This window comes from Butyrivibrio sp. INlla14, from assembly GCF_900102515.1.
In the GTDB taxonomy this organism is placed as follows: domain Bacteria; phylum Bacillota; class Clostridia; order Lachnospirales; family Lachnospiraceae; genus Butyrivibrio.
This window is the reverse complement of the sequence record NZ_FMVS01000017.1, coordinates 19,587-77,257: the sequence shown is the minus strand read 5'-3', so window position 1 is coordinate 77,257 and position 57,671 is coordinate 19,587. Positions and strand designations below refer to the sequence as shown.

Sequence of the window (57,671 nt, the reverse complement as noted above, 5' to 3'; positions counted from 1 at the left end):
ATATAACCTGTCTTGAACCAGATAAACCAACCTTAGATATTTTGAATGCCTTGCCTTCATCCACTCCGGCAACCAGGGCTGGAGCACCACTGTAGGCTGACTGGAACAACTCAAATATCTCGTTATTACCAACCTGCAAATATGCTCTTCCTGGTTCCTTGATCTCAGCTGCAAGAGGAGACTTAATTACCTCGTTAGAATCTGACTTATCTTGTACTTTCAAGCAGAGTTTGAATCTGGAGTTACTCCAAATCTGATCATTTACGACACCAGATGGCTTCTGAGTTGCCAGAATCAGATGTACTCCAAGGCTTCGACCAATTCGAGCTGTACTGATAAGTTCTTTCATAAACTCTGGCTGATCAGTCTTGAGTTCGGCAAACTCATCGACTATCAGTATCAGGTGTGGCAAGTAAACTTTTGTCTTTCCTTCTCTCTGAAGCTTGATGTAATCATCTATTCTGTTAACGCCAAACTCGGCAAACAATTCCTGTCTCTTAAGGAGCTCTGCTCTTATTGACATAAGTGATCTATCAATCTGCTTACCATCAATATTGGTAATCGCGCCGTTAAGATGTGGAAGGTCTCTAAACTGATTGGCCATACCACCACCCTTAAAGTCAATAAGCACAAAGGCAACTTCGTGTGGGTTGAACCTGGTAGCTAGTGAAAGGATAAATGTCTGCAGAAGTTCACTCTTACCAGAACCAGTAGTACCTGCGACAAGTCCGTGTGGGCCATGGGCTGTTTCATGAATATCAAGTGACAAAGTCTCTCCACTACCCAATACGCCGATAGGGGCTGCCATGCTCTTCCATACCTGTGCCTCCGACCATCTCTGATTTAAGTCAAGGTCATAGGCTGTCATGATACCAAATAGTTCGTACAAGGATATGTTCTTTGTCAAGGTACTCTCAAGACTAATCTCGTCCACATAAACGCAGGCAAGCTTGAGTGCTGCTTTAGAAACATCCTGACTACTCACATGTGGATAATAGAATTCCTGTGTCTTCTCGCCATCGTTTATGTCACGGATAACGCCTTTGTTCTCCTCTGCTTCAAGATAGACCATTTGATCAACCGCATGGTGAATCTTTTCCACATGTTCATCAAAGAAGACAAATGTAAAGCCAAGGTTTCTGGCTTCTTCCACAAAGTTAGTAACTGGATGACCGCCTAAAACGTCGGTTCTATATACAAATACAACGTAGTGAGTACGATTGTTGCCCTTTTCAACAGTTTTTCTGTTATTTAATTCTGAATAAAGAAACTGTAGGCCTCTCTTTTTAGATTCATCATCATAAATAAAGTATCTAGAAGAAAAGCTATCATCAGCGGCATTTTGAAACCATCTTGCCCATCCAAACCAATTAACATCTTCTTCATTCAGCATCAGAAAAAACTTTACATCCTGATAGAAGTGCTGCCCTGCAATGGTAACGATCATATTTTTAAGGAACTGATATAATTTATTCCTATCTCCAACAACACCAATGGCATTAACATGTGCGAGATGAAGAACGATTGGCATGTTTTCAAGATATTTGTACTTATCATGCATCTGTTCTGGATAATTCATCAGAACATCTTCAGTCTCTACATACTCTTGCTTGGTGAACTCAATCTGGCAATTGGCTTCTACAGTACCAGTTCCAACCCAAACATCCAAGAAATCCTTATGATCTTTTTCTTTCTCAAATAGTCTTGCATCGAAATTTCCAATAAGATTAAGAGTCTCCTGTACTGAAACATTCATCTTATCAGCAACGAACTTCTCTTCATCTCTTATATGCTGTACTTCTTCCTCTTTAAGGTCGATATATTTGTCATAGTTAATGATTCTAAGCTTCGCCTGTTTCTTGCGTTCCTTCTTGCCTCTAAAATAATTGACTATGGACATTATGACGCTCATACCCATTGAAACGCCAAAGTATATCATGTACATACCATTACTGCCCATCATGCTACGAACCGCAATCATAACGGACATTGTAACGATCATAGGAAGAATTGTGATCAAAAGATCATTCTTTTCTTCCTGAGGCGCAGCCTTTGGAGGAAGCACTGGTATCTTTTCATTGGGCATGACAAATTGCTGTCTCGGATTTCTTACAAAGCATGGATATTTAAAGCTGTTATTCTGAAGTTTGATTTGCTCCGAATTAAAACTTGTAGATACACTTCCATCATCTGATGTATACAGATACCCCTGCTCATAGTAGAAAATCTGTCCATAGATCGACAAAAACTGATTTTCCAATAATCTTACCTGGCCAGATCTAATGAGAAAGCCATTAACGCTTACTCCGTATCTGGCATTGGAGGTATCAACCAAAAGTCCATTTCCATCAACAAAAGCAGTAACATAATCGCCGTTCATGTTTTTGCCATTAATCTGAATATGGCAGCCAGAATTATCTCCAATGGTAAACTGGTATCCTACAGGAATCTGTATCTTGTAATTGTAATTGTCCTGAATATTTCCAAAATCAATAGAGAAGTCCAGGTAAAAGAAAGTAGCATCAGTCTCTCCATGACAAACTGCGACCTGATCACCCACTTCCAGGAAATGTGTTCTCTCACCAATAGAATCTTTGGTCTTAAAATATATATTGCTATCACAGAACATGATGTACTTGTCATCTCTATGCTCAATATCAATCCTAAAGAGTGTAGCAAAATGATCTTTAGCAAATCTAAGCTGACATTCCTTGTCTGTGCCTATCGACAATGTTTTTAGATTGTCTGCAATATGCACTTCTTTATACATGTTTGTTCCGTATAGGGTTAATCTATAATTCATCTCTTATATTCCCTTTGGTCTGTCAAAAATAATTGTAGTTCCCCCATGAAGGTGGAAATCCTCTATGAGGTCATCTCCTCTTAGTAAGGCTATAGGATTAATGCTGCGGAGATATGCGTCTGCCGGGTTATCCATATTAATCCCAAGTCCCAGGCCTTTATTCAGACCATATATCAGTTCATTAGCAGTGATATCTGTAGGAACTTCAATATCAAATGTTTCATTCGTATCTGCTCTATGAAAAATCATGATTATCTTGTCATTCATCTATTTCACCTTCTTACAGCATAGCTTCTGCACACTGTGTAAAGATTCCATCATCAATAAGTTTTTCTAATGATAGTTCGCTTAATTCTGGTACATACTCGCAAATAGGATACTTAGAGCTAGCCAGTGATTTATTAACATAGTTAGGCTTGGTGTTATCATATCTTCCACACAGGATTGTGCATTGTCCCTTAAGACCCTTGAGTTGTCCAATAAATCGATCGGTTCTCCTGATAGATATCTCATCCTGTTTGGTGATTATCACCATTCTCTCACTGTGAGAAAGCCATTTGAGCATCTCAGAGCTAAGACTATTACCATGTTCTACAACTATATAGTCATAGACATATTTCTTGGATATATTCTCAACTATCTCATGATAAGCAGACTCTAGCACTTTCATGTCAGTCGTGATCTGCTCCATCTGTGGAACATAGTCAAAACCTACATGCCCCATCTCAGAGAGCATCATGTCCGTAGTGGATTCAGTAATATAAGACATTTGTCTCACTAGCGCATCTGATAGTACTTTCTTTTCACCATCTATATATGGCAAGTAATCCTGCAGAGCCTGAGTGTTGACATATAGAACTTTTCTGCCCATCAGTGATAATCTCTTTGCAAGTCCTAAAGAGGCAATTGTCTTGCCACATCCTCCGCACACAGATACCACATCAATTATTCTTGCATCTCTGTCTATCACTTCACCTTCATGCTTGAGAAGCTTGTGACTAATGACTCTCAGGACTGCCTGTATTCCTGCGTATTTACTGATGTGTCCTTCAGGAAGATCAGAAGTATTATCATCTAAAATAAATACTTCTTTGGCTTTTATACTGGTACCAAGAACCTGTAAAAACTTAGGCTCTATCAATATAGTGCTCACTTCATTAGGCTGTGAAGCTACTTTTTTAAGATTCTCCTCGTCAGTAATGATATGCAGAATCACGTCGCTGTGAAATTGCATAGATAACTGGGCTTCTATGTTGTTGTTGTATTCTTCATCAGAACATATAAGAAGTACTGTCTTCATAATTCTCTCAATTCTTACATTTCAACTGTAAATTCCATATCTGCGATCTTCACAATGTCGCGTTCATGGAGTATGTATTTTGTTCCAGACTCACACCTGCTACCATTTAGGAATGTTCCATTACTACTTCCTAAATCTTCAATATATCCCTTGCCTTCAATGGTATGGATTACTGCATGTTTCCTGCTCACCGCAGGATTAAAGCTTAGCACTCCATCCATATCCTGATTCTTACCAATATAAAAATCAGCTTTCATAATGTAGAATGCAAATTCTCCAAGGGATCCTCTATATCGAAGAGCAAAATTATTGGATACTGATGTATTGTCACCTGTCCTTACACTACTGGTTCTACTCTCCTTAGGGAAGATTTCAATCAATACATCTACTACTTTTTTCTTGGCATTGATAAGTTCCAAAACATTATCGTCTGGCAAATTTCTAATATCATCAATAGCATTGCTTAGTTTGGCAAGACTTCCCTTGATCAGATTTTCTCTACCATACAATAGAGTGGCAACTGTTCCTACAACTTGCGAACTCCAATCCTTGATAGATGCACCATCTGCGTTAGTATAAGGCAGGATTATGAATCTTGGACTAGAGTCATTCCTGTCAATGTACAGATAATCTATATCCATGAGAATAAACTCTCTCTCTAGAAAGGCCTTACTACTAACAAGCTCGAACACCTCAGCAAAGGCTTTGAGAATATCGATGATCTTAGAATCGCTTAAGCCCTTATATACCGAAGTTAACGGTTCTTTGTCTGTGATATCCACTATAAGTCTATCCTTGCAATTATGCTTGATATGGAGCGTTTTTAAAATATACTCAGACTCTAAATTCTGAGCACTTTTTAATCCCAGACTTGATAGTGTTTCTTTTTCATTTAAAGTAAAATCAATGTGATCCTGTAAATATAAAATGTTCATAACAAATTATCACTTTTCATCATTTATGCATAAATAGCAGGCACTGCGAATATTCTTCACAGTACCTGCTACCATAATAGACTATTTCCTGTAAACAAATTCTTCATTGGCCAGCTTTATGGAATCACCATTCTTCAAGCCCCTTATCTGGCCCTTAGCCAATCTTATTCCATTTACAAATGTTCCATTAGTAGAAGAATTATCTTCTATAACGACCTCTCCGTTGATCTTTTTGATAAGAGCATGTCTCCTACTGATAGCACTATTATCAGTGATCCTGAAATCAATATTCATGCTATCTTTTCCAATAGAGAAGTTATCTTTATTGACAACAATATTGTCTCCATTCTTTTTCCTGATAAGTGTACCCAGGAATTCTGAACTTACAGCTCTTCCAGCAAGTGTTGTTGTTCCTGCATCTACAGTTACTGCATTGAGAACTGTAGTTTCACCATTACCAATAGCATTACCCATAGGATTTCCTGGTGCGAAGTTATTTACAGCAGGGTTCTGCATAACAGCAGAAGTCTGCTCTGGCTTAGCATCAAATCTTCCTATTTTCTGAGCCTCTTCCTCTTTCTTCTCTTCTTCCTTATTATCCTTAACTTTTTTAACTATAAGCACTATTCCAAATGCAATTGCGCCAATTGCAACAAGACCCAAGACACACAGTCCAACGATCATAATGATCTTCTTCCAATCTATGGTTGGAGGAGTTATTACAACTGGAGGTGTTGGCTCATCAGGTAATTCCGGTGGATTTACCAGCTGATCAAATTCAGAGGTTGTGATCTTACTATATTCAATCCCAAGTCCATCAAGGATAGATGTTATCTCTGAAGCATCCAATGTATAGTAGTTGCTTCCATCTGTCATCAGTTCATTCATACCCAATACAAAACCGTATTCATTAACTAATGGGCCGCCACAGTTACTATTATCAATCTTGGCATCGTGCTGAATGAGCTGAATGTTATCTACTGTAGTAGTATTAGCTATTGAGCCAGATGTCATTGAAACTTTATCATTTGAATAATATGCTGGTGTCTCATATGTAATACCCGTTGGATAACCTAAAGTATATACACTTTCAGGAACTGCATAAGGTTTGTCACTTGTCTTAGTCTCAGATGTAAGGATAACAAGAGGAGTTCTGGTATAGATTGGCTGCTCTAATTCAAGAACTACCATATCCATTGACTCACTGGCCTTTACAACTGAAGCCTCAAGGACTACATCCCCTTCAACTACTACCTGAGCAGTGAGATTGATCTTATCCCAGCCACTTTCCTTATCCTTGGGTACATTGAGAGCTTTGAAGGCAGCATCTCTATATTCCTTACTAGGTGAGATGATATGGTTGTTAGTAATAACATATTCACTACCATCTTTTGAACCAATAAGAAATCCTGATCCTCCAGCAATGATGGCGGTATTTCCCAGGTCATCTGTATAAATACAATTGACCTGTAAAACACCATTCCTTGCCTCTGTAACAGTGGAAAGAGAAATGGGAGCTTCCTCTCCATACGAAGTTTCTCCTGTGCTCATACTAATATCAGTATTTGACACTGTATTTGCATCTATATCTTCTATAATTGATGCATTTTCAGAAGAAGCATCTGTTGCAATGTCTGTTGCGCCCACACTAAGAGGGTTCATCATCATAGCTGCCATCAATATAGCAACAGTATTTTTAAGTCTTATCCTCATTTCTCTTTCCCCTTCCAAAGGATTTTAATATTCTAGTTATTTCTTTTTCCTGTAAAGCACTACTCCTGAACCGCCTGCTATTGCAACAGCTCCAAGTCCTACGATAACCCAGATAACAACACTTATTGTATTTGTTGTATTGTCATCATTGTCAGTTTCATTATCAGTATCGTCATCTGTAGTCCTGTTCGCTCCAAGTACATTAGGAACAGCATTAGTTACAATTACATTGCTATATACAAGAGTTTCCTTATTACCAGCAAGGTCCTCCGCTTCAATTGTGATGGTACGCTGTGAACTACCATCTTCAGAGCCCTTAAGAGTGATTACTTTTGTATCTGTATTATTTAACAACTGATCCTGGTCATATGATGCAATTGCTTCCTTGTCGTCGTATACTACAAGACTCTTAAGCATCATGTTATCTGTAACATCAAGATTGAAATCATAAGATTCTGTCTCATATTTTTTGAGGTTATTCTCAATGCCTGATGTAACGATACTTGGCTTTGTTGAGTCAATCGCAAAGTTAACTTCTGCGTCTCTTGACTTGTTGTCCTGAACGTTTGTAGCTCTGTCCTCTGTATAAACAGTTACTGAGTAAACACCATCCTTTTTGAAGTTGTCCTTTGAAATTGTATAAGTATATGTCTTCCAGGATGTGTCTGATCCCTGCTTAGCAACGCTATAATCCTTATCTTTGCTAAGGTTTGTGATATCGCCATCTCTGTTGATAGAAACATCTCTGTAGGTAAGTGTATCTACGTTGATCTCTGTGATCACGATATCCTGAGCCTGGTTTGTATAGTACTTCTCGTTAAGTGCCTTTGTGCCATCTCCAAGTACAAAGACTGAACCATAACGGTTAACTGAAAATACAAGTTCTCCCTTAGTCTCGTTACCTGCAAGGTCTACTACTGTAGCTTCAAATGTGTAAAGATCATCAACAGACTTATCATGAGCAAAGTCGCTATAGCTTACAACAAAGCCATTTTCAATCTGAGCTGTTGTGCTTCCAAGAGAAACTGCTCCGTTGTTAGAACCTGTCATCTTGACTGTTGTTGCCTGCATATCCATGTACTTGTCTGAATATGTAACTACTGGAGCAACTACTCCGTTATTAGCTGAGAAGTTCTCAACTCCAGAGAATGTAACCTCTGGTACTGTTGTGTCGATAACAAATACATCTGAGATGTAGGATGAGCATGAGTTTCCAGCAAGGTCTGTGCAGTTGATCACATAACCATACTTACCATCCTTGTCAAAGGTAACACTTGCAGTGTTGATATCCTCTGATGAACTGAAGTTTCCAAGTACTGGAAGTGCTGCTGCCTCAGCAAGTTCCTGTGCCTTATACTCAACGCTGTTTGCGTCAAATGACATCTCATCAATCTGGATAGTAGCTGTTCTTGCATCCTTGTAGTACATCTCGTTCTTGGCTGTACCACCTGTGTAAGAAACTGTGATCTTAGGTTCTGTTTTATCAATTACGAACTCAGTAACAGATTCTTCTCCTGAAACATTACCTGCTTTATCAGTACACTTAAAGGAGAAGCTATATCTGCCATCCTGATCAAAAGTAACCTGCTTGGAATAGATATTTCTGGAAGCTGTATTCCAACCACTTTCAGAAGCCTTACCTCTTACTTCGTCAAGCTTAAGATCTGTAGCATTCGCATCAAATGTGAAATCATCAACTGTGATAGTTGCTACTCTCTTGGCATTGTAGTACTTACTATTTTTTACATCATTGTTATCAAATGATATTGTTACCTTAGGTGCTGTACCATCATAGGTAAATCCTTCAGATGCTACGTTGTGATGTGTCTCATTGCCTGCATAGTCTATAGCATCTACATAAGGTTCATATGATCCATCCTGGCTTACAGAATATGTTGCAGTATAAACTCCGCCATTGTGAGTCCATCCAGACCCCTCTTCTTCTGTCTCAGTTCCATCAACGTGTGTAACCTTTACCTTCAGCTTTGAATTAGTTGTATCAAGCCAATCCTCTGTAACTGTTGCAGTAATTGTTATGTCTTTTGCATTTGTATATGTTGAATCTTTTCCTGCTGGTGTTCCAAAGGAAGCACTTATAGCAACGTCTGGTGCCTTGTTATCAAAAACTACCTTCTGGCTCACCTTAGGCTCTTTCATCTTGTTTCCAGCCTTGTCCTGAACCTGAGCATAAATTGTATATTCACCATACTCTTCGATGTTGAACAGGTAATCCATCCTAGTGATTCTTGTAGAGGAAGTCTTTCCATCAATGCTAAATCCATAGGTTTCCTTGCCCATCTCTTCAGAAAGGGTAAATGTAGGCACATTTCCTGTTGCAGAATAATTAACCAATGCGTAGATATTGTTATTCTCAGCTACATCAGCATTAACTACTATTTTTTCTGGATCAAGGTTGTCATCTTTAACTTCTACTTTTCCAGCTATCTTAGACTTAAAGAAAATTCTGTCTACATCATCATCACAAGTAACTGCTGTATAAGTATCTACCTGGGCACCATTTGCGTAATACTCAACTTTTGGTGCAGATTTGTCAATTCCGACATTACAGCTCTTACTAATGCTTGCAGTATTGCCGGCAACATCAGTAAGCTTAACACTTGTATTGCCATAAATAGCAGATTGATCATCTTTAGTAGTAAGCTGGTGAGTTAGTACGTAATATTTCACTCCATCAATTTCAATTTTTTTCGTAGACGGGCATATAACTACTGGTGTTGCATACTCAGTCGTAACACTTCCAAAGAAAGATGACTTTGCAAACTCTGCATCGATTTGACTTATTCCACTTCCTGCATCACAATCAACTGGAACAAGTACCTCCACTTCGTAATCTTTATTAAACCAATTTAAGACGTTAATATAATCCCAAAATGTGTGTGTACCTTGTATTTCTTGAATTCTTAATTTTACTCCGTTAGGTTCTGGAGCAGAACTATCAACCTTCACTTCGCAATTTTTATTGCCATCATAGGTATTCTCTGTAACCTTCTCATTACCAGTCTTGAAAATAAGCTCGACAGGGCACTCTACAGTTCCGTCCTTAATATTCTTGGCAGCTTCTTCACTCTTTTTAACTGTTATTTTTGCAGTAAAGTTTATTAAATAGTGGTCACCATCCCATTTCTTACCATTGCTGATTTCAGCGCTAATGTTACCTGCGTCAACACCTGCAATAGCAACAGTTGCTGTTTCCACTTCAACAGATGAAGTACCTGTATATGTTAATACAAGATCACCATTGTTTGTTGAGTACCAATCATTAACTTTTTTCTCAAAAGTAAATCCATCAAGCTTTGTATCACCAGCAATTTTTGCACCATGCTTACAGAATAATACTTTATATGGAATGACTGTTGTTCCAGACTCTGTTTTATTATTGGTCTCATCCTCGTATTTGTATGATACCGAAACGCCATTTACAGGATAGTAGCCAATACTTGCTGGAGTCCAGGTTATCTTATTATTCTTTTTATCAACAGTAGCACTCTCACCACAAATCTTAGCATCAGTAATTGTAATGTTCTCTAACTTAGTATTATCAAAAGAAACTGTAAGTTTTGGATCTGTTCCAGCATAAACGCTCTCATAAGATGTTGTAGCTGGTGTAGTATTAAAACTTGCAGCATCACGAATCTTCTGCTCAACTTCACTAAGATTCTCAGGCGTTTTACTAAGCTTCACAGTTAAAAGTGAAGTTTCAAGATATTCCCCTGCAAAATTCTCAGTATCAATATCTGCTGTAAGTATTCCATCTACAAGATCAAGTTCCTCACCATCAAGTGTAATACTCTCAATCTCATAGAATGATTCATCAATGTCATATCCAAATGATACTGTAGCTGTTTCATCTTCCTTAGTAACAACTTCAACAGTCTCATCAACAACGTAGCCTTCTGTTACTGTCTCAGATACAGTTGTATCTTCTGTTTTCTCAGTTTCAGCGTCAGTTTCTGATTTCACTGCAGTTGTTTCTTCTGAAGTATTGTTCTCTGAAGCTACCTCTGTTTCTCCCTCATCCTCACTCTCTATAACGCTGTCATCGGACTCATCATCAAGTGTGACATTGGTTTTCCCTGTTGGTACCTCAACTGTCTGTGTAGTTACAACTTCCACGCCGTCAACCTTAACATCTACTGGCTCCCCTTCTGAAAGCTGCTGCTGAGTTCCATCCTCTGAAACTGCGTAGACTTCTACCTTGCTCTCTTCTACAGCGCCCTCTACCACGAGTTCTACTGGGAAAGTGAAGTCTGCAACAGAAACAACGACTTTATTCTCTGTTTCTGTCTTATCTTTCTTTGACTCTTTAGACTTCTTAAGATCTTCCTCTGTGTCTTTAGAAGTCTCTTTTGCTGCATCATCAGATGCCTCATCTGACGCTTCATCGGAAGCCTCTAAAGATGCCTCATCGGAAGCTTCTTCAGAAGCCTTGGTCTCCTGAGTTTCTTCCTCAGAAGTTTCATATTCAGTTTTATTATTCTCTGGATCAACCTGCTGATTCTCTGTAGTATCATCACCAGAAGCTTCTGAGCTCTGAGCTGTCTCTTCCTGCTCTTCTACAGGCTGCTCTTCTGTGACTGTTGTCTCTTCTACTACAGATTCTTCTGAAACAGACTCCTGTGGCTGTTCTGACTCTACTGCATCTACAATAGATTCCTGGCCATCCGCAAGGGCCTGAATAGAAATAAAATTACTGCCAAGCAGAGTTGGCACAATAAGTAGCGGAATAAGCCTCTTAGAAAATAGAGACTTTACATCAACTTTCTTCATAAATTCCTCCGTTTACTACCACATTAAGAGTCCCCTCATCCCCAATGAGGTGTTACATAAAAAAATTCTTTATACAACGAGATAAAGTATAAAATAATTCTAAAGTGGTAGCAATAAATTTTTAACAAAATACATTTTAACGAAATAAAAAATCACCCGCGCACCCCCAGTATCCATGCGTATTTTGCTTGTCGTGCGTGTCACATTTTGATACGAATTATCATTTTTATTACATATTTTCTTTCGAATATGATGGGTTTTATGATTGCTACTTAACAATTGGCTTTCCCCAATCCATTTTTTCACCCCCCTCATATCTTTTTACACATTAGTCCGAATTATTGTTGCAGGAACCAGAAAGACTTAAAAAATTTTTTTGCAAAAAGAAAAGCCCATGCTACTTTTTCAAGTAACATGAGCTTGTAAGCCATTTATTCTTTATTGTCTGCTTGCTGGAACAATTCATCAATTACATCTGTAGCTAGATTAAATCGAGTCTCGAGTCGCTTTCTAATCTTTTCATCTGATACGCCATCTTCTCTTCCAAATCTTATTACTTCTAGTGCTGCTTCTTTTGTTACTTCTTCAGTTACTTCTTTTGTAACTTTTTTTGTAACTTCTTCAGTCACTTCTTTTCTGGTTTCTTGAATAAGAATTCTCTCCCTGTCCCACTGCTGCATATATCTCTTGGTTACCTCCGGCCTTCTCTTAATCTTTGAAACGACAGTTTCTAGGCTATGGACTTCTGGGCTAAAAGAGCCTGGAACCTCTCCTGATACTATGTATTTTAGCACTTCCATAAGACGTTTTCCATGAGTATCAGACAAGAAATCATTTAGCTTTCCATGGCAATACAAATATATATGGGTAACTCCATCTTTGTATTCAATGCCTGGATGTGTTGACAAGACAGTAGTTGTCTCATAGTACAAATCACCAGCATCAAATGGGTCATAAGACAAGATTGTTATGGATACGAAATCTGGTAGTGTTTCATAACTCGATCCAGATTCAAGATATCTGCTGTCGATCAAGGAATTGTAGTATCTGATTCTCTTGGGAAGAGATCTCTTATCCGCCTTTCTATTCTCCATCTCAACATCATAAACTGTTGCACTTACATTGCCCTCTTCATCCTCTGTAACGTAGGCATCCAGTCGTATTCCATGGTATTTGGTGTCAATGGCTTGAAACTGTTTCTGCGATGTGACATGGACATACTTAAATTCTCGGTTAAATACAGTGCTTAGTATCGTACCAACGACAATTTGTGCATCCTCCTCATTTTCAATTGAGCTGTCAAACAAAAATCCATCTATTAGATTCATTGATTCAACAACTTTTCTGGCATCAGCATAAGAGATGCCTTCTTCCTGCTGCTCATTTCTGGCAGTTTTTTCATTGTACTTCATAAAACTCTTCCTTTCAAAAATGTGGTAATTCCAGCGATATGCTGAAGCCTCTGCGAAAACAGAAGTTGTTCCCTGAACGGGGACAAAAAAGATTTTAACACTAAATTCTTAAGATTTACCATCGAAAAATTATTAATCTTTCTTAAGAATTAGAAAAAGCCCATGCTACTTTTTCAAGTAACATGAGCTCGTAAGCTATATCTTATCCTATACCATAACTATCCTTGAAGGCATCGCTTATCTCCGCGCCTTCTAACATTTTTTGACCTCTTTGGATGAGTTCCTCTAATGAATACTGTTTGAAGTAGCCGACTTTTTCAGCATCTGTCTTGAAGTCACGAGAACGGACAATGAAAGAATCCGTGTCCTTGTGGTAGCCAAGTGCATATGCAACATAGGCTGTCTCTATAAAGGAAGTAGTATCTATCACATCCAGTACAAAACCATTTTGTATATATAATCTATCATTCTCATCATCAAACAAGAAATTAAAGTTTTCGTAATGACCAGATCCATAGGAAATGTCAGTGTAGGTTATTCTCTGACCATCCGCAGAATTATATATATACATATCTCCTTTATCAGTGACTATGAAGAGTTTTCCATTATGGATTGTCATGCCCTTGATTTTGTTGCTATCGCACTTTATGTTATATAGCATTTCTCCATTCAGGTCAGTGACAACAACATAACTATTATCTGTAACTATTATCTTGTCTTCCTCAGAAGATATGCTGGCCAGCTTGGTTCCATACCAGTCCGCCGGAAAAGACACCTTGGTAACTTCACCTGTTTCTGTATTTATGATTGAATCATAGGTATCGGAAAAGTAAACCAGGTTTTGCTCCGGGCTGTACTCCATTATAGTCTCCGTGCCAGATTCATACGCATACTCCACTTCATATTGCTTAGCAGATCCATGTCTGGTATCCTTGACCACAATATTTACGCAGTCATCATTCTTGCCATCTATGGCATAGACCATATTCCCATTTTTGTAACACACATCGGTCCAGAACGTTATATTTGCATTTTGAATCTTAGTTTCCCTATATTCCAGAGTAGATATATCCACAGAGTAGAGCTTTATCATTTCCAAATCTTTATAGCCGACATATAGCTTGCCATCCTCTATACCCAGCAAAGAATAGTGATAATTTTCTTTTGGATCCAAGGTAACCCGGCCAATAAACTCTTTTGATCCAAGATCATAAAGACAAATGTCAACCTCATCCGTTCCCATATCCATAAATGCCAGAGTATCATTACTCATGATATAGTCATCAGTTGGTACGTAGTCAACTGCGGGTGCATCCTTGAATTCTTTATAATTCTCGTCATATACCCCAACTCCATAGTATAGGATTTCGTGCCCATGCTCAGGAATAGTATATACTCCCTTGTTGCTTACGGCCTTTCCAAGCTCCTTTGTAAAATAATACATAAGTGCAACGCCCTCTTCCGACAATGCACTGAATGTATCTTCATTGAGCTGAGCCGCAGCTCCTCCCCTTGTAATAAACATTACAGAAGAGTTATCTTCGCCAAGAGTAACACCAACTATAGAATCCGTAATATCATACCTATGTTGACGTTCACCTGTATCTATATCCCATACTTCATATGTGTCGCCGTAGTAATAAGAAACTGCGTTTTTCTGTGATTGCACGATAAAATCGCTATCATAATATATTGCATTAGATACGAAATCATTTTTCCACTTGAGTGATAAATCCTCTGCATTAAAGCAAAAGATTTTTGTAGTGGTAGGGGCATAGGCCTCCATATACAAGTATCCATAGCTAGTTTCTGTATAATTTGCACCTACAGCCATGACAAAAGAGTCATCATCAACCCATTTGAGATTTAAAAGCCATTCATCAGGATCCATATATCCATTCTCAGTAAGGTCTATATATATTCCCGTTTTATCGTTAAGATTATAGACAATTACTATGGGATTGCCATCCATATTTGATCTAAATACAACCTTATCTTTCCCAGGGGAAACGCTGAAATTTGAGAAACTTATGCTGTCATCGTTTTCATCCTCACTAGCAACAGTGTATTTATCAACTATAGTCCCATCCTCAGAAGATATTCGCAGAAGTCCTTTTCTATCTGTATTTAAAAGAAATGTTCCATCCGATAGTTCTTTATAATCCCCAGTGGTAGTATGCCAGGCAAAATAGTCATCGTTGATCACAGTTGCCCATTTTTCCTGACCTGTAGACAGTTCTATAGCCCTAACTGTATCACCCTCAGCTAATAGCAAAATATCTTTTCCTGCAAAGAATATGTGATCTATATTTGATTTAAAAGAACTATCATCATATACCATTTCATGGCTATCACAGTTCCATGCTCTGACATTGCCAGAATAATCTATAGCCGCCATATAAGCCCCGCCATCGGGAAATATCATGTCTTTTATAGTATCTGGCATAGTGTAATTCCAAGCCGAAGTAATACCCTCATTCATCTTGCTCTCATAAGCAAGTGAAGCATTACTCAGGGCCTTTACTGCCTCTGGCACAACTGGCTTGTCGGGATTTTCCTCATTGGGGAGGGCTTCAAGCGCAAGGTATAATGCATTGATTCTCTGCTCTTCGTCGAGAAGTCTTGAAGACTCTGTGGCAAGGTACTTGGACTGGCTGATAAGGGCCTTTTGGTAATTTTCGTTGACCCTGTGATTGCTGTAGAGCATGTATGCGCCAAAACCCACAGAAAGCCCCATTACGCCTGCTGCCATTGCAGTTAAGCGTTTCATCTTGTACTGGCGCTGTCTGTTCATAAGCTCGTTATAGGAGCATCCGATAAGCGCCGCCGCAAGTCGTGGAAGCTCTGTATTCCGGGCTTCTTTCAGGGGAAGTCTCCAGTCGCAGGACAGAGGTTCAACAGGCTCTGTAACAGTTTCCACCTGTCCCATAGAGTTAAGCCTCTGAAAGGTTCTACTAAGGAGCATTTTGGGAATAACTTCGTATGGTTCTCCCTCTGCCAGAACAGTCAGAACCCTATCAATTGGATGATCCTGCAAAAAGATGGTAATCTCCCTCTCTACCCAAGTGGAAAGGCAGGTGCTCTTTGAGCAGAGGACAATAAGGTAATCTGAATTTCTAAGGGCATCTTCTATAGTTCCACTAAGGTCACTAGTAATAGGAAGTTCATCCTTATCCCTGAAGATGCGCTCTATCTTTTTTACGCCTGTCTTTTTCTGTATTTTCTTTGGAATATGGTAACGCTCCAAAGCCTTTTCAATCTGCGCAGCTACCTTGTTGTCAAGCTCCGCATGTTTGTATGAAATAAAAGCATTGTAATGTAAGCTCATATTAGAATCCGTATTCTTCTCTTAATTCCTGTGAAGGTTCTGTTCCTTTTGTAAGTTTCCTTGCTTTCTCAATAAGTTCCTGGACTGAGTAGTGTCTGAAATATCCTATCTCTTCCTGAGAATTCTCAACATCAGATGTAACAATGAAGGTATCTGTGCCCTCGTGATATCCAAGGCTTCCTACAACGCAGGCTGTCTGGACATAGCTCTTTAGCTCGATAATATCTATTACGCCATCAATCTGAAGATAGAGTAAATTATTCTCAAGATCATAATTAAATTCAACCCTGTCTGTTGTGATCGGAGATGTATATGGGGTAAATTCTGTTTTTCCAATAAGTTCTCCAGTCTCAAGGTCGTATCTATAGAGCAGTCCATCCTCATAAGGAACCAGCAAAACTGCCTTACTATTATCTAAGGCTCTGTAAACTGATACATCGTATGGCTTTATCTCTGGGCATTTGATGCTATAAAGCTGTTCGCCTGTATAGTCGCTGACTTCAATTGAAGAAAAGTCAGTCTCAATAGTCTTGTGGCTTGTAGCATCAATCCTCACCTTCTTAGTATCCTGCCAGTCTGAAGAGTGGGTAACGCTTGCCACTTCTCCTGATTCAACATTCAGGATGTAGTCAGCACTTCCGGCCAGATAGATTATGCCATCTTCCGGGCAATACTCTATATTCTCGACATTTACATATCCATTCTCAGGAAGCGCAAACTCTTTTTTCTCAGCTGTCTCTACATCATACAGAGTAATAGTATTCTGTGAATAAGATTTACTGTCAAAATAAGCTATCTTGCCATCTTTATAAGACGTCACACCGCAGCTTGTTTCCTCAGCCAGTGTAGTTGTCTTGTTGTTTCCTGATATATCATCAAGTTCAATAAGTTCTAATACATTTCCTCCGATGCTTGAATAGTGGGAAATATATATTTTGCCATTATCTGCTGCAATAAATTTGTAGTGATAATCAGAATTATCCTCATTATCTATATGAACGCTCTTTAAGAACTTTTTATTCTGAGCATCATATAGGTCAATGGTTATTCCGGCGTCATCTCCTCTGAGTACAGCAAGACTGTTTTCTCCTACAAATGCACTCTGTGACATGATGTTGTCATAAGAAAGAGTCGCATCAAAGCTAAGATACTCATCATCTGAAACGCCCACACCATAGTAAATAATAGAGTTGCTGTTTCTTACGTGTGCATAGGCTCCCTTTGAAACCTTTATGCTGTCAATATCATCAGTAAAATACTTGGTTAAAGCAATGGTGTCAGTTCCCTGTGAAGGAAGTGGCATAGCATGTTTTCCTGACTCAGTCTGGAAGATAGGAAGTTCTGCGCCCTTGTTTAGCTTGGCTCCGACAATTACGTCGTTTAAGTTGTAATCATAGAGCATTTCACCAGTATTTGGATCTATGATCGTTGCCTTGTTTCCTTTGTAGAAGCAGAGGCCGTCCATTTCAGTCAGAACTATGAATCCATCTGTGCTTGAATAGGTGGTAAAAGAGAAATCGTAGTTCCATCTTGTAGATTTATCTTCCAAGTTTATGCAAGTAATTATGTCATGGTTTGTTGAGTAAACATCCATGTTAAGGAAACCGTAGTTTCCGCCCATTCCTTCCTGGTTTACTGCTATAGCTACTGTATCATTGTCTATCCAGCAGAAAGTGGAAAGGAAGTTATCATCAGTATATAGCCCCATCGCCTTGAGGTTTATAAACTCATAGGTCTTGTCAGATAGATTATATATGCATAGGCTTTTATCCTTGGTATCACCCAGTTCCACTTCAAACATGAGCTTTTGTTCATCAGGAGAAATGATCATGTCAACAAAATAGCACTTCATAGCATCAAGATCATTTTCTGCAAAACCATAGGTGTCCACTATATTTCCGGTAGCTGAATCCAGCTTATAAATAGTGGAATCTCCTACTGGCACATAGACAAAAGAACCATTGTCACTAGCTGCATAATAGTTAGCCACTGCTCCATCGCCTAATTTCTCATGTTCCCAGAGGACAGTCTTATTCTTGACATCGACGCATCTGACAAAATATAAGCCTGTTACAAGGAGCTTATCTTCTGATATGTAGTAGATCACATCTGCGCAGTCATCGCTTGAAGAATAGCTATACACAAGTTCTTTTGTCTGGGCATCCCAAACCATCACGTTGTCAGACATATCGATGGCAGCCAGGGAGTCTCCGTCAGGCCCCACATAGAACTTGTCTATATTATCAGGCATTGTATAGTTCCAGACTGATGTGATATTGGAGCCGTAAACTGTCTCGTAGGCAAGACTTGCGTTTGCTATAGCTCTTTCTGCCTCTGGAATTACTGGTCTGTCAGGTGTCTCTTCATTTGGAAGGGCTGCCAGCGCAAGGTGGAGGGCATCAATTCTCTTTTCATCTTCAAGAAGCTGTTCAGAAGAGTTGGCCAGGTATCTTGACTGGTTGATAAGTGAATTCTGGTAGTTCTCGTTGATCCTCTGGTTGCTATAGAGCATGTATCCGCCAAAGCCCACAGAGAGCGCCATCACGCCTGCTGCCATGGCAGTAAGTCTCTTCATCTTGTACTGACGCTGTCTGTTCATAAGCTCGTTATAGGAGCAGCCAATAAGAGCAGCAGCAAGTCTTGGAAGCTCAGTGTTTATGGCTTCCTTGCGAGGAAGGCGAAAATCGCAGGAAAGGGGCTCAACCGGCTCAATAACTGTTTCCAGCTGACCCATGTAGTTAGGTCTTTGAACAGTTCTGCTAAGGAGCATCTGAGGGATGACTTCATAGGGCTCGCCCTCAGCCAGTACAGTCAGAACGTGGTCTAATGGATGGGTCTGTAAAAAGAGACTTATCTCCCTCTCAACCCAGGTTGAAAGGCGTGTGCTCTTGGAGCAGAGAACTATAAGGTAATCTGAATTAAGAAGTGCCTCATTTATGGTGTCTGTAAGGTCGCTGGTAATTGGAAGCTCGTCCTTGTCCCTGAAGATGCGTTCTATCTTCTTCATTCCGGTTTTTTTCTGGATCTTTTTAGGAATGTGATATCGCTCCAATAGTTTCTCTATGTCAGCAGCTACTTTATTATCAAGTTCTGCATGTTTGTATGATATAAATGCATTATAGTGTAAACTCATGTTTCCTCCTGAATATCGTCCTCAATATATTCCTTCCACAAATCTGATATTTCGTTTTCAAAACTAAACATATTCCGCTCGATTTTATCAAGCTTCAAAGAAAATATCAACGCAGCTTTTTTGCAATGAGGAACCAGGGCTTGTTCAAGGCATTTCTCGAAAGCCTCTATATGTGCAGCGCCTGCTGGTTGGAAGGATTCTGCACGCCCATAAGTTTATACAATTTGCCCCTCATATTTGTTTCAATTGCTTTTGAACCTAGAACAAAGAGTCGCTAGCGACTCTTTCGCGCCCGAGCGGTATTGCGAAGCAATAAACTTCATCTCCGCGAGGTGCGCATCCACAGCGGAGCGTTTTTTATTGAATAGGAAAGCAATTTCCTATTCAATAAAAATAAGGAGCTGCGTCTGTTTTATAGGTATATCACCCAAAAACAATGCAACTCCTGTATAAATGACCATATAAATGACCCATTGGCTTCGTCCCTTAGTACCATATGCGCGAAGCCCCGGAACTATTACTCATTCTCCGCCTTCTTCACGGTCTCAGGGAAGATTATCTTGTTTACAAAGAAGAATACTACCATTGAAACGCCGCCGTTTAATACTGTAGTACCGATGTTGTAAACAAATGCTGGAACAAACTTGCCTGCTACAGCTACCCAGATGCAGTTGATTGAGTTTACGATGCAGGTGATCAGGATGAATGCTGCAACATACCATGCAATCTGCTTGCCAGGCTTGTCGTGGTTACGGAATACAAAAAGCTTCTGGATAGGGAAGTTAATGCATTCACCGATAACCATAGCGATCATGTAAGCTACAAAGTAGGCAAGTCCGCCATGTGCCTGGTCGTAACCAAGAATATTCCAATCAAATGTCTCACCAAATAATGTAAGAGGAATTCCAGGCCAGCCAAAAGACCTGTCTCCTAAAAATGCAAAAGCTGCTGGTAAAAATGTAAGGAGAAGGTACTTAAATACTGTGATCAGGTTACTTACGACCACAAACAAGCCTCCCTCGCGCACCCACTTTGCAATCTTAGGATGCTTCTCCTCGAAACTCTTCCAAAAATTCATTACAAAAATCCTCCATCATTTAATCTTAGCCTCATACTCTTTGTTGAGCTTACTGTTACGGAAGTAACCGGAAATAACCTTTCCAAGCCCACCAAAGAACTTACCATTTACAATATCAACAATGCCATCAACCATATCCATGGAAACAGCGCCGCCAGTCATTTTGGCCATAGCTCTGAATGGCATGTTATAGATAAAGAGTACGTTAAGATTAGGCTTGCCGCTCTCATCAGCTTTCTTCTTCATAGCTGTAAGACGCTTATAAGCAAATCTGGCAAGTCCGCTCTTTGCATAGTACATCTGGCAAATAGCATCATTGGCTGTCAAAAGTCCGTTCCACTTGCCATCTGGAATGCTTCTGCCAAGAAGTGCCTCAAACTCAGCATCTTCTACAGTCTGGATCTTGCCGCTGTAATATGTAGGCATCTTCTCTGGAACATATGGAAGTTCCTCTGTAGTTGCTGTTCTTGTAATATCGCCGGTCAGCCTGATATCTGCGCTGGAAGCTCCAAGGAGGATCTTGTACTGCCCACCTTCTACTTCCCACTTGTTAGTCTTGACATTCCAGTAACGGAAAGTCTTATCATCAAAGGCAATCTCTACCTTTTTGGATTCTCCTGGCTTCAGGAACACCTTGGCAAATCCCTTAAGCTCTTTTTCTGGTCTGAATACCTTGGCATCAGGGAGAGAAACGTACATCTGAGCAATCTCAGCGCCCTCCATCTGTCCTACGTTCTTGATGGTAAAAGAAATGCCTTCATCAGTAACATTTAAGTCACTGTATTCAAAGCTTGTGTAGGAAAGTCCAAAGCCAAATGGATAAAGCACAGGAACTTCCGCAGTTTCATAATATCTGTAGCCAACAAATAAACTTTCTCTGTACTCAGAGGTTCTCTCTGTGCTTGGATAATAGCGGTATGCAGGTGTATCCTCAAGTCTTCTTGGAACAGTCTCTGAAAGCTTACCAGATGGGCAAACCTTACCGGTTAAAATGTCCATAACAGCGCTTGCTCCAGCCTGGCCATTTAAGTAGCCGTGGAGAATAGCCTTGAAGTAATGATGCCAAGGCATCTCAATTGCTGAACCTGCACTAATGATTCCAACAAGATTCTTATTTACCTGTCCAAGTTCCTGCAAAAGATTTATCTGATTCTGAGGTATTCTCATGTGTGTTCTGTCCATACCCTCAGACTCACTATCTTCATTAAGACCAAAGAAGAAAAGAACTATGTCAGCTCTTTTTGCTATATCAAGAGCTTCCTTCCTGGTTGCAGCATCTTCCTCGCCGGTTCTGGAATAGCCCCTTGAAGATCCAATAACCTGAACATCATAATTGCCAAGAATCTCTGATACAGTCTCAATCTTAGTAGGATTAACAAGAGATGAGCCTGCGCCCTGATATCTTGGAACAAAGGCAAAATCTCCGATTATGGCAACCTTGGCACCAGGCTTAAGAGGAAGGATGTTGCCCTCGTTCTTAAGAAGGATTGTGCTCTCAGTAGCAGCTTTTCTTGCTACTGCGTGATGTGCTGCCTTGTCAAAGTCATCAGACTTGCCCTGGGCGTTGACATAAAGAGTCATGACAGCATCAAGAAGCTCGTCTACTCTTGCATCCACATCCTCCATGCTGATCTTGCCGCTCTCAACAGCAGCCACAAGTTCTCTTGCAGAATCAAGGCCAGGATTAGGCATCTCAAGGTTTGAGCCTGCTGCCACGCCAAGAGCATGGTCATTGGAAGCACCCCAGTCAGTAATTACTATTCCGTCAAAGCCCCAGTCTTTTCTCAAGATATCAGTCAAAAGATGCTTATTCTCATTGGCATATGTGCCATTGACCTCATTGTACGCAGACATGATAGTCTTGGCCTTACCTTCTTTTACAGCAATCTCAAAACCAGAAAGATAAATTTCTCTTAAGGTACGCTCATCAACAACCGCATTCATAGCCATACGACGAAGCTCCTGTGAGTTCACCGCAAAGTGCTTGGGACAAGCGTATACACCCTGTGACTGAATACCTCTTACATATGATGCAGCCATCTTACCTGCAAGATATGGATCTTCTGAAAAATATTCAAAGTTTCTTCCGCAAAGAGGACTTCTCTTTATATTAAGGCCTGGTCCCAACAGCACGTTGACGCCTTCTGCCATAGCCTCTTTTCCAAGTGTCTTTCCTAGTTCCTCGCCAAGCTCTGTATCCCAGCTATTGGCTACTGTTGCTGCAGTAGGGAAGCATGTTGCAGGAAGGGATTCGTTAAGTCCTAAGTGGTCTCCCGCTCCAGCCTGCTTTCTGATACCGTGAGGTCCATCTGAACAGAATATGGATGGAATTCCAAGTCTCTCAAATTCCCTTGTCTGCCATTCTCCCTTTCCGCTCAAGAAAGCTGCCTTCTCTTCAATTGTCATCTTCTCAATGATATCTTGATATTTCATTTTTTCCCTCGCATATCTATGTAATTTGCCAATTCCATGTGACAATTGGCAAACACCTTTTTAAATATGGAAACATAGGTCGGCACAGGACCTCCCGTGCCGCCTATGATCCAATTAATCCTATATATTTATAGGTCTAAATTACTATTACTCTACAGTAGCTTCTGCTGCTGCCTTTTCATTGGCTCTATTCTTCTTGAAGTTCTTGCAGAAGATAGCCATAAGGCAGATCATAAGTGCTGCAAATACGCAGTCGCAAACAATCATAAGAATCTTCCAGGAAGCCATACCTGACTTGAGATTCTCAGGTGCATAAGCACGGCTGTTAACTACAGTATAGAGAATATTCTTGGTAGCCTCACGCATAGCCTGCTGAGCTCCGTTTGTATCTCTGAACTGAACGCTGTTTGTAGCTGTTGGATAGTTAACAAGCATACAGTCTGTACCATTTCTGATAGCCTGGTCAGATGACATATATCCGTAAACTCCGAAGTAGTCTGTAAGTACGAAGCCATTGAAGCCCCACTCTTCTCTAAGGACTGTCTTAAGAAGTTCCTTACATCCGCCTGCCCAACGGTTACCAATGTAGTTGAAGGAAGACATAACTGCTGTCATCTCAACGTTCTTGACACTGATCTCGAAAGGCTTAAGGTAAATCTCACGAGCTGCCTGCTCATTAGTCCATGTGCAGAGCATGTCGCATCTGTTGCCTTCCTGATCGTTGAATGCAAAGTGCTTAACATAAGCGTAAACTCCGTTAGCCCATGAGCCCTTTGTAGCTTCTGAAGCAATCTTTCCAGAAAGAACACCGTCTTCTGAATAGTACTCAAAGTTACGTCCAGCAAAAGCTGTTCTGTGAATGTTCATAGCTGGTGCATACCAACCAGATACATCCATCTCGTTAGCCATCTTACCGATGTAATCGCCGAATGAATAAGCAAGTTCTTTGTTGAAAGTAGCTGCAATTGTAACACCTACAGGGAATCCAAGGGATCCAACACCTGTAAAGTTATTGTTGATTGAAGCAGGGCCGTCACAGTCGTTTGTACGAACCTTGCCGATTGACTCAACTGAGTTTGTCTGATATCCACCAAGAGAAATAAGGGCGTTCATATCATCAAGTGTCATAGCATTAAGAAGCTCATCCCACTTAGGATCGTCCTTAGCAAGACCACGAAGGTCCTTGAGCTGAAGTGATGTAGCTGCGCCAGTTGTAACTGCTGCTGCGTTTGGATCCTCGTCAGCTGCTGTAGCTTCTGGTGTAAGGTAGTTGCTGATATTGTAGAAAGTAGCCTTTACATCTGCAGGCATCTCGTAGCTCTTAGGAGCTGCTGTTGCTGCATTGTAGTTAGCAAATCCATCTGCTCTTGAAAGGTACTCAATATTACCATTAGCAAAATCAAATGCGTTTGTAGCTGTAACCTTATCTGAAGTTCTCTTGTTTGATCCGTCATAAGTTACTGTAGTTCCTACAGTGTATGTCTTAGAATCGATAACGTTGTGAGAATCCTTATTGATAGAAATCTCATAGTCACCAGCGTCAAGTACATAAGCCTTAGCGTTCTGGTAATCATAAGATGCCATATCTTCTGCTGCAAAAGAGATAGTGATTGTCTCTGATGCGCCTGGCTCAAGGAGCTGAGTCTTTGCAAACTCTACAAGGTTTGCAGAAGCCTTCTCGATTCCACCGTTCTCATATGGAGGATTGTAGTAAACTTCTACTACGTCCTTACCTGCAACAGAACCAGTATTTGTAACAGTTACATCAAAAGTAATTGTTCCATTATCCTCAGTAATGTCGCCCATTGTCTGCTCAAATGTTGTGTATGAAAGGCCATATCCAAATGGATACTGAACCATTTCATCATAGTTGATGAGCCCCTCAAGTGCTGCTGTCTCATAGAACTTGTATCCTACATAGATACCCTCTACGTAATTTACAAAGCTAACTTCTGCCTTAGTCTCAACGCCAGTAAATCCTGTTGATACATAAGCATAGTCTTCCATATTTGTATAGTTGAAGTCACCAAAGTTGTTCCACCAAGGTGTCTTTGTCATGTCATAAACATAGGTGTCGATTGTCTTACCTGATGGGTTAACCTCACCAGTTACGATCTCGCCAAGAGCCTCCATACCAACGTGGCCCATGCCTGCTGCCCAAAGAACTGACTTGATCTGTGGGTGGTCTTTTACAAAACCAAGCTCGAAAGCGTTAGCTCCGTTGTAAACAAGGATTACCTTGCCAAAGTTAGCGCATACAAGGTCGATCATCTCTTCTTCTCTGTTTGTAAGCTGAAGGTAGTGATCACCTGCATCCCAGTCGTTACCCTCGTTGAGAGTATCATCATAAGTACCAGCTGTATAGGTTGTTCCATCCTTGAAAGAGCCATCTACTACAGAAGACATATTTGTTGGAAGGTCTGCACCCTCACCGCCTGAACGGCTGATAACGATCATAGCTGTGTCTGAGTAAGACTTAGCATTTGACATAAGTTCGTCTGTATAAAGAGAAACGTTAGGTTCTGGAAGTGTCCAGTCCTGATTCCACATACCAACTACTGGTCTGTCTGCCTTGTAGTCTGTGTAGAACTTTGTAAGTTCAGCGTTTGTCTCGATTCCAGCATCACTAAGTGACTTAAGAAGATCGATAGTTTCATATGCATCATTAAGAGCACCTGAACCTGCGCCACCAAGGATAGGATTTGTTGAAGCCCATCCGAAAACGTTAAGCTTGCTTCCTGAAGCAACAGGAAGAGTGTTCTCATCATTCTCAAGAAGAACGATACCCTCTCTTGCGATATTCTGTGCAAGAACAGTTGTCTCATCAGATGTAGTCTTTGAGATTGTACCGCTTCCACTAATAAGATCCATCATTGTGCTCATAGGTCCTGTCAGGATCATATTCACACATATAACAATACCAGTCAGCATAGCAACAAGTGCTGTGCCTCTTACAAGCTTCTTGGTTGACTTCTTAAGCTTCATAACTGCGATCATGATAACGATTGCAACTGCAATTATGATACCTATAGCAATCAAAAAAGGCTTGATTGAATTGATGACTTTCATCACGTCATCCAGATTGATAGATAACATAGATTAACCTCCCTTTTTTAATCTGGAAACTAAATCTGGTCAGGATCTAGTTCCTTAGTTTGACCGCATAAACAATCATAGCGGCGCTTACAATATGAGGTTAACACGCATAAAAAAAACGTGCCGTTTTTGTCATAAACGGTACGTTTTTTGTCATGAATTGCATGTATACGGCGAACGCCGTGACAACTCGGAACTTGTTCCGAGTCGGCATGGTTCATTTTCTCTCAGAATGTTTCCTGATCTTTTCCTCATACATATTGTCATCCATATGTCTAAAGAAGCTATCCACATTATCTTTTTCCGGATCAAATAATGTATAGCCTATAGATAGCGATAGCTGATACTGTCTACCCTCTGTCTCGTTAAAAAGTTCCAGCTCATCCCTTATATTTTTTACCACCCTTTTAAGGGCTTCTTCGGAAGTTCCCTTCAATATAAGAATAAACTCATCTCCAGCAAATCTTACTGCCACTGCCTTATCAGGTTTACTAAGAGTTATGACTCTTGCAGTATCAATAAGTGCTTCGTCACCAACGGAATGTCCGAAGGTATCATTTATTTTTTTAAAACGGTCAACATCTATCATGATGCCGCCCATGCGAGCTCCCTGATCCTTGGAGTAGGAATCAAGGATATAATCAAGAAATGCCCTGTTATAAAGCCCCGTCAGTTTATCCAGATAGGAGAACTCATTCTGGAGTGACATATAGATTGCCGTAAGTCCCACTGCAAGCGATACCCAGATAAGTGATATCCCGTAAAAGACAAGCTGTAAAATACATCCTGCAACTACCGGCCCCATCATAAGACCAATAGGGAAAAATCTCACTTTTCCATACCTGTTCTCATATTTTTTGAAAATCATATAGCTAAATATAAGATACCCAAACTCAACGATAAAGTAAGCATAACTAAGCGGAAGCCTATGATAGACATTCATTTCATCAAGATAAAATACTACAGGGACAAACAGATTCATCATAGAAATCAGAATCAGGATAAGTCCCGGTATTGCTATAAATCTGTAGCGTCTCTTTATCCTGGCTGTTGACTTAAATAGTTTCAGCTCAGTGTACATGCACCATCCAATAGAAAAGAGAGGGTTTGTCACAAAGCAGTAAGTATTGCCAGCTATAGCAAGAATACGACTAAGCTCTCCAGGCATGCCGTCCAGATAAAAAGTCATAAAGTCAATTGCGCATGCAAAAGCTGACAAGCCTGCTATAAGAGAAAAAATCTTATACTCAAACCTGCCCTCAGATCTTCGAATGTGGCTGCTGTATAGCATCGCTATAAGAATGACCACACCTATATAATCAGTTACAGCTACTGCAACTAAATTCATCCAAGCCCTCCTTTTGGAATAAGCATCGTAAGCTCAAACCAATTATCTTTAAGGCCAAAATTCAATGTTCCGTGGTATTTCTCCACTGTATATCTGATACTCTTAAGTCCAAATCCGTGATTACCCTTATCAGCCTTGGATGTAACAGGGTAACCATTCTTAATTGTTATAGTGTTTTCGCAATAGTTATTTATCTGGATCAGTATAAAGTTCTTTTTCTGGGAAAGAGTAAGGTGTATAAGCCTCTTCTCAGGATCCTCTATAAGAGTCACACTCTCAATTGCATTATCAAGGGCATTACCAAAAATGGTACAAATGTCCGCCACATGCATAAATTCCAGAATATCGCCTTCTGCAACGCAGGTTATCTTGATGTTATTGGCTCTGCAGTTCATCATCTTTCCGGCAATCAGAGTATCAAGTACACTATTTCCAGTCTCCAGCTCAGGACTGTAGGATTCAAGTTCCTGCTCCAGGGAATCAATCCACTTTTTGCGCTCCTCATCGCTCATCTCCGCACGGAGTCCAGCAATCTGGTGCTTTAGGTCGTGATACTTCATATTGATCACTTCAAAGGTAGACTGGTAGTTTCTGTACTTGTCATACTGAGCCTTTAGCATTGAGTGGATATTCCGGAGCTCTTTTTCTGCAAGAAGCTCGCAGATACGGCTCTGATACACATACAGTATCATGATACCTGCAATATCAACCAGGGTTCTTATGTAAAAGATATCCGCCTCAAGCCCTGCAGAAAATGGGGTATTCCTAAATACAAAGCTAAGATTACTAAAGGCAAACACTACTGCAGCTATGGCAATTGCAGCCCACAGTTCTCTTACATTTATCTCAAGTTGGAAGACTCCTCTTGTTATGCCAATTTCCATATAATGGGCCCAGGTAAAAACAAGAGAGTAGACTCCCACAAGTATCAAAATCTGGACTAGTATCGAGTCCGTCAGGTTCCTGAAAAAGTATGCAAGCTGCCACTCAAGGGAGGCGGCCAATTCCGCCAAAAGAAAGGCTCTTGCACAGTAATAACCTATGACATTTCTGCTATCATCACAGCAAAAAGCCATGTATACATACATTATCCCCACTGCGATCAGCATACAGGGAATCCAGAATACTACAGGAAGCCCCTTAGTCAGTACCAGAAACATGCTCTGAACCACAAGTGCCAGGATGGTGACCAGAATGAAGTCCTCATTTTTGACTTTTCTTTTCATCACAAGGCAATAGGTCAGGCAGGCCAGCCACTCAGCCAGGGCCGTGTATATTCTTGGAATGTCTTCGAAAAAAGTATCCATATTATTTACCAATAACTATCAGGCTAAAGATGCCATGTAATCTGTAAGTGCAGACATGAAGTCGTTTTTCCTTGATCTGCTGATAAGAAGCTTCTTGCCAGCAATGACACAGCTTCCGTTCTCCACGCCGTCTACAAACTTAAGATTCACAAGATAGCCCTTATTGCTCCTAAAGAAATTGTATCCAGAGAGCTGTTCCTCATAGTCGCCAATCTTGGCCCTTATTGTAAACTCTCCGCCTGTAGTGTAGAATTTGAGGTTGTGCCCCTCGCTTTCTATATAAAAAATGTTATCGATATCCAGCTTTTTTACCCCTGAGGGCATATCCACAGTGATAATCTTGGAAGTTGGCTTTTTTATCTTGCCGACAGCTCTTCCAAGTTTCTGTGAAAAAGCAAAGTAGCTCACAGGCTTAAGGACATAGTCCATGGCATCAACCTGATAGCCCCTTATGGCATAGTTGGTCATGTTTGTGATAAACATAATGACTACATCACTATCAAGCTTTCTGATCTCCTCCGCTGCAGTCATGCCGTCCATAAGCTTCATCTCAATATCCATAAGGATAATGTCAAACTGCCCCTTATATCCGTTAGTGATCTCATCCCCATCAGAAAATCTTGTAATCTTGAAATAATTACCGCTCTCGGACTGGAATCTGTTTATGTATTCTGTAAGCTGTGCTGCGTATGAATCCTCGTCCTCAACAATTGCAAGCTGAATCATATCTGTTCTCCCGGATGAATACAGGTCTTTTACCTGGTCTTACTTGTTCATGAAGGTGCGCACGTTGATCCCGTTTACTTCTATGTGATCATCCACTGCGATCACCAGGCACTGTCTGCCATCGACAATTCTTGATTCCACAAGATCTGTCCTGTCTGGCTTGACCTTGATCACCACATCTGGAGTCTCTATATCAAACTTCTTGGTATTGGCTATATTGCTGGCAAGTAGAGGAAAATCCTCATCTCCAGCGCATTTCACATAATTCTCGTCAAAATAGTCAAGTCTGTCCTGAGCTACACCGCTGTCCTGAAGAAGCTGCTTGACGTCTTCCTTTTTAAGCTCAAGAGGCTCAGGATCACCCTCGTGGTCTTCGATCATCTCATTTAAATTATCATGAATATTCTTCATGATGTCATAATCTGCCTCTTCGCCTATGGTGTTCTGCACTACAGCATCAAAGATGTCCTTCTGCTCAGGTGCTGAGATAGGCGCTCTTCCGCCAAACATAGCCTCCACAAACTCTGGCTGAAGGTCATCAGGCTTCTTTGTGAAATAGAGCATGTTATGGATATCTGTATCTCTTTCTATAAAGGCTGGGAAAAGAAATCCCTTTGTAGGGCCTTCTACGATCCAGTCGCGGAATCTGTCCTCAATGATGTTCTTGCTCTCGTTGTAGCCAAGTCCTGCCTTGGAGAGCTTAACAGGGCAGATGCTGCAGAGAATGTAATCATAAATCTTCTCAGATGCATCCTCCATCTCAATTCCATCCCTTGTGATACCTGGAATGTCGTAAACTGCGTGAACAAGAATAATATAGTAGTTCTCGCCATTTACATAGTTGGCGATGATCTTGTCATAGAACTCATCCACAAGCTCGTCGTCCTCGAGTCTTGAATTTCTAAGAGTCAAAAGAAAATCTTGAGTCCCTCCTGGCTGCTCCTGGTCTAGAGGGAACTCAAGACTAATTAGGTTCTTGCCAAAAGTGCCTGCAAGTGTATGCTGGAAAATGTCCAGATATTTGAACATTTCTTCCTCTGGGATCTGTCCAAAGGCCTTTCTAAAGGTAAGTCTCTTGTTCTTTTCGTGATCAACATAACATCCGCAAATGTGATCTATTGTGCATCTGTCTGGTGTAAACTGCTTCTTGATTTCTAATGTTTCTGCCTTATTCATTTTGAGTTTTATTTTCCTTTATCTATGAATTTTTGGCACATATCCACTGCGAACTGCACCGGATATAATTGTACCATGACGGAATCAATAAGGTCACCTATTGTCATCCTAAAAGCTATTTTAACAAATTTATCATAAGTAGTATCAAACATTTTTTCGAATACTTTTATACTCTCAACATCAATCTGGTTAACAACAGGAGTGCTGATATCGGTAGCAATTCCAAGCATGGAAGATAAAGAAGTGGCGCTTGTGCCCATCATCTGGTTCATGGCTTCTGAAGCTGCAGAAAGGTGAAGTTCTGTGATTTCTCCGGAAGTATTGGTGCCATCACCACCCATCATAAGATCTGTCATGACTTTTACGTCATTCTCTTTTAACACAAGCACGTTGTTTCCTTCAAGGCCCTTGACGTAATGGATCTGCACAAAAATACAGGTTTTCTCATAATCATCGAGAGCTTCGCTTCTTTTGATCAGCTTTACATTAGGGGTTGTGATATCAACTTTTCTGTTCACCATCATGCTAAGCGTGGTGGCAGAGTTACCCATGCTGATATTTGCAATCTCACCTATGATATCAATCTGTTCCTGAGTTAAATTTAATTCTTCCAAAATCAGTACCTCCTGCGGCTTAACTGTAGAAAAATTCTAATCTTATTTTAACTTTCCAAGGCACTTTTTGTAAATATTTTTTACGCTATATAGATAAAGCTTTATTGTTTTTTAATACTTTATATGGAGTATGCAGTGATCATCCATGTGAGCGGCATGAGCGTTTGTGAGTGTTTTGAGTGATTTTAGTGAATTTTTGTGATTATTTAATAATATTTTAAGTGATTAATTGTGATTATTTTTGATTGATAATGATTGTGTATGATGTTATCATGCAATTAGAGTTCAAATTATATACGTGGTCATCACAATCTTTTTTTCCATATATATTCATAATGATCAGAGGGGAACAATATGCTTACTCAGGAAAGACGGGATTTAATTGTTGCACTTATAAATGAAAGAAATGTTGTAACAGTGGCTGAGCTTATGGAGGAGTTTGATGCCTCCGCAGCTACCATCAGAAGAGATCTTACTGCTCTTCATGACGACAAGAAGATTGTTAAGGTCTTTGGCGGCGCAACATCCATAATCGATCAGGATGTGAACACTACTGAGCCCACAGTTTCAGCCAAGGCTGTGCTCAACACACAGGAGAAGGAAGCAATCAGCAAATATGCTGCTTCATTAATTAATGATGACGACTTTGTTTATATCGACTCAGGTACCACTACTCTGGAAATGATCAAATATATCACCAATACCAAGGCCAAATACATCACAAACGGCATTGTTCATGCCAAGAAGCTTTTGGAAAAGGGCCTTAGCACCATGATAATTGGCGGCAGATGCAAGCCTACAACCGAGGCCATAATCGGTCCTGACTGTATCGAAGGCATCAGCAAATACCACTTTACCAAGGCTTTCATGGGAACAAACGGGATTTCACTTCATGCAGGCTACACTACTCCTGATGTGGATGAAGCCCTGGTCAAACAGGAAGCTGTCAAGCATGCCTACGTTTCCTACATACTGGCGGACCATACCAAATTTGGCAAGGTAAGCTCCGTAACCTTTGCAGAGATACCTAACTGCTGCATCATCACAGACAAAGAGCCTAACAAGAACTACAGCAGTAAAACAATCATAAAAAATGTAAATGATGGAGAAAAATTATGATCTACACTATTACCTTTAATCCAGCAATTGACTATGTTGTAAGGATGGGCTCAGAGCTCCTTCCTGGAATGACTAACAGGTCTGATTCCGAGGAATGCTACTTTGGCGGCAAGGGCATCAATGTTTCAACAATATTAAAGAACCTTGGGCTTGATAACACTGCTCTTGGGTTTGTAGCTGGTTTTACTGGAAAGGCCATCGCTGCTGATGTTGAGAGAAAAGGCATCAAGGCTAATTTCATCGAGCTTCCTGAGGGAATCTCAAGAATCAACGTCAAGATAAAGGGCGCTGCTGAGACAGAGATAAATGCTCAGGGTCCCAAGATCCCACAGAGTGCGCAGGATGAGCTTTTTGGTCAGCTTGATGCTCTTAAGGACGGAGACATCCTGATCCTTGCAGGCAGTATTCCAAGTTCTCTTCCAAGTGATGTATATGAGAAGATCCTGGCCAAGCTATCTGACAAGAAAATTGATGTTGTTGTTGATGCCACCAAGGATCTTTTAAAGAACGTTCTTAAGTATCATCCATTCCTTATAAAGCCCAATAATCATGAGCTTGGGGAGATGTTTGATACAGTTTTAAAAACTGACGATGAGATTGAAGCTCATGCCAAGAAGCTCCAGGAAATGGGCGCCAGAAATGTTCTTATTTCCATGGCTGGCGACGGTGCAATGCTCATTACAGAAACTGGTGAGAAGCACAGAGTTGGAGTTCCAAAGGGACAGGTCAGAAACTCAGTTGGCGCAGGAGATTCAATGGTAGCAGGCTTTGTTGCAGGTTTCCTTGAAAATCACGATTACAGTCAGGCTCTCAAGATGGGGACAGCCGCAGGAAGTGCCACTGCTTTTTCCGATGATCTTGCAACTGGCGAAGCTATTAGAGAGCTCTATTCCAAGCTGTGAACACAAATATAATTGAGTAGATGATTACTCTTTATATATAGCTATAAAAAGAAGGTATAAATTGGGATAACCAACAAAGGAGGGACTATGAAAATAACAGATTTACTCAAAAAAGATGGCATCAATCTGAAAGTCAGCGCTGCTGATCAGAATGCTGCTATTGATGCGCTCATTGAGTTGCATGAAAAGGTTGGAAACTTAAACAATGTTTCTGCTTTCAAAAAGGCAATCCTTGCAAGAGAGGAAAAGGGCTCAACAGCAATTGGCATGGGAATCGCTGTTCCACACGGTAAGTCATTTGCAGTAGCCAAGGCTGGTGTTACAGCCATTACTATTCCAGAGGGTATCGACTATAAGTCCCTCGATGGAAATCCTAGCAAACTGTTCTTCATGATTGCAGCTCCTGATACTGCTGCTGACACACATCTTGAAGTTCTGTCCAAGCTTATGACACTTCTTATGGACAGCTCTTTTGCTAAAAAACTTATCGAGGCTAATACTCCGGATGAGTTCCTTTCAATAATCGATGCTAAGGAGGCTGAGAAGGACAAGGAAGAAGCAGAAAAGAAAGCCGCTGCTGCTCCAGCTAAGGCTCCTTCAAACAAAAAGCTTTTAGGTGTAACAGCCTGCCCTACAGGTATCGCTCATACATTCATGGCAGCTGAAGCTCTTGAACTCAAGGCTAAAGAGATGGGCCTTTCAATCAAGGTTGAAAAAGACGGATCTGCAGGTGCCAAGGATGTTCTCACTGCTGATGAAATTGCTGCAGCTGATGCGATCATCATTGCCTGCGACAAGAATATAGATATGGAGAGATTCGATGGTAAGGAAGTTATCATTACTTCTACCAAGGAAGCTATCCACAATCCAGAAGGTCTTATCAAGAAGGCCAATGAAGAAAAGCTTGAGGTATATCACTTTACTGGAACAAAATCAGCTTCCATGAGCTCTGCTGCTGATGAAACACTTGGAAGAAAGTTCTACAAGCACCTTATGAATGGCGTTTCACACATGCTTCCATTCGTTATCGGCGGTGGTATCCTGATTGCGCTTGCATTCCTTGTTGATACAGTCGCAGGATATGGTGCAACTGGTGGTGGTAACTTCGGTAACATGCTTCCACTTTCATCTTTCCTTAAATATGTTGGTGGCCTTGCAATGGGTCTTATGGTTCCTGTGCTTGCTGGATACATTGCGTACTCAATTGCTGACAGACCTGGTCTTGCAGTAGGTTTTGTAGGTGGTATGCTGGCTTCCAGCGGTAATGCAGCTCTTTTCTCAGGTGATGCTCCAGCATTCCCTTGGGTTACAAGGCTTATGGGCGAAGGTGCTCCACTTGATGGATTTAACACATTTATTGGTAATTTCGCATTTACAAATAACGGTGCTACAGTATCAGGTTTCCTTGGCGGTATCGCAGCTGGATTCCTTGCAGGCGGAATCATTCTCGTTCTCAAGAAGTTGACAGCAGGATTCCCTAAGTCACTTGAAGGAATCAAGCCAGTACTTATTTATCCACTTTGCGGCGTATTTATCATCGGCGTTTTGATGAGCTTTATCCTTAACCCAATCATTGGTCTTATCAATGTAGGACTTAGCGCAATGCTTACAGCTCTTCAGGCAGCTAATCTCATTGCAGTTCTGGGACTTATCCTGGGCGCAATGATGGCTATAGATATGGGCGGCCCTATCAACAAGGCAGCTTATGTATTTGGAACAGGTATGCTGGGAACAGCACAGGTACTCATGGAAAAGGGTGCAGAAGCTTCTGACCCTGCAGTAGTTGCCTGCTACATCGCAATGGCATCCATCATGGTAGGTGGTATGGTTCCTCCAGTTGGTATCGCTATCGCATGTAAACTCTTCCCTTCCAAGTTCACAGAATCTGAGAGGGAGACCTGGATCACAAATATCGTAATGGGAAGTTCATTCATAACTGAGGGCGCTATCCCATTTGCGGCAGCCGATCCTGCACATGTAATTCCATGTACTCTTGTAGGTTCAGGTATTGCCGGTCTTCTTTCAGCAATCTTTGGATGCACACTTATGGCTCCTCACGGCGGAGTATTCGTATTCGCAACCGTAGGCAAATGGCCACTTTACATCCTTGCATGGCTGATTGGATCATTTATCACTGCTGTTATGCTTGGTCTTATTAAAAAGCCAGTTAACAAATAAATTATAAAAACCATTCCCAGAGGGCTATCATGCCTTCTGGGAAATTGGTGCTTTACTAGAGAGGAAAAGAAATTATGGTATCACAGAAAATCACAGTAACTAACGAACAGGGAATGCACATGCGTCCAGCAAGTCTCTTTTGCCAGACAGTGACTCCTTTTGCAAGCGATGTAAAAGTTGTTTTCAATGGAACAAGCTATGACGCTAAGAGCGTTATGATGCTCATGAGCGCATGCATCAAGTGCGGCTCTGAAATCGAGATCGTATGCGATGGTCCTGACGAGGCAGATGCCCTCAAGAAGGCTGTTGAGCTTGTTGAAAGCGGACTTGGTGACTGAGTTTCAGTCGAGTTGGCAACTCGGTAGTAGGTGGCTTGCCGGTAGTGTTTGAATTTGGCTAGCCGGTTGTGTATGAATTTGGCTAACCGATTGTCCGGAATGACTGCAGTGGTAAAAAAAAACAGTTCAGTACATTTTAGACAAGAAATAAGATATGGAGGAAGAAAATGCACAAAGGAATTGCAGCATCACGTGGCATAGGAATTGGTAGCGTTTGTGTCATAAAGGAACATGACCTTAGCTTTGAAAAGAAGAAAATCGAGGACACAGCTGCTGAGAAGGAGCGATTCAATAAGGCGCTAGAGGAGTTCAAGGCTGAAACAACTGCCATGGCTGAGGATATCAGAAAAAGGATTGGCCCCAAGGAAGCAGAAATCCTTGAAGGTCACCTGGTTATGGCGTCAGACCCTTCAATGTCAGGCGAAATGCTCAAGATGATCGATGCCGGTCAGTGCGCTGAAGCGGCTGTTGAGGCTGTCTGTGATATGTTCATAGGCATGTTCTCACAGATGGATGACGAGATGATGAAGCAGCGTGCTTCTGACATTAGCGATATCAAGATCAGCCTTTTAAAGCTTCTTCTTGGTATCAAGGATATTGATATCAGCAAGGTGCCAAAGGGTACAGTTCTGGCCTGCAAGGATCTTACTCCTTCTATGACTTCCCAGATCAACAAAGGCAATGTATCTGGTATCATCACAGAGGTTGGAGGAAAGACTTCCCACTCTGCTATTCTTGCAAGAGCCCTTGAAATTCCTGCTGTTTTATCTGTTCCTGATATCACAAGTCTTGTTAAGGACAAGGATACAGCTATTATTGATGGAACTGAGGGTATTGTATACATCAATCCTGAGGGAGATGTTTTATCCCAGTATATAATCAAGCGAGAAGATTTCATCCGCAAACAGTCTGAGCTTAAGGGATTCCTTGGCAAAGAAACACTTACAGCTGATGGCGACTGTGTTGAACTGTTCTGCAATATCGGTACACCCAAGGATGCTAAAAAAGCTCTTGAATGCGACGGCGAAGGCATAGGTCTTTTCCGTTCAGAATTCCTGTTTATGGATTCCAATCATCAGCCATCTGAGGAAGAACAGTTTGTAGCTTACAAGGAAGCAGCACAGACCATGGGTGGCAAGCCTGTTATCATCAGAACTCTTGATGTAGGTGGCGACAAGGATATTCCATACCTTAACATCAAGAAGGAAGAAAATCCTTTCCTGGGCTACAGAGCTGTCAGATACTGCCTTGGCAACAAGGATAGCTACAATTTGCAGCTCAGAGCAATTGTTAGAGCCAGCGCCTTTGGTAAGGTCAAGATCATGCTTCCTCTTGTTACCTGCGTAGACGAGCTCCGCGCAGTAAAAGAGATGATTGCTGATATTAAAAAGGACTTCGATGCAAATGGTATCGCCTATGACAAAGATATTGAAGTTGGCTGTATGATTGAGACACCTGCTGCCTCACTTATAGCAGATATTCTTGCAAAAGAAGCTGATTTCTTCTCAATTGGAACAAATGACCTTACTCAGTACACTATGAGCGTAGACAGAGGAAATGCTGATGTAGCTTATCTTTATTCTACATTCCAGCCATCCGTCCTTCGCAGCATCAAGCACATAACTGAATGTGGCCGCAAGGAAGGCATTCCTGTCGGAATGTGCGGAGAAGCCGCAGCTGATCCGCTTATGATTCCTCTTCTTATTTCTTTTGGACTTACAGAGTTCAGTGTTAACCCGGTTCTGGTGCTCACTGCCCGCTGTATTATTTCCAAGTGGAGCAAGGCTGAAGCTGATGAGCTTGCAGATAAGGTTATGCGCCTTACTACAGAGGCTGAGATTGTAGCCGCACTTAAGGAAGCTTCTAAGGAATAAATTGTGTTAGTTAGCTTGATTAGCTTGGCTGATTTATAAATTGTATTTTAGAGTATATTTTGGCTGCCGCACTGCTATTTTGCAGTGTGGCAGCCTTTTTCTATGCTGGCAGAGGGTTTAATATAGCTTCTGTGATGCATAATCTACTCTTTTTCTTTTCTTGCATGATTTGTCTTGCGACTTGTCATGCAAAATTCAAATTTTCTTTTGTTTGCATCACTTACTTAGGCTTCTGTGATGCATATTTTACTCTTTTATTATTCTTGCATCACTTACTTAGGCTTCTGTGATGCATAATCTACTCTTTTTCTTTTCCTGCATGATTTGTCTTGCGACTTGTCATGCATAAATGCAAATTTTCTTTTGTTTGCATCACTTGCCTAGACTTCTATGATGCATATTTTACTCTTTTATTATTCTTGCATCACTTGTTTAGGCTTCTGTGATGCATAATCTACTCTTTTTCTTTTCCTGCATGATTTGTCCTGCGACTTGTCATGCATAAATGCAAATTTTCTTTTGTTTGCATCACTGAATTAGGCTTTTGTGATGCATAGTTTACTCTTTTATTATTCTTGCATCACTTGCCTAGGCTTCTGTGATGCATAATCTACTCTTTTTCTTTTCCTGCATGATTTGTCTTGCGACTTGTCATGCATATATGCAAGTTTTCTTTTGTTTGCATCACTTGCTTAGGCTTCTGTGATGCATAGTTTGTTTTTCTATTTCTTCTGCATTACATATTGCAGGGCATTTCAAGCAAAACAAGACTTTTTGATTAAATTGCATGAATTGTAATTGGTATTACCTGCGTGGTGTTACGTAATACCTTTTTTGCAAATAAAAAGAGCATAAGGTTCTTATCTAACAAAACCTTACGCTCTCAATCATTTATTATCTTAGTTATTCTTTATTCACTATTATTTCTAACAGCTTCTAAATTTGCATTCTTCAAATATTCTTATATTCTATCGTTCTCTAAATCCTTATGTACAATGTCTGAAACTCAACTTACAATCATCTAATCATCTCATACTGCGGAGCATTTCGATTGCTGTCTGAGGACGTCTCTCCTCATGAGTATCGCTTGAGTAATCACATTTAGCAAGAAGTTTCTCTCGCATCTCCTCAGGGTGATTATATAATTGATCCATAAGTCTATCAAAGACCAGTTTGTATTCTCCCATATTATTGCCTCCTACCGTGCTGTCCCACTCATCTAGTAATAATCGGTACTACGTACATAAAAACTACTGTTAATTCACGCTAGCGCTTAACATCGTAACCGATTAATCGAAGGAATGCAATGGAAAATATCACAATAATCTGTGAAAAAATTGTGTCCACTTGTGCACAATTTAGTTTCACAGGTGGACACAATTAATGATTCAAAACATCAGATGTCTTCAGCCTTTACGCCTGCTGTTCTAATGATGAATTTAACGCTGCAATCCTCTTCATCACTTGCTCCAGCAAAGGATGTATATTCAGTGCCTGCTTCCTTAATAGCTGTGAGCTTGTCAACGAAATCTGTAAGGTCTCCATCAAATGCTTCGTAAAGCTTCTTGATACCTTCCTGATCAAGCTTTGTAATACCATCAAGAAGTTCCTGAACGCCAGCATCAACCTTGCCGATACCTTCGTCAAGTTTACCAGCACCGTCATTAAGATCCTTAGCACCATTCATAAGTTCAGTTGCACCATTATCAAGTGTTCCGGCACCAGTGTTGAGCTCATCAGCGCCACTCTTAAGATCCTTGGCACCTGTAGCAAGCTTATCAGCGCCATCCTTGAGCTGTGCTGCACCAGAGTCAAGCTGTGCTGCGCCATCGCTAACCTGCTTAGCACCGCCGTTAAGCTTGTCGTTATTGGCTACAAGCTGATCTGTTCCAGCCTTGATCTGTTTAGCACCTGCATTAACCTGTGCTACACCTTCTGAAAGACCAGTTACATGTGTGCCGTCAGGCATATTATATCCATCTATACCAGCCTTAAGCTGTGTAGCACCTGTATTAAGTTCCTGAGCTCCAGCATTTAACTTAGCTACGCCTCCCTGAAGGTCAATTAGTTTCTGCTTAGTGAGGTCAAGCTTCTTTTCAAAAGTATTAATACCATATGCTTTATCCTGATCAGTAACAAAGGCATCAAATGAAGCAAGAGTATCATTTACAAATGTAAGTGTCTCAGAAACTGCGTTCTTTGTTGCCCTTGTAGCAGCAAGTGTAGCTGAATATGCGCTGATATCACTAACTCTGCTTGCTACCTCCTGCTTAACTCTCTTAGTAACTTCAGCCTTTACAGTTTCCTCCATCTTAGCTGCAGCTGCTGCCTTGTATTCATCGCTTGTTACATATTCTTTAACAGCTTCTTCAAGTTTCTCTTTTACAAGCTGATCAACCATGTCATCTACATCTTTCTGAGAGTATATTTTCTCATCAGACCCTGTATCTGAAGCTACAGAAGCAGTTTTTGGAGTTGCCTCATCCTTTATTTCAACTGATGCACTAGCATTATTCACAGTTGTTGCTGCTGTAGTTGCAGCTGTTGTAGATTCTGCCGCAGCAGCTGGTGAACCTGCTCCGTCTGCTGGTGCTGCCCCCTGCTGCCCAGATGTCTCTTCCCTGTTCTCAGCTGGTTCATTAGAAGGTGTACTTTCAGTTGTTTCAGAAGTAGCCGCACCTGATGCTGCTGTAATTTCTACTACATTCTCTGTAGAAGACTTTGAATCCGGATTTGGAATTTCTCCTGAAACAACCTCATTCTCAGCATTTTCAGCACCTGCAGGTTCCTGATGAACTTCACCACTTTGCTGTCCAGCAAGTGCAGCTAGTCCAGCATCTCTTACACGTACTGCGTCCTCTGCGCTTTGTATCTTACCACCTGACAATTGAGTAAGCGTTGGTACAAGTGCATCTGGACAAGGCACACCAGGTGTAGTCAAAAATCCTTCAACTGCATTAAGTCCGCTGGCAGTTGTGTCGAGTTCTGCCTTCTTGGTCTCCAGTGCAGTTTTCTTGGCAGAGATCATATCAAGAGCACTTGAAAGCTGTGATAACTGGCTAACCCCATTATTCAATTCTTCAGTTCCTGCAGCCAACTGACCTGCTCCAGCCTGAAGCTTAGCAGCGCCAGCAGAAACCTTGCCGGTACCAGTTACAAGAGTTTCTGTTCCGTTTGAAAGCATTGTTGCTCCTGCATTTACCTGGCTTACGCCGCTTGTATAAGAAGAAACGCCATCTGTGAGGGTCTTGGAGCCGTCTGCAAGTTTACCTGTGCCGTCCTTTAATGTACCTGTGCCGTTTGCAAGGGTTCCTGCGCCGTCAGAGAGCTGGCCTGCGCCGTCTGCAAGTTTGCCTGTGCCATCGGAGAGCTTTGTTGTGCCATCCTTGAGCTCTTTTGTTCCGTCATAGAGTTTTCCAGTGCCGTCCTTAAGCTCCTTGGATCCTTCTGCGAGCTTGCCTGTGCCGTCCTTAAGAGTGCCAGCGCCCTCTACGAGTTTGGTTGAACCATCATTAAGTTCTCCCATATCGTCCTTGAGATCGTCAATTTTACTTGAATCAGCGATGTCCATGGCGCCGAAGTCTGAAAGGATATCGGAACTTGCCATTGTGATTGTCATACCAAGTTCGAAATCTGTTGTATCTGCTGTGATTTCAAAAGAGTTTGAGAGCTTGCCTTTGATTTCTTCTGAATCTTCAAGTTCATCCCACTTTTCATCTGAGATATCAAGACTCTCCTTAAGTCCTGGAAGGGCAACACCCATAACAATGTAGTTGTTTCCTTCTGAAATTACCTTACCATTTGAAATCTCAACGTTTGAGAACTTGTCAGAATCAAGCATCATTCCTGAAACCATTGCAAATGGTGTATAGACTTCAACGTCCTTGCCATCTACGTTTACTGTCTGCTTGGACTTATTTTCATACTCAAAGCGGATTGTAACTTTACCGCTCTTGCCTGCAAGTTCTGATGGAGAAATCTCTTTTCCATCAAGAGTGTATGTGATCTTCATGTCTACAGGAAGCTCCTTATCTGTAGTTCCCTGATAGTAGATATCTGATCCTTCAGCATTCCAGGTAACAGTGCCATCGCCGTTCTCTGTATATGTCTCTGACCCTTTTACATTTACAATGTCATGAAGTTCTGTAGTGTCGGACAATTCTGCGCTCTGCTCAGCATTCTTGAGCCACTCACTTACTATAACGTCGTTGACTGCGCCGTTTGCATCTGCTGTGACATAAACTGTCTCAACCTTGCCTGCTTCCCCGATAGCGCCTAGAGCTGATGCGCTATTTGCAAGGCTCTTTTCAAGCTGCTGTTCCTTAGCTGTTTCAACTACTGCTGTAGCCTGTCCATTTTCTGTAGTAGCTGTATTTGATCCGCATGCTACAGTCAGAACTGCCATCATGCAAGCCATAATTACTGAAACTGATCTTAAAAGATTCTTTCTTACCATAACTCTCCTCTTTTCCGCCCACAGTGGGCATATTTATTTTTTTCCTTTAAGCTGCCTTGTGGAAATGAAGGATGTGATGTCCACCATCATGTGGATGAGGCTTTATCGCATCTTTGTTCATACCAAAGGTTGTTCTTACTATCAAACCATCAAAGATCATATACATTGCCGGAAGTACCAGAATTACTGTAAACATGCTGACTATAGCGCCTCTGGCCATCAGGTTACAAAGTGAACCGATCATATCGATACTTGAGATAAGGCCTACACCGAAGGTTGCAGCAAAAAAGCTAAGAGCGCTGACAATTACTGACTTCATGCTGGTTGAAAGAGCTATAAGTGTTGCCTCTTTCTTGTCGTGGCCGCTATTTCTTTCACCTAAATATCTGGTAGTCATAAGGATTGCGTAGTCAACTGTTGCACCAAGCTGGATTGTGCCAATTACTACAGATGAAATGAAAGGAATTGTAGTATGAGTGTAGTACGGCAATCCCATGTTTACGAAGATTGCAAACTCGATTACAGCAACCAGGATAAATGGCAGTGATACTGATTTAAGTACAAACGCGATGATCAGGAAAACAAGTCCAATTGAAACCATGTTAACTACCTGGAAGTCGTGGTTTGTGATATTGATAAGGTCCTTGGTACAAGGCGCCTCACCTACTACCATTGCTGTAGGATCATAGGATTTAACGATCTTATCTATAGTTGTTATCTGATTGTTGATCTCATCAGAAGCAATCTTATAATCTGTTGTCAAAAGAACCATCTTCCACTGGTCACTCTCAAGCTTTGAGAGGGCATCTTCTGGAATAAACTCTCTTGGAATAGAAGGTCCTATAAGAGAATCTGCGCTGAGAACTGAGATAATACCGTCGGTTTCCTTTATCTCTTTTAACATCTGGTTCATTGATGCGCTGTCCAGATTCTTGTCCACAAGGAGCATATATGCTGAATTCATCTCGAACTTCTCATCTACCTCGTTGGCTCCCTGAACGCTTTCAAGGGTATCTGGAAGTGTCTGAGTAAGATCGTAATAAACACTGGTGTGGTTATTTCCGTAAATTGCTGGTGTCAAAAGAGCCAGGAAAATAAGGAAGAATGCCAGATAGTGCTTGGATACGAACTTAGGAATCTTAACGAACTCAGGCATTAGTGGTTTGTGCTTTGTCTTTTCAATAAGGTTATCAAATACAAGGATCATGCTAGGAAGGATTGTAACGCATCCGATAACGCCGAATACAACGCCCTTAGCCATTACAACGCCCAGATCAAGTCCCAGTGTAAAGCTCATAAAGCAAAGTGCCACGAAACCTGCGATTGTTGTGATGGAGCTTCCTATTACTGATGTAAAAGTTGCAGTGATTGCATTGGCCATAGCATCCTTTTTATCATCGTTTTTGCCAAGTTCCTCCTGGTAGCTGTGCCAGAGGAATATAGAATAGTCAAGGGTTACGCCCAGCTGCAGTACCGCTGAAAGAGACTGGGTGATAAAAGAAATCTCTCCCTTGAAGACGTTACTTCCCATGTTGTAAACAATTGCCATTCCTATACTAAGAAGGAAGAACAATGGGATCAGGTAGGAGTCCATTGTAAGTGAAAGAACTATAACAGCCAGAAGTACGGCGATTCCTACGTAGATAGGAGTCTCTTTTTCTGCCATATTCTTGGTATCTGTAACAATGGCACTCATGCCGCTCATAAAGCATTGTTTATTGGAAATCTTTCTGATGTCCTCGATTGCCTGCATGGTTCCATCTGATGATGTACCTTCGTCGAATACGATGAACATCATTGTGGCATCACCTGAATTAAAGGCCTTCTCCACATCCTCAGGAAGCATCTCCATTGGAACTGACAGGTCCATAACTGAGTCATACCAGAGAACATCTGCCACATGATCTACTTTTTCAATATTGGATTTGAGGGTTGCAACATCCTTCTCCTCCATACCTTCTGCAACATACAGGACAAAAGAGCCAGTTCCAAACTGATCAAGCAAAATGTCCTGCCCCTGCATGGTCTCAATATCCCCTGGCAGATATGTCAGGATATCGTAGTTGACCCTGGTGTTAAAATATCCGATTGCTGATGGCACCAGAAGTGCAAATGCAACGATCAGGATCACAAATCTTAGCTTTACAATAAGATGTGAAAGCTTATTCATAACGTTTCCTCCTCTTTTAATATGTATTCAGCCCCTCACTATATGAGCAAAAGGCTAAAATATTGTTAAAACATAAAATTGACCAACGGTCATTTTTCTGCTATATTTGGTATATCACAAAAAATGACCAACGGTCAATATTTTGGAAATAAAATTTTTTACCCACTTTTGCATTTGTGGGTAAAAGGCTTTGAAAGCCGCATAAAACGTGTGAAATTTTAATTCGCTTTTTTATTTTTTCTGATATAATCCTATAAGAAAGGTAATAAAAATGATCGTAAAAGAAACTGAGAGTATAGAAAAATTAAAGAAGAAAACTACCAGTAAGACTGGCGCCAGTAAGAAGACATACGACAGAAATGCCAAGAAAAGAGAGTCTAATAAAAAGGCCAAATTTGAAAGTCTTTTAAATTCATCCTTCGAGCTTTTTACTTCTCAGGGGATCAACATGACTTCCATTCAGGATATAGTCAGCAAGGCCGGGGTTGCCAAGGGTACTTTTTATCTGTATTTCAAGGACAAACACGACCTTAGGGATTTTCTGATTGCCCACAAGTCAAGTCAGCTCTTTATGCAGGCCTATGACGAGCTTCAGAAGGCCAATATCACAGTCTTTGAAGACAGGCTTATCTTTTTAATGGACCATGTTCTGGATGAACTTGCCAACAATAAGGGGCTTTTGATGTTCATCTACAAGGACTTGTCCTGGGCAGTATTTAAAAAAGCCCTCACCACCCCTTTAGGCAGTGAGGACATTGACTTTGGAGAAATCTACCGCAAAATGGTAGAAGAATCCGGTGTTAAGTTCAAAGATCCAGAGGTTATGCTGTTCATGATAATAGAGCTGGTTGGATCAACAGGCTATAGCTCGATAATCTACGGTGACCCTATTTCTCTTGATGAATTAAAGCCCCATCTTGCTGATACTGTCCGCAACATAGTCGGGCAGTTCACTCTTAATTGATTGATGCTGCATTGGAAATATCAACAGGAGCAAAAGGCACCCAGACATACTTAAGGTCTTCTGATGCTCCTTCTACTGTGCTGAGGTCTCCGCCGCTTCCCATAACAGCGGCAGCGCTAACAGCAGCAGCTCCCTGTCCCTTAGCATCCTGAAGAACGGTAAAAGACATCTCTCCAGCCAGAATCGATGCACAGCCATCAGCTGTAGCATCTACGCCGCATACAGGAATCTTGCTGCAATCAAGTCCATATTGCTTAAGCCCTTCTACAGCTCCAAGGGCCATTGTATCGTTATTGCAGAAAATAACGTCTACATTCTGGCCAGTCTTCATGAAGATACCAAATTTTTCTTTTGCCTCTGTATCTGACCAGTTGGCAGTATCCACGAACACGTAATTAGCATCGCAGCCGCCTTTTTTAAGGATCTGCTTAACTGATTTTGTTCTGTTGATAGTGGCAGAATGTCCAATCTCTCCTTCAAATATCATAACGTCCAGAGTCTTTGGATTTCCTAGCTTTTTAAGTATATATTCAGCCTGATACTGACCAGCCTGATACTCGTCGGACCCTACAAATATGTATTTGCCACCTTCAAGATGGGCATCATCAGGCTGAGCATTGATATAAACGATAGGCAGTCCATTGGCCGCACCGTTCATCTGAAGAGCTGTAGCAGCATCACAGGCTCTTAGGATAATTGCTGTATAGCCAGATGCCTTGGCATTTGCCACCTGCTGGGACTCAAACTCGGCATCTCCGCCGGTTTCAACCATATCAAGAGCGATTCCCTGGCTCTTAGCAGCAGCGACAACAGCCTCAGAAAGTGTAGCTCTAAAAGTATCATTAGTATCCGTCATAAGAAAGAGAATCTTTCCGCCAGCGCCTCCGGTTCCTCCTGAGGATGAACTTCCGCATCCCAGAACAGACATTGCTATCAACACGGCAACAACAAGGCTTGTGATCATTCTTTTTATCTTAATGTTCTTACTCATAAATAACCTCCTCAGATCTTAAACTTCTGAACGTAGGATGTAAGAGTCTGTGAAGTTCCAGCCAGTTCCTGGGAATTATCAGCCACATCCTGACTGCTCTTTGTAATATCATTAGCCATATTGACCATATTTTCAGATGTTGCAAGGATTTCATCGGCACTAGCAGCCTGCTCCTCAGAAATAGCGGCTACATTTGTGGCAACGTCATCTACCTTTTCTACGTCGCTAACCATTTCCTCGATAAGCTTGTTAGACTCCTGAATATTGTTGTAAATCTGATCAAAGGTTCCTACTGCAACTTCAATAAGTTCACTGTTTGCCTTTATGCTCTCAGCGCTGGCATTGGCCTGACCAACAGCATCTCCAATAAGCTTTCTGACCTCTTCAATAAGATTTGAAATATTCTGTGCGCTCTCTGCTGAAGTCTGGGCCAGCTTGGCAATCTGAGTAGCAACAACAGCAAAGCCTTTTCCGGCTTCTCCAGCTCTTGCAGCCTCAATGCTGGCATTTAGTGAAAGAAGATTTGTCTCCTCTGCAATCTCTCCGATCATTCCAACAATATTGGTGATCTCCTCAGATGCAGTACCTACCTTATTTATTGATTCAACAAGTCTCTCATTGGCATCTGCAATGCCATCCATAGCTGAGCTAAGCTTCTCCATGTCCTGGCGGCCCTTCTGAGAGATCTCAACTGTTTCTTTCATGCTCTTATCAGCCTTGTCGCTGTTTTCTCTTGTATCCGTAGCAATCTGGGCCAGAGTTGTAGCATTCTCGGCAATCTCATTGACGGCTGTTGCCAGCTGGTCAACTGTCTCATTTAGCTGTTGCATTGCTTCTGCCTGGGACTCAGAGGCCTCGTGCATAGTCCTTGATACCTGGTCGGAATTTTCAGATTCTGCCTGAAGTTTATCTGATTCCTGACTGATACTGGATAACATATTTCTCATGGCAGCGACAAAGTCAGATACTTTGCTTCCCATTACGCCAATCTCATCATCACTGGAGGTATCAACTTCAATTGTAAAATCACCCTCAGACATGGCTGCGATATTTCCAGAAATCTTTGAAAGAGGAGCAACAACTCTTTTAACCACAAACAAGATCATGATAAAGATAAGAGCTACTGCCACCGCACCTACGATAAACAGAAGCATTCCCATCTGATTGACAGCGCTGAGAATGATATTTGTAGGTATGTAAGAAACCAAAAGCCAGTCAGTTCCTGATATTTCATCAAAGGCTACGTAGTACTCTCCCATTTCTCTGGTAGAATAATCGCCGTCAGAAATCGCCTTGGCAACCCCAGATAAAAGAGCTGTTCCAGAGCCCTCAGATATAGATGTTCCAACTATGCTGTTATCTCTGCTGGCCAAAACCTTGTTGTCGTTTGTATCGACCAAAAGAGATTCCGCCTTATTCATCTTTACACCAGCATTAACAATGATACTGATCTTATTCAAGGTAACATCAGCACCCATGACCTTTATTTCGTCAGAGCCGTCATTTATGATACCTGTGGCACTTACAACAGTTTCTCCGGCATCATTTGTATAGGCAGTTCCGTAAGCCATTTCAACGCGGGTTATTCCCTGTTTGTACCAGATACTGTCCTTTACATTGTTTTCTGTGATCTCAGAATCTGATGCTTTAAAGAACTTGCCAGAAGCTGTTCCAATGTAAAATCCATTTGGAGAATTGGCGTTATAGCCATAATAAGTATCAAGAAAAGAATTGTAATCCTCCTCAGGAATATTCTGCTTTTCAAGGGTATGCTTAACAGTTCCAAAGTACTTAAGGTTCTCTGAAAGCCATGCCTCGATGTTGTCAGCCTGATTTGAAATCGATGACTGCAGCGTTTCTGTAGCCATTTCAGACATTCTGTTTTTTGAAATGGAAGCAGAAATAGCAACCAGAGCAACTACTGTCACTATAACAACTGGCAGTATGTACATTAAAAGCTTGGTACTTATCTTTTTATGTTTCCTGTTCTCCGGCTTTGCTGCCTGTGTAACTTCTTGATTCTTTCCCATTTTATTCCTCCATATTGGAAAAAAACTGTAATCGAGTAGGCTGACTCCTACTCGATTTCGCACACGAACATTCCGCACTTAGTGCTCCATGTTCTTACGACCGGCAAATGAATTTGTATGCAAGCATCCATTCGCTTGCCGGTCTTGTGCAACAAAAATGCACACCAAATAGGCATCATATGCCTACCTGATGTGCATTTATTATAGCATTGTCCGATATAAAATAATCACTTTTTCGTATTATTTAACATATATTTAAGTATTAGTTAAGATAAGAATTAGTTAAGGTGCCAGATATCGCGGTTGTACTCTGCAATTGTTCTGTCAGATGAGAAATAACCAGCCTTGGCGATATTTGTAAGCATCATTCTCTTCCACTTATCTCTCTTTTCATAGTCTGCAAAGATTTCATCTTTCTTGGCAATGTAGCTCTCAAGGTCAATAAGTGTCATGAACCAGTCCTTATTAAGAAGCTCATTGTAGAGTCTTTCAAGGTTCTCCTTGTGACCTACCTTAAGGCACTCTTTGCTTACGATAAAGTCTACTGCCTCCTTGATAACAGGGCTCTTCTTGTAATAATCCTTAGAAACATAGTCAGCCTTTTTGTAATGCTGAATTACTTCGTCGGCGCTGATACCAAAGATGTAGATGTTATCATCTCCAACAAGTTCATGGATCTCTACGTTAGCACCGTCATCTGTTCCAAGAGTTACTGCACCATTTAACATAAACTTCATGTTACTTGTTCCAGAAGCCTCCTTGGATGCAAGAGAAATCTGCTCTGATACGTCGCAGGCAGGGATAAGTCTCTCAGCGTAGCTTACGTTGTAGTTCTCAACCATGATAACCTTCATGTACTTATTAACATCAGGATCGTTGTTGATGATCTCCTGAAGAACAAGAAGAAGATGAATGATATCCTTGGCAATAACATAAGCTGGTGCAGCCTTGGCGCCAAAGATAAATGTAAGTGGTCTTACAGGCTTCTTGCCGCCCTTGATTTCAAGGTACTTGTGAATGATATAAAGAGCATTCATCTGCTGTCTCTTGTACTCGTGAAGTCTCTTTACCTGAATATCAAAGATAGAATCAGGATCAACCTCTACACCTTCATGCTCCTTAAGGTAAGCTGCAAGTTCTTTTTTCTTGCCCATCTTAAGAGCCTCGAGCTGATCAAGAACTTCCTCGTCATTGATGTGGTCAAGGAGCTTTTCAAGCTTATTAGCGTCCTTCTTGAATCCATCGCCGATTGTCTGTGAAAGAAAATCAGCAAGTGGATGGTTGCAGGAAAGGAGCCATCTACGGAAGGTGATTCCGTTTGTCTTATTGTTAAACTTCTCAGGGTAGATCTTGTAGAAGTCGTTAAGTTCGCTCTCCTTGAGGATATCTGTGTGGATAGCTGCAACACCATTTATTGAGAAACCGTAGTGGATATCAATAAATGCCATGTGCACTCTCTTATCCTTGTCGATGATCTGAACCTTAGGGTTCTTGTACTTGGCACGAACTCTCTTGTCCAGTTCCTTAATATATGGAACGAGCTGAGGAACAACCTTCTCAAGGTACTCAAGAGGCCATGTCTCAAGGGCTTCTGCAAGGATAGTGTGGTTTGTATATGCGCAGGTCTTGCTGACTACATCGATAGCGTCATCAATGTTGAAGGCCTTCTCTTCCACAAGAATTCTGATAAGCTCAGGAATAATCATTGTTGGATGGGTGTCGTTGATCTGGATAACTGCGTGGTTGTGCAGTTCGTGGAGGTCATACTGGCGCTCCTTCTGCTCTCTTAAGATAAGCTGAGTAGCGTTTGATACAAGGAAGTACTCCTGGTAAATTCTAAGAAGGTTACCAGCCTCATCAGAATCATCTGGATAGAGGAAAAGAGTAAGGTTCTTGTCAATCTTAGTCTTGTCAAAATCGATGCCCTTCTTAACAAGGCTCTCATCTATTGACTCTATATCAAAGAGGCGGAGTTTGTTAACGCCTGTGTCATAGCCCACTACGTCCATGTTGTAAAGGCGGGATACGACTTTCTTTTTGCCAAAAGAAACCTCGAAGGTAGTATCTGTCTTCTCAAGCCAGGACTGATCCTCGATCCACTCGTTCTTGTCTGCATTCTGAAGGTGGTCCTTGAAAACCTGCTTGAAAAGGCCGAAGTGATAGTTAAGTCCGATTCCTTCTCCAGCCATTCCAAGGGTTGCGATTGAATCAAGGAAGCATGCTGCAAGTCTTCCAAGGCCGCCGTTACCAAGTGATGGTTCTGGCTCGCACTCTTCTATTGCAGCAAGTGACTTGCCGTTCTTTTCAAGGATTGCCTTGACTCTGTCATATACTCTTAAATTGATAAGGTTGTTGGAAAGAAGCTTACCAATAAGGAATTCCATAGAGATGTAGTAAACCTTTTTCTCACCGTTATATACCTCAGCAACATCCATGAGACGTGTTGTCATATCCAGAAGTACATAGTAGGTCTCGCGATCTGTACAGTCTCTGAGATTCTTTCCAAATTTGTCCTGAGCGATTCCCTCAAGCTGTTCCTCAAGGTTCAGGACTAAAACGTCGCGTTGCATGTTTGTGTGCTTTGACATGTGTAATTCTCCTCTCGTTTGTGGGGGCTATGGGGTTCTTCCAGCAGATCAACGTCGGATACATATTTTTCGTTCCTGTTGAACTAAACGCTGTGATGAGCCCATGGCACCAATTTCTGCGTGCAAAGGCACTTAAAATTGGTTGGTCTCATCTCCGCAGTTCAAAAAAAAGTCACGAAATAATATGTACCCATCCTTTTGATCTGCTGGAAGAACCTCCATAGCCATTGCACATTAGTAGGCCGCCGGTATTGGTATTTAGTATCATCGGCAAATGCCTATTTCCCTGTTGCTCTTCCTGTTACTGCTGTTGTTAATAATGTTCTTACTGCTGTTATTGCTGTTGCTCTTACTGTTGTAGTTATACTACTGGTTATTTGTAGTAAAAACTGTGTTGTCGTACACTTTGCTGCTGGTAGCAAGGTGTTTGTATTAAGTTGTATTTTTCGGAAAACGTTTTCTTAAACCGTTGGATTTACTTTACCATAGGAAAACGTTTTCCGCAAGTATCTTTTTAAATTTCTTTTTGATTCCCATTTTTATCAGGGAAAAACAGGCTTCTGCTAACTTCTGACTTTTTCAGGCTCAGATCAGGATGTCTTCGTACTTGATACGGACGAGTTCGTGGGGCATGGTAATTTTGCGGCCCTTTTCGCCGGATAGTAGTAAGTTTAATTCCTCTACTGCTCTTTCTGAGATCTGAACAAAGTCCTGTCTGACTGTATTCATCTGCTTGCCAACATAGCCCATGAGGATAATGCCGTCAAATCCGCAGACTGGTCTGAAAATGTCCATTTCTATCAGGGCTTTCATGGCGCCGATTGCCATTAGATCTGATGCGCAGACTACGCAGTCATTGTTCTTGGCAAAGCGCATGGTGAGTTCTCTGGCTCTTTTTTCTGAAAATTGTCCATTTCTGACTGTAAGCTTTAATTTCTTGTCCTCACAGAGTTTCCTGATGCCTTCAAGTCTGTCTTTTGTTACGTATCCGTCATCTTCTCCTGAAAGGTATAGGATTTTTTTGCATTTATCTGCTGTTATAGTCTTCTTGGCAATGTCGTACTGGGCCTTCTTGTGGTCAACTCCAATGCAGGAGGTGTTCTCATTGACCATTGGTGCGTCAACAACAACCATTTTAAAGCGGCCACTGTCTATAAGTTTGTGAAGGACCTTGTCTCTGGTTGTGATGCCGTATACAATGATTCCTCTTATTCCCTGAGACTCAAAGTAGCTTGTTACCTCATCAAGAGACATATCCTCTATCATAGAATGGAAAATAGTGATAACATCCAGCTGCAATTCCTTGGCCTTATGGATTGCTCCTGAAATGTACTGCATGTTGATCTCATCACTTGCGGAGGTATCAAGATTGAGCTTTAAAAGAAGCGCTACTCGTCCTGTCCTCTTGGAGGAAAGAGTGGCTGCAACTGCATTAGGTACAAAGCCCAGCCTTTCAACCACCTCATTTACCCTCTGTTTTGTAGCTTCGCTGACATTAGGATAATTATTTAAAACCTTGGAAACTGTAGAGATTGCGACTCCCGCTTCCCTGGCAACATCCTTGATTGATACCATTTGAGCCCCCTGTTTATTATGCGTGTTAAAAAAGTGCTCGGAAATCGTTTTCCGAACACTTCTATCTTACCTTCTACTAAAGCTTTTGTCCATTAAGATTCTATTAACTTTAGCTTAACCTTCATAGATATCTGTCTGGGGGTCTCCATTTCGTCAAATTTAATTAGATAGCTCTCCTCATCCAGGTTAATATCAAGAACCGTACCAGCTCCCAAGATTGCATGGGTAACTCTCTGTCCCTTTTCAAGAAGATTTAATTTCTCAGCCCCCTTCAAATGCCTGCTGTCGTTGTCTATAAACTTCCTGACTGCCGCCATCATGGTCTCGTCTGGCTTCTCAGAAAACTCCAAAAGCTCTGGATCTATATCCAAAATAAATCTCGAAGGATACCTGGGGATTCCCTCAAAGGTATTACCACCAGCCTCGGAAATAAATAGTCGCGATCTGGCTCTTGTCATGGCAACAAAAGCAAGGCGCCTCTCTTCCTCCATGCCTTCAAGAGTGTGGACCTTTCTGGATGGGAAAATTCCTTCATTCATGCCACACAGGAAAACATAGGGAAATTCCAGTCCCTTGGCAGCGTGGACTGTCATAAGCTTGACCTTATCTTCCTGCCCCGAATCAGAATCAGCATTAGTAAAAAGAGCTATGTGTTTAAGGTAATCCTCAAGACCAACCTCTTCGCCGCAGGTAGTCTCGTATTCAAAAACTGACTGTTTAAGCTCAGCGAGATTATCAAGCCTGTCCTGAGCCCCTTCCGTCCGCAGCATTTCCTCATAGCCGCTGTCATTAAGTATCTTAGACAAGACCTCCGACACAGGAAGTCCCTCGTAGTTCTCAGAAAAACGCTCTATAAGATCAATAAATTGCGTAGCCTTGGTACCCTTGATAATGTCGCTATCAAGATTCTCATATAAAGCCTGATACAAGGAGCACTTATGCTCAGCCCCATACTGCTCAAGAAAACTCATGCGTCTCTTGCCAAGATTTCTCTTGGGAACATTGGCAATACGCCTAAATGATATATCATCCCTGTATACCAGCATTCTCAGGTAACACAGAGCGTCCTTGATCTCTGCTCGTCCAAAGAACTGTACCCCGGAATAAATGGTGTAGGGAATTTTCTCCTTCATCAGTCCCTCTTCTATAGTTCTGGTAACATAGTGCGCTCTGTAGAGGATTGTCATATCCTTGTAGGGAACTCCCATCCCCTTTAAAACCAGTATCTGGCCAGTTATCCAGTCGGCCTCAGCTGCTGTATCAGGAGCCAGATGGCACAAAACGCTGTCTCCATTTGGCAAGGTAGGAGAAAGATCCTTCTTGATCCTGTATCTGTTCTTGCTAATTAGACTGTTAACAGCAGCTAGAACCTGGGGTGTAGACCTGTAGTTATCATTCATCATGATGGTCTTAACATCCGGAAAGTTCTGATCAAAATCTAAAAGATACTTCACATTGGCCCCACGCCAGGTATATATAGTCTGATCAGGGTCACCCACTATAAAAAGATTCTTGTGATAGCCGCATAAAACCTCCATAAGCTCATACTGAAGGCTATCGATATCCTGAAATTCATCTATCATTATGTATTCCAGTCTCTTCTGCCATTTAAGCTTAATGTCAGGGTTCTCCTTGAAAATATATAGAGAAAACTTGATCAGATCATTGTAATCAAGTCCAAAGCACTTCTTCTCCTGATACAAATAACCATAGAAGAGAATATCCTTGACCTCTGTTGCTGAGTCATATTTGTCCTTGAGTGTCTCAAGTGGCATGGTGAGCATATCAAGGTAATATTCAGGCTCTTCAAAAAGCTTCCTGATCTCAAACATGTCACGGGCAGAGCTAAAGGTCATGTCACGAAGCGAGAGTCCTCTCTCCTCATAGATTATCTTAAGCATATCGTCGATATCAGAATTATCAAGAACGAGAAAGTTCTTGGGATATTGCAGAGCATGGGAATCCTCCTGAAGAATAGACACGCAGAATCCATGAAAGGTATTGATATATCCTGTATCATTATCTCCAGTAAGGGCGTGTATCCTGTGCCTCATCTCATTGGCAGATTTATTGGTAAAGGTTACACACAAAATATGTCCCGGCATAATGCCAAGGCCATTGACAAGATAGGCAAAACGAGTAGAGAGTGCCTTGGTCTTGCCACTCCCCGCTCCCGCTATGACACGAACAAAGCCTTCCGTTGTAGTCACAGCCTCTTTCTGGGACTTATTAAGCTTACTAAGTTCCTCTTCTAATATCATTGCACTCTCCAAACTAAATTTCTTTTTATATTATACGAACATTTGTTTGGCTTTGCAATAGAAAAATTTAAGCCGCCTATCAAACTTTTCCAAGCTGCATGCGATAGTATTTCTCATACAATCCGCCCAGCTTAATAAGTTCTTTATGATTACCTCTTTCCTTGATTCCATCGCCGTCTAGAACTAAGATTTCATCAGCTCCAAGGATTGTCGAAAGTCTGTGGGCAATTGTGATTGTTGTACGACCTACAGAAAGTTTATCAAGACTTTCCTGGATGTAGCGCTCACTTTCGTTATCAAGAGCACTTGTAGCCTCGTCCAGGATAAGGATTGGTGGGTTCTTCAAAAAGACTCTTGCTATAGCAATTCTCTGTTTCTGACCGCCCGAGAGTCTTGCGCCTCTCTCACCAACTTGCGTTTCAAAGCCATTTGGAAGTGTCTCGATAAAGTCAAGCAGATCTGCTCTTCTTGCTGCCTCCACGATTTCCTCCATGGTAGCCTCTGGTTTTCCGTATGCAATATTTTCTTTTACCGTACCATTAAAAAGATATACATCCTGCTGCACAATTCCGATGTAGGAGCGGAGAGACTTCTGGGTCACATCCCTGATATCTGTTCCATCGATCAAGACGCTACCGCCAGTAACATCATAAAACCTTGGAAGCAGGGAACAAAGCGTTGTCTTACCGCCACCTGAAGGGCCAACGATAGCAACGGACTTGCCTGCATCAACATGAAGATCTATGTGATTTAAGACATTTTCATCATCTTCATAGGAAAAAGAAACATCTTTGTAGTCAATAACACCTTTGACGTTTTTAAGTTCTCCCGCATTTTCTTTATCCTCAATATCAGGTGTTGTCTCTACAACTTCTCTAAATCTCTCAAATCCGGCAAGGCCCTTTTGAAGCTGCTCGGTAAACTCCACAAGAACATTTACAGGGTTGATAAAGATATTGATATAAAGGGCATAAATTGCCAGGTCTTCTCCAGTCATCTGGCCCTTAGCAATAAAAAAGCCGCCAGCCACAAGCACTGTCACAAACATTAGGCCTTCAAAAAAATTGTTTCCAGAATTAAAAATACCCATCTGGCGGTAATTTGCTTTCTTAGAATCAAGGAATGCAAGATTGCTGTCGTCAAATTTCTTTTGCTCAATTTCCTCACCAGTAAAGGATTTTACAACTCTGATGCCGCCAAGAGTATCCTGAAGAGATGAGTTGATACCGGCAATCTTTTTCCTGTTGTCCCTAAAAGTAATGCGCATTTTCTTGTTCTGATAAATAGCAAAAAGAGCCATAAACACTACTACAGTTACGAGACACAAAGTCATGGGCACATTTATTCGCATCAGAAGGATGAAGGATCCGAGAATCTTGACCACAGAGATAAAGATATTCTCAGGACCATGGTGAGCAAGTTCTGAAATGTCAAAGAGGTCTGACACTAGTTTGCTCATCATCTCGCCAGTGTTATGAGTGTCATAGTAGGAAAAAGAAAAGCTCTCAAACTTATCAAATAATTCCCTTCTCATGCCTGATTCCATACGGGCTCCCATCATATGTCCCTGATAGGTGACATACCATCTGCAAAGGGATCTGACGGCATACATCGCTATAAGGAGCACTGCTATAAGACCAAGCCTTTTCAGAATAACTTCTGGTGCCTCCAGGAAAAGAGTTGCTCTTAATATCCTAAGAAACTGCGGAAAGGCAAGGTCAATTATAGATAGGATTGAAGCGCACAAAAGATCTAAGAAGAACACTCCAAGATAGGGTTTGTAGTAGGGGATAAACTTTTTGATAAGTTTCATAAATACGGCTCCATTTCAATGAGTTTTCAATAAGGTTGTAAAAGAAAAAACAGTGTTTCCACTTTTTAGGCGAAAACACTGTTTCATTTTACATTGTGTGCGTTCTAATTTCAATCGTCACATTTTGAAGATTTATCCACATTTGGTATTACCCTGCAACCACATTATTTCCTTTGTGGCGCTTAATACCTGTATTGCAGCCAGTCTTAATAACATCTTTGACAAAAATATTGGTGATCTCGCCGTAACCTGTTTTGCCATCCTTGTCATAGCTGCTCTCTAGAGATACAAATTCATCGTTGTCATAATTGATGGCCATAGAAGAGCCATCCTGGGCCTTTATGAGGATCAAGGTCTTCTGATCAGTCCTGATTTCAGTATATTCATAGTCTTCTGTATCGAGGAAGTCCTCTATGTCAGCTACTGCGCCAGCCATGGCATCTGCTGCCTGACTTAAGTCAAATTCAACAGGTGTCTGAGCAATTTCTTCTGTAAGAACAGACTCTTCCGCAGGAACAGGCTCTTCCAGAGCCATCTCTAATTCTGAAGGTACTGGTTCTTCTAATACTAATTCATCTGTAGGCGCAGGCTCTTCAATAACTAGTTCATCAGTTGGTGCTGGTTCTTCAAGGACAAGTTCCTCTTCTGGTACTGGCTCTTCAAGGACTATCTCTTCAGGTGCCGCTTCTGCCATTGCTTCAACTTCTGCACTTAGCATAGCCTCAAGGTTTTCTGCTGGTGTTTCCACTGCAGGTGCTTCCTCTACTAGAGCTTCTAGTGTAGGTTCTTCCATCGGAATGTCTGCAGGAATCTCTACTGCAGGAATCTCTACTGCAGGAATCTCTGCTGCAGGAATGTCCTCTGTAGGAATCTCTGCTGCAGACGAAGCTTCAGGCATTGGTGCATCTCCTGCTGCGATCATTGCTGCCATAACCGGATCAATATCCATATCTTCTGAAATATCTGCACCTGCCGACTCTTCTGTTGGCATAACAACAAGAATCTCAGGCTCAGAAGCTATTTCTGGAATTGGGGTTTCCTCTACTGGGGCTTCTGGGGCTGCCTCCGCTGGTATCTCTGGAGTTGCCTCCAACGGTGCTTCTGCTGGTATATCCATTGGCATCTCTGGCATTGCTTCTACTGGTGCTTCTGCTGGTATATCCACTGGCATCTCTGGCATTGCTTCTACTGGTGCCTCTGTAGGCGCTTCCGCTGGTGCAGC

The 57,671-nt window shown here is 41.3% G+C and carries 32 protein-coding genes and 1 pseudogene (1 of these 33 only partly in view); 6 read left to right on the top strand and 27 right to left on the bottom strand.

Annotated elements, in window-relative coordinates; all coding sequences use genetic code 11:
- The 17 genes from essC to fliY form a co-directional block, all read right to left on the bottom strand.
- On the bottom strand, window positions 1-2,803 hold the 5' portion of the coding sequence (gene essC, locus BLO53_RS12005) for a type VII secretion protein EssC (RefSeq protein WP_092061932.1). It extends 1,745 nt beyond the left edge of the window; the window shows 2,803 of its 4,548 coding nt (coding positions 1-2,803); the start codon lies at window positions 2,801-2,803; its stop codon lies off the left edge, out of view.
- Window positions 2,804-2,806: 3 nt separating this feature from the next.
- Complete coding sequence (locus BLO53_RS12000) at window positions 2,807-3,070, bottom strand: hypothetical protein (RefSeq protein ID WP_026490332.1); 264 nt, start codon at window positions 3,068-3,070, stop codon at window positions 2,807-2,809.
- A gap of 13 nt (window positions 3,071-3,083) precedes the next feature.
- Window positions 3,084-4,103: an AAA family ATPase gene (locus BLO53_RS11995; RefSeq protein WP_026490333.1), complete on the bottom strand. Its 1,020-nt coding sequence runs from the start codon at window positions 4,101-4,103 to the stop codon at window positions 3,084-3,086.
- Window positions 4,104-4,117: 14 nt separating this feature from the next.
- Window positions 4,118-5,038 (bottom strand): FHA domain-containing protein, encoded by a 921-nt coding sequence (locus BLO53_RS11990; protein WP_026490334.1) that lies wholly within the window; start codon window positions 5,036-5,038, stop codon window positions 4,118-4,120.
- Between the two features lie 81 nt (window positions 5,039-5,119).
- Complete coding sequence (locus BLO53_RS11985) at window positions 5,120-6,751, bottom strand: trypsin-like peptidase domain-containing protein (RefSeq protein ID WP_092061929.1); 1,632 nt, start codon at window positions 6,749-6,751, stop codon at window positions 5,120-5,122.
- Window positions 6,752-6,787: 36 nt separating this feature from the next.
- Window positions 6,788-11,539, bottom strand: coding sequence for an Ig-like domain repeat protein (locus tag BLO53_RS11980; protein ID WP_092061926.1), 4,752 nt, complete (start codon window positions 11,537-11,539; stop codon window positions 6,788-6,790).
- Window positions 11,540-11,970: 431 nt separating this feature from the next.
- Window positions 11,971-12,951, bottom strand: a complete 981-nt coding sequence (locus BLO53_RS11975; protein WP_092061923.1) for a hypothetical protein — start codon at window positions 12,949-12,951, stop codon at window positions 11,971-11,973.
- Window positions 12,952-13,153: 202 nt separating this feature from the next.
- Window positions 13,154-16,279 (bottom strand): toll/interleukin-1 receptor domain-containing protein, encoded by a 3,126-nt coding sequence (locus BLO53_RS11970; protein WP_092061919.1) that lies wholly within the window; start codon window positions 16,277-16,279, stop codon window positions 13,154-13,156.
- A gap of 1 nt (window position 16,280) precedes the next feature.
- Window positions 16,281-19,412 carry a TIR domain-containing protein gene (locus BLO53_RS11965; protein WP_092061916.1) on the bottom strand — a complete coding sequence of 1,044 codons (3,132 nt, stop codon included), beginning with the start codon at window positions 19,410-19,412 and terminating at the stop codon, window positions 16,281-16,283.
- Window positions 19,413-19,929: 517 nt separating this feature from the next.
- Window positions 19,930-20,490, bottom strand: a complete 561-nt coding sequence (locus BLO53_RS11960) for a GtrA family protein (RefSeq protein WP_026490339.1) — start codon at window positions 20,488-20,490, stop codon at window positions 19,930-19,932.
- 15 nt (window positions 20,491-20,505) lie between these two features.
- Complete coding sequence (locus tag BLO53_RS11955; protein ID WP_092061913.1) at window positions 20,506-22,923, bottom strand: glycoside hydrolase family 3 C-terminal domain-containing protein; 2,418 nt, start codon at window positions 22,921-22,923, stop codon at window positions 20,506-20,508.
- Between the two features lie 147 nt (window positions 22,924-23,070).
- Window positions 23,071-26,019, bottom strand: a complete 2,949-nt coding sequence (locus tag BLO53_RS11950) for a glycoside hydrolase family 3 N-terminal domain-containing protein (RefSeq protein WP_092061910.1) — start codon at window positions 26,017-26,019, stop codon at window positions 23,071-23,073.
- Between the two features lie 217 nt (window positions 26,020-26,236).
- Window positions 26,237-27,367 (bottom strand): GGDEF domain-containing protein, encoded by a 1,131-nt coding sequence (locus tag BLO53_RS11945; RefSeq protein ID WP_092061907.1) that lies wholly within the window; start codon window positions 27,365-27,367, stop codon window positions 26,237-26,239.
- On the bottom strand, window positions 27,364-28,674 hold the full coding sequence (locus BLO53_RS11940; RefSeq protein WP_092061904.1) for a GHKL domain-containing protein: 1,311 nt from the start codon (window positions 28,672-28,674) through the stop codon (window positions 27,364-27,366). The genes BLO53_RS11945 and BLO53_RS11940 overlap by 4 nt, the downstream gene beginning before the upstream one ends.
- An 18-nt stretch (window positions 28,675-28,692) precedes the next feature.
- The gene (locus tag BLO53_RS11935; RefSeq protein ID WP_092061902.1) at window positions 28,693-29,400 is read right to left on the bottom strand and encodes a LytR/AlgR family response regulator transcription factor; all 708 of its coding nucleotides are present in this window, start codon (window positions 29,398-29,400) and stop codon (window positions 28,693-28,695) included.
- Window positions 29,401-29,439: 39 nt separating this feature from the next.
- Window positions 29,440-30,576, bottom strand: a complete 1,137-nt coding sequence (locus BLO53_RS11930; protein ID WP_092061899.1) for a DUF4317 domain-containing protein — start codon at window positions 30,574-30,576, stop codon at window positions 29,440-29,442.
- Between the two features lie 8 nt (window positions 30,577-30,584).
- Window positions 30,585-31,190, bottom strand: coding sequence for a flagellar motor switch phosphatase FliY (gene fliY / locus BLO53_RS11925; RefSeq protein ID WP_092061896.1), 606 nt, complete (start codon window positions 31,188-31,190; stop codon window positions 30,585-30,587).
- A gap of 354 nt (window positions 31,191-31,544) precedes the next feature.
- Here fliY and BLO53_RS11920 point away from each other — a divergent pair, with 354 nt between their 5' ends.
- The 5 genes from BLO53_RS11920 to ptsP all read left to right on the top strand — a co-directional run bounded on the left by BLO53_RS11920 (window position 31,545) and on the right by ptsP (window position 37,601).
- Window positions 31,545-32,309, top strand: a complete 765-nt coding sequence (locus BLO53_RS11920) for a DeoR/GlpR family DNA-binding transcription regulator (protein WP_092061893.1) — start codon at window positions 31,545-31,547, stop codon at window positions 32,307-32,309.
- The gene (gene pfkB / locus BLO53_RS11915; RefSeq protein WP_092061890.1) at window positions 32,306-33,211 is read left to right on the top strand and encodes a 1-phosphofructokinase; all 906 of its coding nucleotides are present in this window, start codon (window positions 32,306-32,308) and stop codon (window positions 33,209-33,211) included. The genes BLO53_RS11920 and pfkB overlap by 4 nt, the downstream gene beginning before the upstream one ends.
- A gap of 87 nt (window positions 33,212-33,298) precedes the next feature.
- A complete protein-coding gene (locus BLO53_RS11910) occupies window positions 33,299-35,389 on the top strand; it encodes a PTS fructose transporter subunit IIABC (RefSeq protein WP_092061887.1) in 2,091 nt (696 codons plus the stop codon).
- A gap of 74 nt (window positions 35,390-35,463) precedes the next feature.
- Window positions 35,464-35,727 (top strand): HPr family phosphocarrier protein, encoded by a 264-nt coding sequence (locus tag BLO53_RS11905; protein WP_026490350.1) that lies wholly within the window; start codon window positions 35,464-35,466, stop codon window positions 35,725-35,727.
- 167 nt (window positions 35,728-35,894) lie between these two features.
- Complete coding sequence (gene ptsP / locus BLO53_RS11900) at window positions 35,895-37,601, top strand: phosphoenolpyruvate--protein phosphotransferase (protein WP_092061884.1); 1,707 nt, start codon at window positions 35,895-35,897, stop codon at window positions 37,599-37,601.
- Window positions 37,602-38,626: 1,025 nt separating this feature from the next.
- Here ptsP and BLO53_RS19250 read toward each other — a convergent pair.
- The 3 genes from BLO53_RS19250 to BLO53_RS11890 form a co-directional block, all read right to left on the bottom strand.
- Complete coding sequence (locus BLO53_RS19250; protein WP_176757265.1) at window positions 38,627-38,788, bottom strand: hypothetical protein; 162 nt, start codon at window positions 38,786-38,788, stop codon at window positions 38,627-38,629.
- Between the two features lie 209 nt (window positions 38,789-38,997).
- Window positions 38,998-42,057 (bottom strand): hypothetical protein, encoded by a 3,060-nt coding sequence (locus BLO53_RS11895; RefSeq protein WP_092061881.1) that lies wholly within the window; start codon window positions 42,055-42,057, stop codon window positions 38,998-39,000.
- 46 nt (window positions 42,058-42,103) lie between these two features.
- The gene (locus BLO53_RS11890; protein WP_092061878.1) at window positions 42,104-44,227 is read right to left on the bottom strand and encodes an efflux RND transporter permease subunit; all 2,124 of its coding nucleotides are present in this window, start codon (window positions 44,225-44,227) and stop codon (window positions 42,104-42,106) included.
- Window positions 44,228-44,498: 271 nt separating this feature from the next.
- Between BLO53_RS11890 and BLO53_RS11885 the strand changes: the two genes are divergently transcribed.
- Window positions 44,499-45,191 carry a TetR/AcrR family transcriptional regulator gene (locus BLO53_RS11885; RefSeq protein WP_092061875.1) on the top strand — a complete coding sequence of 231 codons (693 nt, stop codon included), beginning with the start codon at window positions 44,499-44,501 and terminating at the stop codon, window positions 45,189-45,191.
- Here the strand turns inward: BLO53_RS11885 and BLO53_RS11880 are convergent.
- From BLO53_RS11880 to BLO53_RS11845, 7 genes and pseudogenes are all read right to left on the bottom strand, one after another.
- Complete coding sequence (locus tag BLO53_RS11880; protein ID WP_092061871.1) at window positions 45,184-46,182, bottom strand: substrate-binding domain-containing protein; 999 nt, start codon at window positions 46,180-46,182, stop codon at window positions 45,184-45,186. The genes BLO53_RS11885 and BLO53_RS11880 overlap by 8 nt on opposite strands.
- Before the next feature lie 11 nt (window positions 46,183-46,193).
- On the bottom strand, window positions 46,194-48,212 hold the full coding sequence (locus tag BLO53_RS11875; protein ID WP_092061868.1) for a methyl-accepting chemotaxis protein: 2,019 nt from the start codon (window positions 48,210-48,212) through the stop codon (window positions 46,194-46,196).
- A 278-nt stretch (window positions 48,213-48,490) separates the two neighbouring features.
- A complete protein-coding gene (locus tag BLO53_RS11870; RefSeq protein ID WP_176757264.1) occupies window positions 48,491-50,800 on the bottom strand; it encodes a glycogen/starch/alpha-glucan phosphorylase in 2,310 nt (769 codons plus the stop codon).
- 585 nt (window positions 50,801-51,385) lie between these two features.
- Window positions 51,386-52,375: a LacI family DNA-binding transcriptional regulator gene (locus tag BLO53_RS11860; protein WP_092061863.1), complete on the bottom strand. Its 990-nt coding sequence runs from the start codon at window positions 52,373-52,375 to the stop codon at window positions 51,386-51,388.
- Window positions 52,376-52,467: 92 nt separating this feature from the next.
- Entirely contained in the window at window positions 52,468-54,636 is a 2,169-nt protein-coding gene (locus BLO53_RS11855) for an ATP-dependent helicase (protein ID WP_092061861.1), read from the bottom strand.
- Between the two features lie 79 nt (window positions 54,637-54,715).
- A complete protein-coding gene (locus tag BLO53_RS11850; RefSeq protein ID WP_092061858.1) occupies window positions 54,716-56,449 on the bottom strand; it encodes an ABC transporter ATP-binding protein in 1,734 nt (577 codons plus the stop codon).
- 148 nt (window positions 56,450-56,597) lie between these two features.
- A pseudogene (locus BLO53_RS11845) lies at window positions 56,598-57,671 on the bottom strand (hypothetical protein); the annotation flags it as partial.

Bases quoted from the DNA above. Each gene is read 5' to 3' on its own strand.
- pfkB (WP_092061890.1), top strand. From the start codon at position 32,306: ATGATCTACACTATTACCTTTAATCCAGCAATTGACTATGTTGTAAGG.
- BLO53_RS11895 (WP_092061881.1), bottom strand. From the start codon at position 42,057: ATGGTAAGAAAGAATCTTTTAAGATCAGTTTCAGTAATTATGGCTTGC.
- BLO53_RS11995 (WP_026490333.1), bottom strand. From the start codon at position 4,103: ATGAAGACAGTACTTCTTATATGTTCTGATGAAGAATACAACAACAAC.
- BLO53_RS11855 (WP_092061861.1), bottom strand. From the start codon at position 54,636: ATGATATTAGAAGAGGAACTTAGTAAGCTTAATAAGTCCCAGAAAGAG.
- BLO53_RS11920 (WP_092061893.1), top strand. From the start codon at position 31,545: ATGCTTACTCAGGAAAGACGGGATTTAATTGTTGCACTTATAAATGAA.
- BLO53_RS11940 (WP_092061904.1), bottom strand. From the start codon at position 28,674: ATGGATACTTTTTTCGAAGACATTCCAAGAATATACACGGCCCTGGCT.
- BLO53_RS11885 (WP_092061875.1), top strand. From the start codon at position 44,499: ATGATCGTAAAAGAAACTGAGAGTATAGAAAAATTAAAGAAGAAAACT.
- BLO53_RS11850 (WP_092061858.1), bottom strand. From the start codon at position 56,449: ATGAAACTTATCAAAAAGTTTATCCCCTACTACAAACCCTATCTTGGA.
- BLO53_RS11860 (WP_092061863.1), bottom strand. From the start codon at position 52,375: ATGGTATCAATCAAGGATGTTGCCAGGGAAGCGGGAGTCGCAATCTCT.
- BLO53_RS12000 (WP_026490332.1), bottom strand. From the start codon at position 3,070: ATGAATGACAAGATAATCATGATTTTTCATAGAGCAGATACGAATGAA.
- BLO53_RS11890 (WP_092061878.1), bottom strand. From the start codon at position 44,227: ATGAATAAGCTTTCACATCTTATTGTAAAGCTAAGATTTGTGATCCTG.
- ptsP (WP_092061884.1), top strand. From the start codon at position 35,895: ATGCACAAAGGAATTGCAGCATCACGTGGCATAGGAATTGGTAGCGTT.
- BLO53_RS11880 (WP_092061871.1), bottom strand. From the start codon at position 46,182: ATGAGTAAGAACATTAAGATAAAAAGAATGATCACAAGCCTTGTTGTT.
- BLO53_RS11975 (WP_092061923.1), bottom strand. From the start codon at position 12,951: ATGAAGTACAATGAAAAAACTGCCAGAAATGAGCAGCAGGAAGAAGGC.
- BLO53_RS11990 (WP_026490334.1), bottom strand. From the start codon at position 5,038: ATGAACATTTTATATTTACAGGATCACATTGATTTTACTTTAAATGAA.
- BLO53_RS11910 (WP_092061887.1), top strand. From the start codon at position 33,299: ATGAAAATAACAGATTTACTCAAAAAAGATGGCATCAATCTGAAAGTC.
- BLO53_RS11945 (WP_092061907.1), bottom strand. From the start codon at position 27,367: ATGAATTTAGTTGCAGTAGCTGTAACTGATTATATAGGTGTGGTCATT.
- BLO53_RS11930 (WP_092061899.1), bottom strand. From the start codon at position 30,576: ATGAATAAGGCAGAAACATTAGAAATCAAGAAGCAGTTTACACCAGAC.
- BLO53_RS19250 (WP_176757265.1), bottom strand. From the start codon at position 38,788: ATGGGAGAATACAAACTGGTCTTTGATAGACTTATGGATCAATTATAT.
- BLO53_RS11955 (WP_092061913.1), bottom strand. From the start codon at position 22,923: ATGAAATATCAAGATATCATTGAGAAGATGACAATTGAAGAGAAGGCA.
- BLO53_RS11960 (WP_026490339.1), bottom strand. From the start codon at position 20,490: ATGAATTTTTGGAAGAGTTTCGAGGAGAAGCATCCTAAGATTGCAAAG.
- BLO53_RS11985 (WP_092061929.1), bottom strand. From the start codon at position 6,751: ATGAGGATAAGACTTAAAAATACTGTTGCTATATTGATGGCAGCTATG.
- BLO53_RS11980 (WP_092061926.1), bottom strand. From the start codon at position 11,539: ATGAAGAAAGTTGATGTAAAGTCTCTATTTTCTAAGAGGCTTATTCCG.
- BLO53_RS11965 (WP_092061916.1), bottom strand. From the start codon at position 19,412: ATGAGTTTACACTATAATGCATTTATATCATACAAACATGCAGAACTT.
- BLO53_RS11935 (WP_092061902.1), bottom strand. From the start codon at position 29,400: ATGATTCAGCTTGCAATTGTTGAGGACGAGGATTCATACGCAGCACAG.
- BLO53_RS11870 (WP_176757264.1), bottom strand. From the start codon at position 50,800: ATGTCAAAGCACACAAACATGCAACGCGACGTTTTAGTCCTGAACCTT.
- BLO53_RS11950 (WP_092061910.1), bottom strand. From the start codon at position 26,019: ATGTTATCTATCAATCTGGATGACGTGATGAAAGTCATCAATTCAATC.
- BLO53_RS11905 (WP_026490350.1), top strand. From the start codon at position 35,464: ATGGTATCACAGAAAATCACAGTAACTAACGAACAGGGAATGCACATG.
- BLO53_RS11875 (WP_092061868.1), bottom strand. From the start codon at position 48,212: ATGGGAAAGAATCAAGAAGTTACACAGGCAGCAAAGCCGGAGAACAGG.
- BLO53_RS11970 (WP_092061919.1), bottom strand. From the start codon at position 16,279: ATGAGCTTACATTACAATGCTTTTATTTCATACAAACATGCGGAGCTT.